Origin of the sequence: Streptomyces sp. NPDC048565, from assembly GCF_040650935.1 — a bacterium.
Classification (GTDB): domain Bacteria; phylum Actinomycetota; class Actinomycetes; order Streptomycetales; family Streptomycetaceae; genus Streptomyces.
This window is the reverse complement of record NZ_JBEZIH010000015.1, coordinates 1-57,288: the sequence shown is the minus strand read 5'-3', so window position 1 is coordinate 57,288 and position 57,288 is coordinate 1. Positions and strand designations below refer to the sequence as shown.

Here is a 57,288-nt window from a genome sequence, read left to right as displayed (position 1 = left end):
CAAGGGTGCGGCGAAGCATGAGCGCGGTCGGGTCCAGCGCGGACAACGCACTCGCCGAGTCCTTCAGCGCGACTTTCAAACGCGAGACCCTGCAAGGACGAAAGAGCTGGCCAACCGAGCGCGAGGCCCGACCCGACGCCTTCCGATGGCTCCACCGCTACCACACCCGGCGCCGGCACTCCCGCCTCGGACAACGATCACCGATCGCCTTCGAAAACACCTTCCACCTCACACCAACTGCGCTGACACAAGCCGCATGACCCGTGTCCAGGATTCGGGGTCAAGGCCCGTCCTTCGCCTGTCCCGATGCGCTCCCCCTCGCGCTCCCCTGACCTTCCGGAGCCGTCTTCAGACCGGGCCGGAGGAACCACGAGGCGCAGAAAAAAGGAAAAACCCCAGGTCACGGCGAGTGAGTCCTGGGGTTTTCCGGAGCCGCCTTCGGGATTCGAACCCGAGACCTACGCATTACGAGGGCCTGCAAGATCATCCCGGGTGGTGCTGGGTAGTGTCCGTGAATCCCGTTTCCGCAGGTAGGAGACCTGAACCGCTCGCCATGCTTACCACCCGATCCATCCGGTGCCGCCCCGTCCGCTCACGCAACGCTCACGCACTCCGGGCACGTGATCGTTTTACAGCCAACACGCTTTCCAAATGTCCGCTCGAGATTCGGAGATGTGCGGGGCGTTCCGACCTGTCTTTGTGGGTGTTGTTGCGGCGAGTGGCGCCGCCGCTCGATACCAGGCGTCCGCAGGGGAGTAGCCGACGGTGCGCGTGTGGACGCGAGCAGGGCCCGCCACCGTGGCGAGCCCTGCCTGTGCGTGCGGTCGCGGATCAGCGGCCCTGGAGGTACTCGGCGTAGTAGTAGCCGGCCTCGCCCTCGAAGTGTGCCTTCTTCGCCTTGGCGTAGGTGATTCCGTACGGGCCGCCCAGGTTCAGGTACTCCGCGCTGGCGCGGTCCCCTTCGACCTTGGAGTAGCCGGCGCCGACCTTGCCGGCCTCATAGCCGTCGTCGGAGTTGTGCGCGGCGGCGGGTCCGGCGGCCAGGAATCCGGCTGCGGCAACGGTGGCAAGGGTGATCGCGATACTACGAAGCATGGGTGTTCCCTCTCGACAATGCGTAGCGGGCAGTGTGCAGTTCAAACCCTTACCGCCGCCGGTCGTTCAGGGGCGCAACCGCGCTGCGGTGCTCCAGGACCGCACCTGATCAGCCGAAGCAGCGTCACCGTTGTCGCCCAGGCCGAGGGAGCTGTAGCCGTGTGAGAGTTTCGTCAGTTGTGCGTGTCGCGGAGCCTTTTGGTTCAGGTGCGCGAGACGGTGTTATCGGCTGCGCCTGGGCCCGACCCCCGTGGCGTGAGCCCGTCGGCGCTCCCGGGCCTGAGCCGTCACGCCGCCCGCCCGGGAGCGTCGGCATTCGTCGCCTGATCGAGGATCTCTGCACTCAATCGCAACTGGGCCTTCGCGCGGACCGTAGTCGGCGGTAATGGCTTGTCCGTAGTGCCCAGGTGCCTGGAGCCGTGGTCCGTAGGGCCACGAAGGTGCGTTGGTGTGCTGCCCATTGCTCGACGTATGTCCAGCCGTTGCCACGTGCTTCGCGAAGGAGAGCGGTGATTCCGGTCCGCGCCCAGGGGAATGTTGTGCCGGCTGGGCCGTCTCCGCCCTCGATCCGAGCGTTGAAGCGTTCGTCGACGTCGGGCTGCGACACCTCTGCGAGGAGCAGCCCGCCGGGCTGGACGATCTCCGCCACTCGTTTGAGTAGTCTGCCTGGGTTTCCGCCGATGCCGATGTTGCCGTCGATGAGCAGGGCGGTGCCCCACTGACCCTCGGAGGGGAGCGGATCGAAGACTGATCGGTGCAGTGCCGACCCGCCCGCGCCCTGGGCCCGCGTGATGGCTGCTGGACTGATGTCGATACCCAGTGCCGTGCGCCCGGTCTTGGAGAGGGCTGCGACCAAACGGCCGGGGCCGCAGCCGATGTCGAGCACGCTCTTCTCGCAACGCTGAAGGACGGTCATGTCTGCGGCGTCGGCGGTGCTGGACCATCGTTCAACGTCCAAAGGGACCCGTGCCCCGTCCGCGCACTGCAGGTAGAGAGGGCCAAGGCCCGAGGTTACGGCGACCGTGTAGGTCTCCTCGTGCCAGGGGCCAGGGCTGGTCTCAGGTGACTCCGCTGTACTCACGACAGTCTGGAATTCCTGAGCTGCAGTCCGGGCGTCAGGTTGTGCCGATCCACGAATGACAGCGGGCTCCCCGGCGCGGCCGGCTGATCGGCCGGCCATTGAGATTGCGTCACTGGCCGGGGAACAACCAGGACGATTCTTTGCTCCCGTCACGTCGCCCACGGTCGCACAACGGGGCCCGGGCTCTGCATGCACACACGAACTCGTCACCCATTCATACGGGGAAGTTCGGGTTTTCGGATCTCGCGTTGATACGTAGAACCGACTGGTGCGAGCTGGTTGGGGAACAAATTATTACGGCCGCCCCCAGGAACGCGGCGGATGCAAATTCCAGGGTTACTGTGCGATGCCATTCGGTGATCTTCCGTCTGATGAAGCACAAGGAATCCCATGGGTGACTCACAAGACCAGGGCCCGGGGCCCCAGGACCCCGGGCATGGAAGCGTGGACGGTCCCGATACGTCCGGCATCCACGAGCCGCTGCCTCGGGCCGGGGCCGCACCGGCCGGTGGCCCCGCTCAGGCTCGGAACCCGGCCCCGCCCCCCGACGGAAGCGAAGAGGGCCCGCGCAGCGGTAGCGGCCGCCTCTCCTCAGCCGGCCCGCCGAACGGGGACGGAGATGCCGGCACTGCCTATGCATCCTCCGCGCCGAGGACCGGCTCGTCTGCGCGGCCGGTGGCCGTGGCGAAGAGCGTGCCGCGTGCCCGTCTGGAGGGGCTGTTGCGGGAGGGGCCGCCGTCCGGTCCGACCCGGCCGGGGTTCTGGCGCAGTCCCTTGCGTGGGCCCTGGTTGACGTCGGTGCTCGGTGCGGTGCTGCTGGTGGGCATCACGCTGATGTTCGTCACGGGACTGCTCTCGTACGCGGCGTACAACCCCGACCTCGGTGCCAACGACAAGACTCCGGACCGGGGCTGGCTGGGCTTCTACCTGTTCTCCTGGCCCACCCATCCGTACTGGCTCTACCGGCTCACCCAGGGCGTCCACATCACCCTCGGCATCGTGCTGATTCCGGTGCTGCTCGCGAAGCTGTGGTCGGTGGTCCCCAAGCTGTTCGCCTGGCCCCCGGTCAGGTCCGTCAGCCACGCGCTGGAGCGGATTTCGGTGCTCCTGCTCGTGGGAGGGGTGCTGTTCGAATTCGCCACCGGGGTACTCAACATCCAGCTGGACTATATTTTCCCCGGCTCCTTCTACCCCCTGCACTTCTACGGGGCCTGGGTCTTCATCGGCGCCTTCGTCGTCCACATCGCCTTCCGGATCCCGCTCATGGTCCGGATGCTGCGCAGCGGAGGTCTCCGCGAGGAACTGCGTGGCCGGCCCAAGACCGGCGAGAGCGCTCCTTCGGACCCCACGGGTCTGGTCAGTCCTCGCCCTGCCGCGCCGACCATGTCTCGCCGCGGCGCGCTGGGGATGGTGGGAGGGGGCTCCCTGGTGCTGCTTGCCGTGACAGCGGGGCAGAGCATCGGAGGATGGCTCCGGCCCACCGCGCTGCTCGCGCCGCGCAGCCAGGATCCGGGCCCTGGTCCCAATGGCTTTCAGATCAACAAGACCGCGGCCGGTGTGGGCATCCGTGCCGTCGACATGGGTGTGGCCTGGCGTCTGGTCGTCAGGGGCGGGGGCCGCGAGCGGGTCCTCACCCGTGCAGAGGTCCTGGCGCTGCCGCAGCACAGCGCGGCGCTGCCGATCGCCTGTGTGGAGGGCTGGTCCACCGAGGACCAGGAGTGGAGCGGGGTCCGGCTTGCCGATCTGGCCGCACTCGTGGGGTTCACCGACGGCCCGCCCGGTGTCTTCGTGCAGTCTGCCCAGCTCAGCGGTTCCTTCCGGTCGACCACGTTGCGCGACAACCAGGTCCGCGACTCCCGCTCACTGCTGGCCCTGCGGGTCAACGGAGCCGATCTGTCGCCGGATCACGGCTACCCGGCGCGGATCATCGTCCCGGCCAATCCGGGTGTCCACAACACCAAGTGGGTCACCGGGCTGACCTTCGGAGGGAACGTATGAACCGCTTCCGCAGTCTCTACGGAGCCTCGCCGCTGCATCTGCTCCTGGTGCTCTGCTCGTTCGCGCTGACCGGCTATGCCGGGATTCGGCTGCTGTCCGGTGCCGAGCCGTGGAAGGTGGTCCTCTGGTTCGTCGGAGCGGCCCTGCTGCACGACCTGGTACTGCTGCCCCTCTACACCGTGACCGACCGCGCCGCCCAGACCCTGCTGGGCGAGCGCCGGGAACCAGCCGCACAGGGTGAAACCGCCCGCCCGGCAATGCGCTGGATCAACTACGTCCGGGTCCCGGTCTTCCTCTCCGGAGTCCTGTTCCTGACCTACTTTCCCCTGATCCTGCAGCGGGTCAGCCACCGCTTCACCCTGTACACGACGCTCTCCACCGACGTGTACCTCGGCCGCTGGCTACTCATCACCGCCGCACTGTTCGCGATCTCCGCGCTCACACTGCTGATCCGTATGGGGCGCTCCCGCCCCACACCGGAGTCGGGTGTGAAACGGCCCGGCGCGGCACGGACGGGACCTGCCAACGGCACTCCTGGCCACGAGTCCGCCCCGTGACCCGGCGATCAGGACCGGGCCCCATCCGCGCTCGGCAGGCAGGACTGACGTGAGCACGCGCCCGATCGGTGACTACGCACTGCTGTCGGACTGCCGTTCGGCCGCGCTGGTGTCCATGGCAGGTTCCGTGGACTGGCTCTGCCTGCCGCGCTTCGACAGCCCAGCGGTCTTCGCCCGTCTGCTCGACGAGAAGGCCGGGCACTGGACGATCCGACCCAGCGAACAGAGTGAGGTCACCCGACGCTACGTACCCGAGACCCTGGCACTGGAGACCACGTTCCGCACCCCCTCCGGCACGGTGGTTCTCCTCGACGCACTCGCGATGGGACACCGCGAGCGCGGGCACGCGCTGGGGGCGTCCTCCCCCGGCGTGCTGCTGCGCCAGATCACCTGCACCAGTGGATCGGTGACGGTGGAGACCAGCTTCGCGCCCCGCCCGGAGTTCGGCCTCGTTCACCCGGTGATGTCCCTCGTACGTGGCGGACTCAGCGCGTACGGAGGCGCGCAGCGGCTCGTGCTGTCCGCACCGCTCCCGCTGCGGATCGAAGGCGCGACAGCGCACGGGGAGACGGTACTGAGGGCGGGCCGGCGGATCGGGTTCGCGCTGTCGTCCCTGCCTGCCTGGGGCGAGGCGCAACCGGAATCCTGGCGAGGCGGGCGCATCCACCGTCGCCTGAACGACACGATCAAGGGGTGGAGGTCTTGGACGGGGATCCATCAGGGCTATCAAGGCCGGTGGAGGGACGAGGTTGCCCACAGCGGGCGCGTGCTGCAAGCACTGACCTTCACTCCCACGGGCGCCATCGTCGCGGCCGCCACCACCTCCCTCCCGGAAAGCATCGGAGCCGACCGTAACTGGGACTACCGCTACACCTGGGTCCGCGACGCCAGCTTCACCCTCCAGGCCCTGTCCACCTCCGCCTGCGACAGGGAAAAAGCCGCCTACTTCGGATTCCTCGCGCAGGCCGCAGCAACCCAGCTGGAACGAGGCGTCGACCTCCAGGTCATGTATGGCATCGGCGGCGAAAGGGACCTCAGCGAACGCACCCTGCCCCACCTCTCGGGATGGCGGGGCAGCACACCGGTCCGCACCGGCAACGACGCCTGGCGCCAGCACCAGCTCGATGTCTACGGCGAACTGCTCGACGCCGCACACCAGACCCACCCCCGCACCGAGTGGTTCGACCAGCCCACCCGCAACTTCCTCCTCCAGGCCGCCGAGACCGCTGCTCGACGCTGGAACGAGCCCGACCAGGGGATTTGGGAAGTGCGAGGTCCCAGCCGACACTTCCTCTACTCGAAACTGATGTGCTGGGTCGCCCTGGACCGGGCCATCGACCTCGCGCCAGCGCTCGGAGCGACGGCCGAACGCGTCACCGCCTGGCGGCAAACCCGCCAGACCATTCGAACAGCCATTGAAACCGAAGGGTGGAACCCGCACGTCGGCGCCTTCACCCAAGCGTTCGGATCCAGCGAGCTCGACGCCTCAGCCCTCATGCTTCCCCTCGTCGGATTCCTTCCCGGCCACGACCCCCGAATCCGCTCCACCGTGTCCGCGATCGCGGACCAGCTGTCAGACACACGCGGACAGGTACGCCGCTACCTCCAGGACGACTTCGCATCCGACGAGGGGGCGTTCCTTCTCTGCACCTTCTGGCTCGCCCACGCCCTGGCCCTTACCGGCGAGGTGCAACGCGCCCGCACAGTCTTCGAAACCGCCCTCACCTGCGCCAACGACGTCGGCCTCCTCGCCGAAGAGATCTCCCCCACCTCCGGGGAGGCCCTTGGAAACTATCCCCAGGCATTCAGCCACATCGGCCTCATCAACGCGGCACGAGCCATCCACCACGCCGAACAGGCAGGACAAAGCCATTGACGTCGTGTCACTCAGGTTCGGGAAGGGCGAGCCCTTCAAAGGACCGAGCCGCGCCGGAAGTGTGGCTACGGTGCTCGAAGACCGGCTTCACCAACCTCGACGATGCGGGCTTCTGCTGACAAGCGTTTCCCTGCCAAATCTCCCCGCACCACCCTGATGGGATCCGATGTGGCACGGGCCGGGGCTCGGTAGGGTGTGAGGAACGCGTCAATATTCGCGCTGGTGTGCCGGGAAGTCTGGTCGGCGTTCGAGGGGACAGATGTCTCCGCTCGTCGAGCCATGTCCCGGAGGGATGCGTCGTGTCTGACGCTCAGCGTGATCGTCCGACGCTTCTGGGGTTGCTCCCCTGGGGTGAGCGCAGGGCTGTATCCGACGCACTGCGCACGGAGACGGTGGGTGGCCTGGTGCTGCTCGTTGCCGCGCTTGTGGCACTGGTCTGGGCGAATACTCCGTGGAGCGGGGCTTACGAGGCATTGCGTGACACACGCTTCGGGCCTTCTGCCATGGGCCTGGATCTGAGCGTCGGGCATTGGGCGTCCGACGGTCTGCTGACCATCTTCTTCCTGGTCGCAGGGATCGAGCTGAAGCGTGAACTGGTGGTGGGTGAGTTGCGTACCCCTGCCGCCGCGGCTCTGCCTGTCGTGGCGGCGCTGTGCGGGATGGCGGTACCCGCCGTCCTCTGCGCCGTCGTCTCGTCCGCCGGTGGTGGCTCACCGACCGCCTGGGCTGTGCCGATGGCCACCGACATCGCGTTCGCGCTGGCCGTACTCGCGGTGCTGAGCACCAGCCTCCCCTCCGCGCTGCGCGCGTTTCTGCTCACGCTGGCGGTCGTGGACGACCTGGGTGCCATTCTGATCATCGCCGTCTTCTTCACCAGCGACCTGAACCTGCTGGCACTGGGCGGCGCGGTTGCTTGCCTCGTCCTGTTCTGGCTGTTGCAGCGCATGAGGGTGCGGGGCTGGTGGTGGTACGTGGCGCTGGGCGTGGCCGCGTGGGTGCTGATGTACAACGGCGGCATACACGCCACGGTCGCCGGGGTGGCAATGGGCCTGATCCTGCGTACGACTCCGGACGGCGTCCGGGGCCCCGGCCGCCGTTCGGAAAAGGTCTCTCCCGGTGATCGCACCGCTCATCGTCTGCGTCCATTTTCCGCGGGTGTCGCGGTGCCGTTGTTCGCTCTGTTCGCCGCGGGCGTGAGCGTCTCCCCGGAGGCGCTGGGCGCGGTGTTCACCCGGCCGGAGCCCCTTGGCGTGGTGGCCGGCCTGGTGGTGGGCAAGGCGATCGGGATCTTCGCCGGCACCTACTTCACAGCCCACTTCACCCGGGCACAGCTCAACCCGGACCTGGCATGGGCGGATGTCCTGGGCCTTTCCGTCCTGGCCGGCATCGGATTCACGGTCGCGCTGCTCATCGGCGAACTGTCGTTCCCCGACCCGGCCCAGGCCGACCACATCAAGGCGGCCGTCCTCGTCGCATCCGTCACTGCCGCGACGGTCGCCGCCGTCCTCCTCAAGCGCCGCGACCGCATCTACCGGCGCCTGTGCCAAGAAGAGGACCGCGACGACGACGCGGACGGTGTGCCCGACATCTACCAACGGAACGAGCGAGGTGCCGCATGAACGCCCGACGCGAGCGGGTACTGAACGCAGCTGTCTGGCTCACGGTGACAGGAGCCGCCGTCTGGGCCGGCATTGTCACCGAACCGTACTGGCTGCAGTTCGCCTGCCTGGTCGCCGCCGCCGCTACGCTGCGCCTGGCCCTGCGTGCGTTGTGGGCCCACGCCAGTCACATCAGCCCGGGCATGCGCTTCGGCGAGGGACGCGCTGTCGTGCGCCTGAGCGATGACCTCACCCCGGCGAGCGCAGACAAGGCGGCCAGACGTCTCACCGAGGCACTCGACGAACTCCCCAGTGTCCTGGAAATCGACCTGTCCAAAGTCAGCACCCTTGGCAAGGACACCACCCAGGTCCTCTTCACCGGCCTGCGAGCAGCCGCCGAACGGGGCGTCCCTGTTCGTGTCACCGGCGCCAACCGGCGTGTCCGGACCACCCTGCACGGCATGGGCCTGGACCGGTTTTACCGCTACACCCACGCCCCCGACGCAGACACATACCAGGACCGCCGGTGACAGCCCGAAACCCGCACTCCCGGCACCTCGCCGGCTACGCCGCCCTCCTTGCCGATGCCGCGACCACCGGCCGGCGCCTCTCCCGTACCGAGCTGGACACCCTGCGCGGCTTCGGCGAGCAGGCAGCCACAGAGGGAACCACATTGCGCCAACTCGTGGCGCAGCATCTCCAGATCACCCAGTCGTCCTGGCCCGGACCACCCGCCACACCTGCAGACGTCATGGCCGTAGCGGCCCAGGCCATCGACGCGATGGCCGAGGGCTACGACCACGCGCAGCATTTCGCTGTCCGCCAGCAGGAAGCCGCTCGCCGCGAGTTCATCGACGACCTCCTCCACGGCCGAAGCAATCTGGGCCGCCTGGCCGAACGCGCCGAGCGTTTCGGGCTCCGGCTTTCGTACGCCCACGCCGTCGCAGCTGCCCAGGGCCCCGATTCGTACGCCGAAGGCGACGAGGTTCCGCGACGGGTGGAGCGCGCGGTCATGGGACGGTTCGGGGAGCGACAGATCCTCCTCACCACGAAGGAGGGCAGGCTCATCTGTATCGCCCCAGGTGATCAGCAGGATGTCCTGACGTACTTCGCGAAACAGACCCATGCCGCGACCGACGGCGGCCAGACCGCCATAGGCCGTAGTCACCGTGGAGCCGGTGGCGTCGTCCACTCCTACGAAGAAGCCGTCAACACTCTCGACATCGCAGTCCGCCTCGCCATGGACGCCCCTGTGCTCCACGCAGCCGACCTCCTCGTCTACCCCGTCCTGACACGAGACCGTCAGGCCATGGCTGACCTCGTACGCACTACCCTCGGCCCTCTCCTCCAGGCTCGAAGCGGCCCCGAATCCTCCCTCACCACCCTCACCACCTACTTCGAAACGGGGTGCAACGCCACTGAGACAGCCCGTCAGCTCTCCCTCAGCGTCCGCGCCCTCACTTACCGGCTCGAACGCATCCACCAACTGACCGGATCCGACCCCACGCACCCCCGCAACCGGTACACCCTCCAGACCGCCGTCATCGGAGCCAGACTGCTCAACTGGCCCACGCAGAGCCTCTGACCGCAGACAATCGAAGCAGCAGGCTCGATCGGCAGCGAGGACAGTGGCGCGCACGAATTCCGGTGCCGCTTCCCTCACCGTTCAGCGGTGGGGCCAGCCAATCCGAGCTGTTTCAGCATGCATAGTTCGTAACTGCGGCCCCATTGTTCGGCGTGCTCGCCATACTCGAAGCGACTGATCTCGGCATCGGGGTGGCTGAACGCCTTCCCGGCGAGGGCGTAGCCGCCCGGAGGGTCACGGAGCGTGCCTGGGACGATGCAGGCGAGGGTGATAGCGATACGACGATCCAAGGATCTCCCTCCCGGCCATATGTAGCGAGCAGTCCCATTTCAAGCTTGGCGGCCGACCGCCCTAGGCAAGGGCAAATGCGCGGCTGCTCGCCAGGGGGCACCTGATCAGCCGAAGATCGAGTTGGCTGCGCAGTTCGTCTGAAGCCGCGTCGGTGGGGAAACCTGGTCAGTTGTGCGCGTCGACCAGGTGTGCGAGACGGTGTTCATCGGCTACGCCCGGGCACGACCCCTATCGGCGTGTGCCCGTCGGCGCTCCCGGGTCCAAGCCGTCACGTCGCTCGCCCGGGAGCGTCGGCATTGGTCGCCTGATCGAGGACCCATTCCAAACCGCCATGACCCGGTTCATAGGAGGGAGCTCTGCGCCAGATCCGGGCGAAGGCGTCGACCAGTGCGCCGCGGGCGCGTTCCATGGACCCTTCACGGGAGCGGAGCAGCGCGAGGAGGAGCGGTGCGAGCAGGTCGTACAGCTCGGCGAGCGCATTTTTGCTGCCGTGCGCGATCTGCACCAGCAGGTCATCGACGTGCGCCGTCACCCTGCCAGGAACCACACAGCCTGCGTCGGCGGAACCCGTAGGTGGGTTCGGCGCTCCGTCCCGTGCCTTGTCTGTCGCCGCTTTCACACCTCCGAGGCTATCGCCCGGCGCACCATCGCGAGCGCGCTCGTCCTGCCCGGTTCCGCGTTTCTATCGTCGTGTACCACGGCCCCTCAGACCTCACTGAGCACGCCAGGTGCTTCAACCATGCTGTGTCGGTCCAGAGGCTACCGATCAGTCGTGATCCCGGCCTTCGCCTTAGCAGGGCTGAGAGATCCGGGTTGCGGCGCCCTGCATTGATCAACTCTTTCTGGAAGGGGACCCATTCGTGGGATCACGGTCGGCGTGTGGGCGCGCCTGGGATCTGTACGGGGAGGGGCGCGCATGGTGGGACGGAGTTCGTCGTCTTGGTTGCGGCGGCATTCGTTCCTCGTGGAGGTTTCATGTTCAGGCTTGGAAGTGCGGTCGCCCTGACCGTGGCTGCCGGTGCGCTGGCATTTGCCGGTTCCGGTGTGGCCAGTGCTGACTCGGGTGCGCAGGGTGTGGCCTACGGCTCGCCGGGTGTCCTGTCCGGCAACGTGGTGCAGATTCCCATCAGCGTCCCGGTCAACGCGTGCGGCAACTCCGTCAACGTGCTCGGACTGCTCAACCCGAGCTTCGGCAACACCTGCGTCAACGGCGGCTACGGCCGTCAGCAGCACCATGATGGTGGAAAGCAGCACGACGACAAGAAGCACTGGAAGCACGAGAAGCACGGCAAGTACAACCATCGCTGAAACGCTGCTGGTCGTTCGGCTACGGTCGGTCCGCAGTCGAACCTTCGGTGGCAAGCCCCCCAGACAAGCCTTGGGGCACTTGCCGCGCTTGTCTCGCGCTCTCCGCAGGGCTCTGCCGCCGGTCGGGTGAGCGAGTGATACCTGCCCGTGTCTCCGGGTCGGCCCGTTCGGTTGAGATCACATGCGTGCATGATTCAGCCCTCGGCATGCTCGCTGCGCATGTCCGGGCACCAGTCGGCCAAGACGCGCGCCCTGACCGCCCCCGCCCAAGCCAGGACGGGGGCGGTCGTCGTGCTTCGTGACTGCCCAGCCGGGTGACGGTGCACGTCGATGTCCTCTGGGAGTCTGCCGGGTCGGGTTGCTGCCGCAGGCGTATAGCCGCTGGTTACAAGACCAGTGGGAGGCTGCGGACGATCAGGCTGAGTCCGACGACGAGGACGAGTGCCGCGGTCAGGAGAGCGGTGTAGGGCGCGACCCTCCGGATGAGTGCGAATGCGGGTCGGGAGGTGAGGGATTCGGCTCGGTTGCCGAGCCTGACGAGGAGGATTCCGACGGCTGTGAGGGTTGCTGCCATGCCGATGCCATAGGCGAGGACGAGTGCCGCGCCGAAGCCGGTACGGCCCAGGGCGATGGCACCGAGAAGCACGACGAGCGCGGAAGGACTGGGCACGAGACCGCCGGCGACGCCCAGACCGATGAGTCCGCGCGTGGTGAAGGGCTGTGCGCCGCCTTCGACGGGTGCGTGGGGGTGCGCGTGGTGGTGGGCGTGTCCGAACAGGCCGTGGCGGTGGGGCTCTTCGTGGTCGTGTTCGTGGCTGTGGGGATTCGCGTGTGGTTCGTGTGTGTGGACCGGGTGGTCGTGCGTGTGGGGCATCTCGGTGGTCGCGGAGACATGGCCATGTGCACCGGCGCCGGCCATTGCGAGGGGTGGCTTTTCAGCCGGGCTTGCAACAGCGGCAGCAGTGTTGTGGCGGGAGCGGCGGGTGGCGTCGGTGAGGAGTGTGGCGCCGACGAGGGTGACGAGTGCGCCGCTGATGACGCCGAGCCAGTTCAGCACCGTGTCGCCGGCCAGGGAGGAGAAGGTGGTGAGGCAGAGGCCGATGATGATGACGCCGGCGGTGTGGGTGACTGTCACGGTTGCTCCGACGGTGACCGCGTCGCGCACGTTGCCGCGGCGCCCTGCGAGATAGGCCGCCATCACGGTCTTTCCGTGCCCGGGCAGCAGCGCGTGACCTGCGCCCAGCACGAGCGAGAGCAGTACTGCCAGCAGGCCGATCGGCAGGGTGAGGTCGCGTGTTCCGGTCATCGAGGTGAGGCGCTGCGACAGTGCCTCGACGCGTCCGGTGAGGCCGCCTCCTTCTCCCGCCTCTGCGGTGTTGCTGAGGGGGGTACCGGCGGTCTGGCCACCCAGGCCGGCTGTCACCTGTGCCGTGGTGTCGCCGCGCGGCGTGGCGAGAAGGTCGCGCGGGTAGCTGCGGAGCTCATGGGTGGGGGAGGTCTGGGGAACGGTGGAGTGCTGGAGGCGGGTTCCGATGCCCGTTGCGGTGATCTCGTGCCAGCCGACCCGCTTCTTGTCCGCGCCGGTGTCGACACGCAAGGTCACCGCCCCGGCTGTCAGGTCCAGCGGTGCGCGCAGCCGGCACTCCAGTCGCCCGGTGCGCAGACCGCCTTGGCCGGGTTGGAGGCGGAAGGTTGCCGACCGTGTCGTCCAGACCAGCCGCTGCGGGGTAGTGACGGTGAGTTTTGCCGAGGTGGCGGCGCACTGGGTAGTGGCCCAGGCGGTGCGTTCGCTGCTGCTTGTCTGACGGTCGCCGTCGGTGTCGATGGCCGGGGTGACCTGGAGTGTGGGGATCTCGGCGGTGTCGGTGACCGTCAGCACATCGACGTGGTCGGGGTGGAGGGTGAATCCGGCGTACTCGTTGATCGAGAAATTACCGAGGGGATGCGCCTCGGCTGTGGGTACGGCCACGGCGAACAGCGAGACCACGGCGGTGGCCACCAGGGCCACACGCTGCGCGAGGACACGGTGAGCGGTCACCACAGGACGGCTTCCGAGCAGGGAATTCATCCGCTTCGCCTCCGGCGAGGGGGCGCAGGGGAACGCCTGGATGGCTGGCGCCGCCTGCAGTTTGATGGCTTGGTCCGCCCGAGGGGGCGGACCACAGTGGTACCCGTTCGTTCTCTGTGAGTGCCGGTCCTGGTCGCCTCGTCACCCGCGCGGCTCACAGCGCCCCTCCGCCCGGGGGCAGAGGACACTCCTGCCAAGCCCCCGTTCGGCTCTTCCGCCGCGCGCAGGCTTCCCACGCGTGGTGCTCTTTATGTAGCTCTTAGTCACATGGTGTGGCGTTTGCCGCGTGGTTTTCACCTCCGGGTTGGGCCCGGCTTGCTCCCAGGTGGCGCTTCGAGAGCAGCTCCCAGCCGCCTACCTTCAGCTTCCGGAGGGCCGCGGCTCTCACCGGAAACGGATGGCCCATGCAGTCCTGCCGCTCCTCACGATTGAAACGCCCGGCTCGCAGTCTCGAACGAGCGCTCGCCGCCTCGGGAACCCTCGCCCTGGTCGGCGCCATGGCGCTCACCGGCCTGGCGCCCGGCACCAGCTCCGCCTCCAGCCACCGAGAGGCGCCCCTGACCTCGGGCGACCCGAAGGCTGACAACACCGATGTCTACGCCTTCACCAGCCCCGACAAGCCGGACACGGTGACGTTGGTGGCCAACTGGATTCCTTTCGAGGAGCCCAACGGCGGGCCGAACTTCTACCCGTTCGCCAACGACGCCCGCTACAACATCAAGATCGATGCGAATGGTGACGGCAAGCCCGACACCACCTACACCTGGGCGTTCACGGACCACATCCGGGACGCCGCCGACCAGTTCCTCTACAACACCGGTGTCGTGAAGAAGCTGGACGACCCGACCCTCAACTTCCGTCAGACGTACACCCTGACGGCGACCGACGCGCACGGCAGCACCAAGACGCTCCTCAAGGACGCTCCGGCGGCCCCGTCGAATGTGGGTACCGCGTCGATGCCCGACTACGCCTCGCTGCGCAAGCAGGCTGTCCTGGACCTGCCGAACGGCGGTCAGACATTCGCCGGGCAGGCGTCCGACTCGTTCTTCCTGGACCTGCGGATCTTCGACCTCCTGTATGGAGGCAATCTGAAGGAGACCGGGCACAACACGCTCGCCGGTTACAACGTCAACACCATCGCCCTCCAGGTGCCGAAGAAGGATCTGGCCCTCAAGGGCGACGCCACCCGCAACCCCGTGATCGGCGTCTGGTCCACCACTGACCGCAAGGGCGCGGCCGTCGTCGGTGCCGGTGACAAGGGCGGGGAGTCGTCCTCGGCCGGGGACGCCAAGGGACCGGACAAGGACACCGCACCCGACCAGGGCAGCGAGTCGGAGTGGCGCCAGGTCTCACGGCTCGGGAACCCGCTGGTCAACGAGGTGGTTGTCCCGCTGAAGTACAAGGACGCCTTCAACGCGCTGAGCCCTGACAAGGATGCCTCGGTCACACCGGTGGTGGACAAGGTCAAGGACCCGATCGTGCCCAAGTTGATCCAGAGCATCTACGGGATCCCGGCACCGGCGACGCCGCGCAACGATCTGGTCGAGATCTTCCTCACCGGTATCTGCAAGGCATGTGGCCCGATCAAGGCGGACCTGAACTCCCAGCTGCTGAACGCCGACGTCGACAAGGCCGCGTTCGTGCCGGCCGAGGAACTGCGGCTGAACATGTCCGTGCCCGTCACGGCCAAGCCCAACCGCCTCGGCGTTCTCGCCCAGGACCTGGGCGGCTTCCCCAACGGGCGCCGGCTCAACGACGACGTCGTCGACATCGAGCTCCAGGCCCTCGAAGGCGCCGCGCAGACCGGCAAGATCGTCAAGGGCCTGGCGGCAGGCGACGCGGTCGACACCCCCTACCGTCAGCCCGGGAACTCCTTTCCCTACGTTGCGCTGCCCAACACCGCAGCCGTCAACCAGGCCGACTCCCTGCACCCCGACGGCGGCGTCGGAGCGGGCTTCGGCGGCACCGCCTTCGGCGACGGATTCCCCGTCGCGGCCGTCACCGCAGTTGGCGGCGGAGCACTCCTGGCCTGCGCGGGAGCGCTGGCCCTGCGCCGGCGGCGCGCGAACCAGGCATGACCAGCCCCACCGCCACAGGTCGCCCGCCCTCGGACTCCGAGGGCGGGCGACCGCGGCGCGACCAGGGACACCACCCGAAGCGCCGCCGCCGCATCATCGCAGCGGTCGCCGTCGCCACGGGGATCGGGCTCGGCGGCGCCGGTACCTGGGTCCTGCTCGATCCGACGACCCACGCTGTCAGGGACATCGACATAGGAGAGGTCCCTGTCCAGCCGGGGTCGGACAACACCATGACTGAAACCGCACCCGCGGCGCCGCCCCAGCGGATACGCATAGCCTCGATCGGCCTCGACAAGCCACTTACCGGCCTCCGCGTCCAGCAGGACGGCAGGCTCGCCGCACCGGGGGATCCCGCGGAAGTCGGATGGTGGAGTGACGGCCCGCGGCCCGGTGACCCGGGTGCGGCGGTCTTCGTCGGACACGTCGACTCCGCCACCGGACCAGCAGCCTTCTACGGACTGTCCTCACTGCGGCCGGGCGATCGGATAACCATCCGCAGCGACAACGGCAGGGAACTGGCTTTCACCGTCCGGGCGCTGCGGAGTTACGAGAAGGACGCCTTCCCCGACAGCCAGGTCTACGCCACCACCGGTCCACCGGCACTGAGGCTGATCACCTGCGGCGGCACCTACGACCGGACGCAGGGCGAGTACCTCGACAACCTCGTCGTTTACGCCACCCTTGCCCGCTGATTACCGGGCCCGGCCACACCCTTAAGAGCGGGAAGAGACCATGCAACTGCGCCAACTACCCACGCGTCGAAGCTTCCTGCTGTCCGCCACGGTGGCCGTCGTTCTCGCCGCGGCTCTGTTCCTCGCCGGCGGACTGGGGCTTTCCCCGTGGTCCGTATCACAGAGCACCCCTGAAGCCAGCGCTGGACGAGGCCCCGCCACCGGTGCCGACCCGCTGGCTGCCGACATCAGCACGCTCCAGGACCGCGCACGGCGCAATCCCCGCGATCCCGTCGCGCTCGGGACGCTCGGCCTGAACTACGTCCAGCAGGCGAAGATCACCGCAGACCCGACGTACTATCCCAAGGCCGAAGAAGTCCTCAAGCGTTCACTCACGCTGGACAGCACGGACAACTTCGCCGCGATGGGCGGCATGGCCGCACTCGAATCGGCCCGGCACAACTTCTCCCAGGGCCTGGACTGGGCCAAGCGCGCTGTCGCCGTCAACCCGTACAACGCCACGCTCTACGGGACGCTCGCCGACGCCTACACACAATTGGGCCGCTACTCCGAAGCTGCCGACGCCGTACAGAAGATGGTCGACCTTAAACCCGGCACCCCGTCACTGGCCCGCGCCTCCTACGCCGCAGAACTGCGGGGCAACACCACCACCGCGCGCACCGACATGCAACGAGCCCTCCAGAGCGCCGGCAGTCCGGCGGACCAGGCATTCGCCCGCTACTACCTCAGCGAGATGGCCTTCAACAACGGCGACGCACACCAGGCACTCACCGACGCCGAACAGGGCCTGCGCGCCGTCCCCAACGACGCCCCACTGCTTCAGATCAAAGCCAGGGCCGAGGCCGCCCTCGGAAAGAACACCGAAGCCCTCACCGACCTCGCCCGGGCAGGCCAGCGCCTGCCTCTACCCGAATACGTGCTCCAACTCGGCGAGCTCTACCAGTCGCTCGGCCGCACGAAGGAAGCAGACCAGCAGTACGACATCTTCCGCGCCGAACAGAAACTCTTCGCGGCCAACGGCGTCACACTCGACTCCGACGCCGCCCTCTTCGAAGCCGACCACGGAGACCACAAACAAGCGCTCGCCCTCGCCCGCAAAAGCCTGCAGAGCCGGCCCTTCCTCGACTCCCAGGACGCCCTCGCCTGGGCCCTCCACACCAACGGCCAGGACGAAGAAGCCCTCACCGCCTCGAACAAGGCACTCGCGCTCGGCACCCGCAACGCCCTCTTCCACTACCACCGCGGCATGATCCAGCAGTCCCTCGGCAACACCGACGCAGCCCGCGACGACCTCACCAAGGCCCTGACGATCAACCCGCACTTCAACCCGCTGCACGCCCCCAAGGCGCAAGCCGCTCTGAAGGCGGGGTGAACCGCTGCACCGCACACCACCATGCCGTCACACAGCCCTGACAACACCTTTGGACCACGGCCGGCATGACAGCTGAACGGCGCTCAGCGCGCCAAGAGGTCCCGGTGAGCCGCCCATTCACGCCTGAGATAGCGAAGGTCACCGTAGATGACCGACCAGTCGTCCTCGGCCGACAGATCCGTGATCTCATGATCAGCCCACGACGGGGCCGAAGGCCCGTGGAAGGCGAGCGCCGTGCCATGCAGCGCATCGTACGAGCGGACGAGCGAGGCCGCGAACTGTGCATCGGCGACCAGATCAGGGCGGACGAATCCGTCTGTACAGGCGAGCTGGGCCACGTCGAGTAACGCAGCAGCAGTGAGTATCGCCGTCCGGCGCTCGATCGACGCCCCTGTCAACGACCGGGCGCTTGCCTTCCCTGCCAGCGTGAGCGCCGCCCCGAACACCAGAGACCACGCCGGCCCCGTCATTTCGGGCCTTCCTCCGGGATAGGTGATCCGTCTCCCACATCCCCCGGGCCCCACGTCTTCCCCGCGTGACAGCACTGGCCTATCGAACCAGGCAGTGACGCAATTTGACCAGACCGGACTAATGACCGAATTCCCCGTCCAACCTGGAACCCACTTCTGGTTGCCCTCGCTGCGGCACCGGCACCTTCTCGGCCCTCGAATCGACACCGGCCAGCGGATGACCGGACTCCTCACCGAGGCCGCCCGCCTGGGCCGGGGCGAGATGCTCGCCTCCGACCGCCCCGACCGGATGGTCTGGCCCGATCGCACCTGGGAGTGAGTGGGCGAGCCTGCGGCACGAGAACGGCACCTTCGAACGCGAGGGGGCTCACTCGAAGTCGAAGCCAAGAACCGCTGGTTCATCCAGGCCATCGTTGCCTCGCCCGCGATGTTCCGCCGTGCCGTCGGCCAGGGCTCGTTGTACTGGTTCGGCCTCAACGACGCCACCGACGCCAACCTCGACGGAGGCTGGACGTACAAGCTCACCGTCCCACTGCCCGCCCCGGCCAGCCTCTTCTGGTCCGTAACCGCCTGCGACGCACCGACACGTTCCGAAGTCGCCGCCGAGCAGGCGCAAGCTGCGCTTGGCTCGCTCTTCGACAAGCTCGAGCCAGAAGGCGGCGGCGACCAGGTCGACCTCTACTTCGGCCCCACTGAACCCACCGGCGCCGAAGGCCGCTGGATCCAGACCGTCCGGGTACGCAGTTGGTTCAGCTACTTCCGGATCTACGGCCCCGAGGAGGCCGCCTTCGACGGCTCATGGAGGCCCGGCGACTTCGAGCGAATCGAGAACTGACCACCGACTGGTGTGGTCAGTTGAGCGCCTTCTCGATCGCCTCGAAGATGTCGGCGTCCGTCTCCTGCTGCCAGGACGGCAGGTCGGTCCAGTCCGCCACGTACCCGGGTTTCGGGTCCTCGAAGTGCTTGAACATCTGGGCCGTCCAGCACGTCGCGACGAACCGGCTCCTCTGTTCGCGGGACAGTCTCGACGTGTGGCCGTTGCTGACCTCGATGAATTGCCGTACCTGGTCGTAGACCGATCCGGCGGCTTCACGCTCCCACTGCGGGGTGTCGTCCCACGGGGTGATGTAGCCGGCCTTCGGCTCTCCGGGGAAGTGCTGGTGCACTCCGGCGATCCAGGTTTCCCGGAACAGTCGTGCACCTTCGGTCTGCGACATGCCTACCCCTCTCGTCACGGCGTGCTCAGCGTGGCGATCTCCGACCCCAGCTCCGCCACGCGGTGGTCGCGGCTCAGTGGACCGAACTCGTCGCACAGGTCTCGGAGTCTACGGGCGACGTACCCGGATGCTGAGGCTCGGGCGAGGCTGATGGCTTCCCTTCCGTAGGCCACCACCTGTTCGGGGTCTCGCCGCTTGGCGCCGATGGCGGCCAGGTCGGTAAGCACTGCTCCGCGCCGCCGGTACGACTGTCCTGACGCCAAGGCCGTCTGCTCCAGGGCATCCTTCAAGGCGTCCTCTGCCAGGTCGAGTCGGCCCAGCTGCACGTAGCGGGAGCCTCGTTCCTCGGCGAGGCGTGCACCGTCGAAACGGAGCCATCCGCCGTTGACGCTCTCCGCAGTGAGTTCACGGACGGTCTCCGCTTGGTCCATCGCCCGCTCGCACGCGGCCAGATCACCGAGGCCCGCATACGCCTCGGCTTGGACAGAAGCGACCCAATGCCGGGTCGAGAGGTTGCTGTCACCCCGGCTGGCCAGCCTTTCAGCTGCACCCAGCATCTGAGCGGCCTGGCGATAGTGCTGCTCAGACATGTCTACGTAGGCGTGGCGAACGAGTGCGCACGCCCACAGGTCATACGCCTTGGCATCCTTGCTGACGGCAGCCGCTAGCGAATACGAAGCAGCGGCGTCGGAGTAACGGCTTCCGTCGAAGGCCACCTCGCCGGCCAATTGAAAGAGGTCGGCAGCCGCGTTCAGAAGTGGGCGTGCGCTCCCTCGGTTGCCTGCCAGAGCCTCGTTCAACGTGGCCAGTTGGTCGCGGACAACGGGGTAGACGGAGCCCTTGGAGCGCGCCAGTTGGTAGACCTGCCAAAGGTGACTGTTCATTCGTGTGAAGTCGGCTGGCATCCCCCTGCGGACGCCCTCCGTGAGCGCCTCTGCCTCGTCGGTCGGCAGAACGGTCAGCGCACCGCTGACAGTGAGTATGCGGAGGAATTCGCGGCGGATCATTTCGTCGGAGTCTCCCGCGTTCGGGGGGTCGCTGGAATGGTGCCCGGCAAGCTTCTGGCCAGCGGCTTGTGGCGGTGTCAGAAGGGCTTCCAGCTCTTGAAGACTGACTTCCAGGGCGATGGCCAAGCCTCGCCGCTGAGGCGGCTGCGGGTCGATCCTGCCGCTTTCCCAGCGCCCGACCGTTGTGCGGTCCACGCCGAGTAACTGGGCCAGTGTTTCTTGACTGTAGCCCAGGGTCTTGCGTCGTTTTGCCAGTCCCATGACGCCCCCTTCCCGCGGCTTCGGCCCCTTCGGAGCCTGTGCACGGATCTGCGTCAAGAGTGCCGCATCGATGCCGTGGAGACCTCCGACTATGCGCGGTTTCCTGGGTGTTGTCGCAAACGAGGTGGGCCAGGAACTGCGGAAGGGTGCGGACATGGCAAATCGCAGTGATGCTGAGGGGCGCGGATACGAAGGAGCCTCGCGGGCGGCGGACCCGGCGGGCGAGAGCCGCGTTCTGATGACGCTTCGCGTGTCCCGCGACTCCGGACGTTCATGGTCACAGACGACCGCTATGCGGGAGGGCGACCCCTTCGTCATCCTCTCGAACCCGGGCTGCTTCCCTCCGTGCGAGTGTGCGCGTTGCGTGGGCCCGACCGTGTCGGCTCGCGGGCTTCGCCGGGTGGCGGAGCCGGGGTCGGCTTAGTGGATGCCCTGTCGCGGTGGGTGCAGCGCCGGATCGGCCGGTTTGCAGGGCCGTTGTACGTCGCTTTGATCGTCGGCTCGCTGGGCCTGTTCGCCGCCGGTATCTACAGCACGTCGTAGCGGCTCTCGGCCTACCCGACTCCAGTCGTCCTGCCGGGCCTCCGGTGGGAGTTCCCCAAGTAGAGAGGGAAGTTCGATGATGGTAGAGAACACTGCTTCAGTGGCCGCTGAGGGGGGCTTGCTCGTCGCGAAGCGGAAGATCGTGGCCGCTCGCACCCGAACCGAGCAGGAGTCCGACGTCAGTGGCGGCCGTTCCGACGGCAACGACTGATCGGGCCGCCCACGATGCTTGATGCTGCCTCGTGGGCGGCGCGTCTGGGCGGGGACACGTTCCTCGCCCAGACGTACAACCGCTCCTACGCTCTCTTCCCCGGTGCCGCCGACACGGCGGGCCTCTTCTCCTGGGACGACCTGAACCTGATCATCGCCACTCAGCGCCTGGAGCCGCCCCGGCTAAGGCTCTCGGTGGACGGCGAGATGGTCCCTGTACACAAATACGCGGCCCCGACGACGACCCGCCGCGCGGTGACCTGGTCCCGCATCCTGCCGGCCGAACTGCACGCCCAGCTCAGGGACGGCGCCTCACTCGTCCTGGACTCGGTAGAGAAAATCCACCCGCCCGTCGGGATGGCTGCCGAGGGCCTGGAACGCTTCCTCGGCACCCCCGTGCAGGTCAATGCCTACGCTTCCTGGACGGAGCGGCAGGGCTTCGGGCTCCACTGGGACGACCACGATGTCGTCGTGGTCCAGGTGCATGGCTCCAAGCGATGGCAACTGTACGGATCCACTCGCGAGGCTCCGACGTTCCGCGATGTCGAGTCGCCGGAGAAGCCCGAGGGCGAGCCGGTTGCAGACCTCGTCCTGGCGCCCGGTGACGTGCTCTACCTGCCACGCGGCTGGTGGCACGCGGTCACCGCCGACCAAGGTACGGATTCGCTGCACCTGACGTTCGGCCTCGTCTCCCACACAGGCGCGGACCTGCTCCACTGGGTCGTGGACCAGCTTCGATCCGTCCTCGCGTTGCGCAAGGACATTCCGAGGTTCGCCTCGCTGCCTGACCAGACGGACTATCTCGCCGCGATGCGCCGGGAACTTCTGAATGAGCTGGCCGACCCCCGGCTCGTCGAACGGTGGGCGGAGTCGATCGATACCACCGACCACGGGCACGCGATCCCCTCCCTGCCCTACGTGGACGGGCTTCCCGCACGGCCGGAGATCTCCGTACGCCTGACTGCTCCGCGGAGCCGTGTGGCTGAGAACGACGGGCACAACACCGTCACGTTCTCGGCGGCAGGCACAGCTTGGGACTTTGCCGAGTCGGCCGCGCCGATCCTGCGCCGATTGCTTCTCGGCCGGTCGGCCACGTTGGGCGATCTCGCTGAATGTGCCGGGCTGGAAGTGAAAGACGTGGCCGCGCTCATTTCGGTCCTCGTCGAGGGACAGGCAGTAGCTGTTGTCGGGACTGCCCTGTGACGGCGGCCCTGTCCCTGGGGACCTATCGGGTCCGGGACGTGTGCGAGGCGGCCCGTATCGCTCTGCGGGCCGGTGCTCCCTGGATCGACACCGCACCGAACTACGCGGACGGGATGGCGCAACAGAGCCTCGGACCAGTCCTGCGGGAGCACCCTGGTGCCACGCAGACGGCCACCAAGACTGGCTTCTTTACAAGGAGTCAGGCTCAGACGGCCATGGCGCTCGGCGTCCTCACTGACGAGGATGCCGCCGTCGGGCACAGCCTCGATCCCCGGTTCGTCTGCCACCAGGTGGAGGAGGCCAGGAAACAGCTCGGCCGCGTGGACCTGGTATTCGTCCATAATCCCGAGCGAGCCGCTCGCAACGGACACCGCGCCGCATTGCACGGGCGCCTGAGAGAAGCGTTTGCAGTCCTCGAAGGGCTCGTGCAACTCCGCCGGATCGGCGGCTACGGGGTGGCCACCTGGTCAGGTCTCCGGGAAGGCGCCTTCAGCGTCCCCGAGCTGGTCACCCTTGCCCGGGAGGCATCGGGATCGGAAGGCCACCATCTGATCGGGATACAGATGCCCATAAGCCTGATCATGGACGCTCCGATCACCCAAGCACTCAATGGAGGCGGGCCATTGGTCGAGGCACAGGATGCCGGCATGCTCACCTTCGCCTCGGCACCCCTGCACGGCGGCGAACTCCTCGACTCCATGACACCCGAACTGATCGACCTGATACGCCCCGGACTCTCACCTGGCGCCGCCGGCCTCTTGGCTGCCGCTTCCTGCCCGGCATTGGACCTCGTGTTGACCTCGGCCAGCAGCCTTGGTCACTGGGACGATGCCGCAAAGGCCCTGGCCGCGCCCCTCACCCGCGAACAGCTCAGGAGAGTGACCGATGAACTTGCCACCGGATGAGGCCACGCGAGCGCTGATGGAAGCCGCTCACCAAACGGCTGCAGAAGCGGTCGGCCTGACCTGCACGGGGCCGTTGGCGTGGGGCTTCGGGGGCTTCACTCTGGGCCGTCAGTCGGGCGCCTACTGGCTGCGTGTCAGCCGGAGTCTGGTGAAGAACGTCGGGCGCAAGCACGGGGAAGGGATCGTCGGAGCGGACCTCTTGATACCGCGTGACGTGCCGCGTCCAGCCCTCCATGGAACGTATGACTGGGCTGAAGGGGACTACTCCTTCGAGGCTGAAGTACTCGACCTTGTAGAGGATCCAGTCATCTCACCTCGAAGGCCGGACCTCACCAGTAATCCGGCCTTGCCGGAGCAGTGGTGGGGCCTGCTGAGACAGGCTCTTGACCGCCTGGCGGAAGTGGACGGGAGGAAGGAGACCGTGAGGCAACAGTGGATCGAGCGGGCTTTCCCCCAGTTCCTGGGCATCCCCGCCCCGTCGAAGATTGAGCGCGTCACTGGTCATGGTGACCTTCACTGGGGCAACCTCACCGGAATGCCGCTGACCCTGCTGGACTGGGAGCGCTGGGGCCACGTGCCGGTCGGGTACGACCCGGGCCTTCTCCACGCGTACAGCCTTCGCGTGCCACTCGTGGCCACTCGAATCCGCAGTCAGTTCGCCCACGTCCTCGACTCCCCCGCCGGCCGCATCGGTGAGCTCGCCGCACTCGCAGAAATGCTCCAGGCTGTGGCTCGGGGGTTCTATCCAGAGCTCGCGCCTCTCCTGCTGAGCCGTGCTGAAGAGCTGACTGGGGTTCGTCCACCGGTCTCGGCCCCGGCTGAGGTGACAGCCTGACCGGAAGTCTCCGCGGTTGGGTTTGGTAGAACCAGGTGGAGCTCTGGGATCGGGCACTCCTCTTCGAGATCAGCCAAGGGGACGCCCCGGCCGGCGGGCGGGAGCGGCTGTCGCCTTGAGCGGCCAGGTGTCGGGGGGCGGAGCGCTGACGCCCGTTGCCCTGGTGCTTCGCAGGCGGGCTGCTTCGGCGCGGCGGTTGGGTGCGGGGTTGCGGCTGGTGTGCTGGATGCGGGTGATCAGGACCCGGGCGGGGCTGTGGGCGGTGCCGAGTTCTCGTCGCGCGGCGGCTTCCTTGAGGAGCTGGTGGGGCTGGTGGCCTCCGGCTTCTGCGTCGGCAAGGACGGTGGCGAGGGCGGGCCAGCCGGGATCGGCGAGGATTCGCTCGGCGTGCTCGGGAACGGCCGCGCGTACGTCGCTGGCCAGGGTGTGACGGGCCTCCTCCGTGGGGCGGCGGGCTTCGAGTTCTGTGAGCGTCGGAGCGAGTGCATCGTCGGCGGCTGCCTCGAGGTGCTGCACGGCTTGGCGGGCGGCGTTGGCCTGGTGGGCGTGCCCCTTGGCCTCGTGCCAGCGTCCGGCGAGGATGGCGGCCCAGACGAGTGCGGCGGTCAGGGCTGCGAGGGCGCTGCCGTCGGGGCCGCTGGCTGTGTTGACGATGTCACGGGCTGCGGTCCGCAGAGCGCGGGCGGTGCGGTCTTCTGCCCGGATTTGAGAGCGTTCAGCGCGGGCGAAGGACCGGCTGGCTGAACGCAGTTGGCCACGGAGGTTGGCGTGGGTCTTCTGCGCGGTGGCTTCGATGAGTTCGCCCAGGGCGGTGATGTGCGCCTGAGCCCGCGCGTCCCCGCTGTCCCCGGCGCTCGTGTCGGTGAGCTCTGTGTGGAGCGTGTCGAGGGCGTCGGTGGCCTGATGCCAGGCAGTGGTGTGTCGGTTGCGACGGGCGGTGGGGTGTTCCTCAGGAGTGCTGGTCTCCAGGCGGGCTTCCAGCTTGGGCAGAGAAAGGTCGGGGGCGATCTTCCCGCCGGGGTGGTAGATCTGCTGGCCGTCCTTGTTCAGGTCGCCGGGTCGGCCGACGGCGTAGCCGAGGAGATCTCCAGAGGGGCCGCGGCGTGGTTTGACCAGGATGTCGTCGGCTTCGAGGTAGGCGAGGAGCTGTTCGGCGCTGGTGGCGTGTGGGATGGCTGCGCGGATGCGGTCCTGGAGCCACTCACGGCTGGTCTGCTCCCAGCCGAGGCGCTCGGCTTTGTGCATCTCTGCCTGGGTGGGGCGCCGGTTGGCGGTGCGGTCGCCCTTCGTCAAGCGGCGCAGCCCGTAGTCCTTCTCGATCTCCCGGCACGCATCGCCGACCCGGATGCCGCTGTCGTGCAGCTTGGGGCGTCGGCCGTCTTCGCGGACGGTGGTCGCGAGGATGTGGATGTGGTCGTCGGCGTGGCGTACGGCGATCCATCGGCAGGCGAGGTCGTCGCCTTCGGGGGCGATGCCGGCTGCCCGGACGATGCGCTGTGCGATCTCGCCCCACTCGGTGTCGGAGAGGTAGCGGTCTTCGGGTGCGGCGCGGACGGGGCAGTGCCAGACGTGGTCGGTGACGGGCTTGCCGAACTCGCTGTTGCGCAGGAGTACGGGCTCGTCGAGGTAGTGGCCGAGTTGAGTCAGGGTGGTGTTCTCGTCGCGGCCGGGGTCGGGCATGCCGAGCATGGCGAATCCGGTCACGAGGTGTGGGTCGAGGTGTTCATCGTGTCGGCCGGGACCGTAGAGGTAGGCGAGCAGACCGCGGGTGTTGGAGCCGGCGGGCTTGATGGCTGCGATCACGCGGATCAGACCACCCTTGCGTGGGTGGGCTCGCGCAGGGCCGCGGCGATGAGGGTGAGCAGGTCGTGGAGTTCGTCGAGACGCTGCCGGATGTCGGGCGGGGTGTAGTCGCTGTTGAGGGCGCGGGCGATCTGGTTGACGTTGACGCCGGTGCGGTTGAGGGCGCGCAGAACCTGGGCTCGGAAGATGTGGGTGCGGCGTCGGTCCTCGGACAGGGGGAGGTTCGCGGTGAAGCGGCCGTCGAGGAAGGCGAGGACGATGTCGGCGGCGAACCCGGATTCGCCTTTGTAGCCGTGCTCGGCTGCGGCCTCGCGCAGGCTGGTGTGCTCGTCGTCGGTGAAGCGCATGGGGCCGACGCGCTTGGTGCGTTTGTCGCCGGTGAACCGGCGGATCGTTGGCTGGACGCTCTGCACAGCGGGCTCGCTGACGGCGAGGGCGGCGGCGCGTGTTGGGCGGAGGATCGCTTGCTGGCTGGCGTGAAGAGTGTCCGGGTCGGGGCCGTTCTCGGTCACGACCCTCTGGTCCGGCGCCCCCTGGCGCTGGGCCGTCTCCGCCACCCCTGGGGCGGAGACCCCCGAAGACCGGCCTTGAGTCGGACTCGGGGTACTACTGGCTCCGCCAGGAGCAGCCCGTCCGAACGCCCGACGCAAACGCTCCGTCAGCGTAGGTGACTGCGGAAACGCAGACGGCTCGGTGTGGGTGTCGTCGGGCAGGTGCTGGTTGTGCGTCAAGGAAGATGCTCCAAGTACGTCTGGGCTTACGGGGTGACGATGCCTACGCGGCACGGCCATCGCGTTGGCCACGGCTGTGGAAGTCTGCGAATCGGTTGGCCAATGCTCGGGTGACCGGAAGGGTTCCGGTCACCCGAGCAGGCCAGGCGTCAGCGCCTGGAGACCTCGATACCGACGGCTTCGAGTTCCGGCCGAAGCCGCTCCATCACCTCGGTCTGCCGCTCACTGCCGATCGTCAGGTCTCGGTCCTTCACAGCCGCTCGGAGCAGGCCGCGCGTGAGTTTGCCGTGCTGATGACCGGTGGCCCGGCCGATATCCGTCAGCTCCGCGATGGTCGCCTTCGGCGGTCGGCCACCGCTCGGTTTGCTATCCGACGTCTGGGACGCAGGTTCCGTCCGCTCGTTATTCGAGGCTTGCGCACCATCGGGAGGGGAATCCGTTCGGTGGCTGTGGCTGATGTCGCCGACCGACCGGTCTTGTGCCTGTACGGAACCGGTGTCCGAGCCGTCGTCGGACGGTGCGACGAGCTGGTGGATCTGTCGCATCAGGACGCCGAAGGCGACCATCGCGGCGGCCGGAGGAACAGCTGCGACCACGTAGTCGAGGAACGGGACGCTGCGCGCGTTGTCCGTGCCGCTGACCCCGGCGACGTTCAGCGCGATCGAGCCGACTGATCCGGCAGCTGTCACGGCTATCGCCCAGGGGTCGGTTGTCCGGCGCAGCGCCGCGCGCAGCATGAGCAGTTCGCCCGCGACGATGAACGCGTCCAGAGTGGCGGGCCAGGCCCAGCGGCGGATGCGGGATGCGCCGAGCCCGTGCTGGCCGGCGACGTCGGCGAGGTGCGCGTAGGAGAGCCAGAACGCTCCGGCTGTCAGCGCGACGATGACGAGGCCGGCCGCACCGAGGACGAGTTGCTCGGCGTCAACCCGCTTCTTCGGCTTCTCGTCGCTGCGGGCGTCGTCTCGTGGTCGTGTTGGTTGCGTGGTGAGGTGCGGGGCGGTCAAGCGGGAAGCTCCTGGGGGTAGTGGCGTGGGGCGTCTTTGCCGTCTTGGCCGTTGCACGTGCAGGTCAGCGCGGGACGGCAGCGCTCCGGACATACCGTTTCGGCAGGCAGCGCCACCGTCTTGTCCTGACTCGCGACAAGGAGGTGGCAGCTTCCTGCCAGGGCGCAGCCTGCCGCTGCCGGGACGGCTGCTTCGCGGCATCCGTCCCGGCGAGCAGGGCGGCGACCGGCGGCGATACGGCAAGGACGCCTGGGACGGGGCAAGACGGATCCGGGCGGTGTCTCCTGACTGGCGCGCTACCTGCGCGGAGACGCCTGCGTTGCCGTCTTGCCCTCGGCTGCCGTCTTGCCGGTATGTGCTCTGACCTGCGAGATCACGGCAGGGACGGCAAGTACGGCAACCAGGGAGGGTGGGGTTCAGTCCTCGCCGCGGGGGGCGATGACCGGGTGGACGGTGGGGCAGTACCGCCGCCAGGCGTCGAGGAACTTGTTGCGCGTGTAGCCCTTGCGCTGCGACCGGTCGGCCATACGCACGTTGCCGGGACGGATGTCGTAGTCGCGCAGCATCGCTCCGAGTTCCCGGGAGGTCAGGCCGTAGCGCCCCCGCTCTCCCCACGGGGCTTCGTCGTCCGCGTTCAGGTGGTAGAGGAGATCCGCGGTGGAGAGGCTGTCCGCCTCACGCTGGGCGAAGAAGACCCGGCGGATGTCGGCGAGTATGCGTGCCCCGCTGGGATGGTCCTCCTCGGCCGCCACTTCGGCGGCGACCATCCGCGCGCAGGCAATCCGCGCGAGCCGGGGCCAGCTAGCGCCTGCCAGGTCGGCAACGATCACCAGGGGCTCCCATGTGTCGGCAGCACGGTCCTCAACCGGCATGTCCGGTTCCAGGTCTGCGGCGTCCTCCAACAGTGGGCGGGCCCAGGTGTGGATGCGGTCGCGCAGCTCGTGCAGGGCCGGGATGTCGCGCCGTGAGCGGAAAGGCTTGACCTTCTCGCCATCGGCCCGGCGCCGCATGCGGATGACCACCGACCGGTCCATAACCGTGTCCGGCAGGTCCCCGATACCCGCGATGGCCGCCATCGCGAACGTGGCGAACTTGTGCGGGGTGTGGTCGTTGCCGACGACCCGCGTGACATACCGGCCGCGCTGATGACCGGCGTTGAGCAGGCCACGCGTCTCCTCGTTCTTCTCCGCGACCTTGGGGCCGAAGATGGTGTCGGCCTCGTCCACCAGCAGCGTCGGTGGCTCGTCCTCGTTGATCGAGCGGAAGATGGCCGCTGGTGTGGTGTTGATGGTGAGCATCGGCTCGTGAACCGTCTCAGTCAGCACGTCCAGGAGCCGCGACTTGCCGCAGCGCTTCGCCGGCCCCACCACCGCCAGACGTGGGGCGTGCTGCCACGCGGGCTGGAGATGCGTTGCCGCCACCCACAGGGTGATCGCGTCCAACGCCTCCGATGAGGGAGGGATCACGAACTGGGCTATCTGGGAACGCAGTTCGTCAAGCAGCTCCGAGCCCGGTGTCGGCTCCGCGTCGGGGATGGCCTCCAGCCTGTCCGCAGGATCCGCTTCGCTGGCGCTGGCGTCGGCCGTACCGTCGCTCGGGTCCGCCGCGGCACTGTCAACTTGCGAGTGGGCGCTCGGCCGGCCGGGGATGGCTGTGGCGGGCCAGGCCGCTCGGGCGGGGGCGGAATAGGACTCGGGGTCCTCGGGTTGCACTGGGCGACTCCTCGTCTGGCGACGTTGGGCTTGCACGCCCCTGCCGCCGGGTCGGTTCTCACGGGATTGCTGGGGAGTCTCGGGGCCTCCGGCGTTGCACCGCCGGAGGCTCTCCCCCTTCTCGCGGGGCTTTCGGCACCGCGAGCGACCACGGACAGTACGTCCACGCCGCACCACAGTCCAGCGTTTCTGTGTCAGCTCAGCGCAGAAGCCCCCGACATCCATCTGACGCCTCACGCTGCCAGCCCCAGCAGGGACAGCAGGTCTGCGGTCACCACCCGGTAGGCGTTCCCGAGCCTGAGCACCTTGCACGGGTACTGGCCACGCTTGGCCAGCTCGTACCCCTTGCTCCGCCCAAGCCCCAGAGCCCGGTTGCCCGTCTCCAGGTCAACGGACACAGGAAGCTCCAGAAGCTCCTCGCGGCTCATCCCCTTCGCCCGGCCGGCCTCTTCGTTCTCACGCATGCGCGCTCCATCCATGACTGAGCCCACGGCGAGCGCGGCTGCCGCGCTCGTCTCCAGGTCTTGGAATCAACGCTAAGCAAGTTAATGTGTCCACATGACACAACGCCGCAGCCATCATGGATCCAAGAAGGCCGACGACGAGGACGACGTCCTGGAGTGGGTGGATCAGGTCATGGCCACCGTGGCCATCGAGGTCCGCAGACGACGGAAGGAACTGGGTTGGAGCGCGCAGGACTTGGCCGACAAGTGCGCGGAGATCGGCCATCCGATCCCCCGCAACGTGATCGCCAACATGGAGTCCGGGCGCCGCTCCAACCTGCCTCTGGTCGACGTCATGGTCCTGGCCCAGGCACTGAACACCCCGCCCATCTGCCTCATCTATCCCGTCGGCTACATCGACGACGTACAGCAGCTCCCGCTCCAGGACTCCACCTCCGCACTGGACGCGCTGCGCTGGTTCACCGGGGAGGAGACCGAACTCGGCGCGGACGACGACATGCTCCGCTACTTCCGGACTCATCACGCCGCCCAAGAGCGACTGCGAAGCGCGCGACGCGACGAGGAGTACGCCCGCTACCACGCCCAGACCGCACCAAATGCCGACCGGAAGGCCGAGGCCCTCCGCTCCCAGGCCCGTGCCGCCGAGGCGGCCGACGACGCCGAAGACCGCCTGCGCAGAGTTCGCGCCTTCATCGAGGAAGAGGGCGTCACGCCCCCGTTTCTGTGGCCGGACGTGGCCGACGTAACCGACTCCCCCGGGACCGATCCCGACACCACCGAGGAGAATGATCTTTGAAGGGCTCCACCTACCGCCGCTGCTCCTGCCGCGACCCCAAGTCCGGCAAGGAACTCGGCACCTCCTGCCCCAAGCGAAACAGCAGGAACCACTGCACCTACTCCGTACGGCAAGAGCTCTCACCCCGTGAGGACGGCAGCCGCCGCTCCTTCGCCCGTGGCGGGTACGGCAGCCTCAAGGCGGCCCAGGCCGATCTCGACCACGTACGGGCCCTCCTCGGACTCGCCGAGTCGGACGACCCCGAAGGCACCGAACTCATCGCCGAGATGCTGGCCGAGGTCGGCCGCGAACGGTCACCCCTGCCGGAGGTCGAGGAGACGAGGCGGCGGCTCAACGCCGGCCAGGACCTCATCGGCAGCCTCACCGTCGCCGAATGGCTCGACCGCTGGCTGGCCGGCAAGCGCATACGCAAGTCCGGCCTCAACCGCTACGAGACCGACATCCGCATCCACCTGAAGCCGCACATCGGCGGCCGGCGCCTCGACCGGCTGCGCGTCAGCCACCTCAGCGAGATGTTCACCGACATCCGCGACGCCAACGCCCAGATCCTGGAGGACAACACCCAGCGCCGAGCCGCGATCGACGAACTGGCGACCGTCCCGTGGAAGGGCGCGGACAACCGAGCCCGCCGCAAGGCGATGAAGGCCGCCATCGACGAGATGCCGCCCTACCGTCGCATCACCGGACCCGCCACGCGCCAGCACGTCAAGGCCACCCTCCGAGCCGCTCTGAACGACGCGATCGGGCAGCAGATCATCACTTTCAACCCCGCCGCCCACGTCGAGATCGACCCCGTACGCAAGCCGAAGGCGCTCGTATGGACCGACGAGCGGGTCGCCAAGTGGGAGCGGACGGGCGAGAAGCCGTCCCCGGTCATGGTCTGGACACCCCAGCAGACCGGCGCCTTCCTCGACTTCGTCGCCAAAGACCGGCTGTACGCCATGTGGCACCTGATCGCCTTCCGTGGCCTGCGCCGGGGCGAAGCGTGTGGGCAGCCCTGGTCGGAGACCAACCTCGCCACCCACTCCCTCACCGTCTCCGCCCAGCTCGTCCAGGACGGATGGGACGTCGAGACCTCCGAACCCAAGACCGACAGCGGCTTCCGCGTCGTCGCACTCGACAATGACACCGTCGAGGTCCTGGAACACCACCGCGCACAGCAGAACGCGGACCGAGCAGAGTGGGCCGCAGCCTGGGTCGACACCGGCCTCGTCTTCACCCAGGCCGACGGCTCCTGGCTCCACCCCGGCAAAGTCACCGACCTCTTCGAGAGGCTCGTCGCCGCGTCCGGCCTCCCACCCATCCGCCTCCACGACCTCCGGCACGGCGCGGCCACGCTCATGCTCGCCGCCGGCATCGACGTCAAGATCGTCTCCGACACCCTCGGACACAGCGACACCCGGATCACGCGGGACATCTACCAGAGCGTCCTGCCTCACGTCGGAAAGAGCGCGGCCGAGGCCACGGCCAAGCTGGTCCCCCTCCAGCGGCGGACCGAGGCCGAGCAGGCCGCCCGCAAGGCCGCGAAGACCGCCAAGAAGGCGAAGACCAAGGCGAAAGCCCAGGCCATGAGCAAGAGGAAGGGCAAGGCAAAGCGGCCCAAGAAGTAGATCGCTGAGCCGCTCCGCTCACGCATCGCTCACGCATGCACTTCCACGACATCCCCGTCGTGCGGCTCGGCATGCCCAGGGCATGAAAAAACCCCAGGTCACGGCGAGTGAGTCCTGAGGTTTCTCCGAGCCGCCTTCGGGATTCGAACCCGAGACCTACGCATTACGAGTGCGTTGCTCTGGCCAACTGAGCTAAGGCGGCACGCTCTGTCGCACCATGGTGCGGTCAGCAGCGACGCCAAGTCTACACAGTTTCCAGGGGTGCTCCGAACCGCCCGCCCCCGCCGCTGTCTGCGCAGGTCAGCTGCACTTCTTGCCGTCCTTGGGCGGCGTGCCTTCCAGGAGGTAGGTGTTGATCGCCGTGTCGATGCAGTCGCTGCCCCGGCCGTACGCCGTGTGTCCGTCGCCCTCGTAGGTGAGCAAAGTGCCGGAGGAGAGCTGGTCCGCGAGGGACTCCGCCCACTTGTAGGGGGTGGCCGGGTCGCGGGTGGTGCCGACCACGACGATCGGGGCGGCGCCCTTCGCCTCGGTACGGTGCGGGGTGCCGGTGGGGTCGACGGGCCAGGCGCCGCAGTTCAGCGCGGCCCAGGCGAAGCCCCTGCCGAAGACCGGGGAGGCCTTCTCGAAGTCCGGGACCGCCTTCTCCACGTCCGCCGGGCCGGTGAAGGGCGGCGCGAGGTCGAGGCAGTTCACCGCGGCGTTGGCGAACATCAGATTGGCGTACTTCCCGTTCGGCTCGCGCTCGTAGTAGCTGTCGGCCAGGGAGAGGAGGCCGGAGCCGTCGCCGCGCTGCGCCGCTGCGACGGCCTGGCGGAGCTGGGGCCAGGCGGCCTCGTCGTACATCGCGGCGATCACGCCCGTGGTCGCCAGGGACTCGGTGAGCTGACGGGTCTCGCCGGTGGGCACGGGTGCGGAGTCCAGATCGCTGAAGAGCTTCTTCAGGGCGGTCGCCGCGGCGGCGGTGGACGTGGTGCCGAGCGGGCAGTCGGTCTGCTTCACACAGTCCGCGGCGAACGACTGGAACGCCGCCTCGAAGCCGGCCGTCTGGTCCCGGTTGATGTCGAGCGCGGGGAGCGAGGGGTCCATCGCCCCGTCCAGGACGAGACGCCCGGCTCGGGCGGGGAACAGATCGGCGTAGGTCGCGCCGAGGAACGTGCCGTACGAGGCGCCTACGTAATTCAGCTTCTCGTCACCGAGCAGGGAGCGCAGGATATCCATGTCGCGCGCCGTCTCGGCCGTGGAGACATGCGGGAGGATCTTGCCGGAGCGCTTCTCGCAGCCTTCGGCGAACTTCTCGTAGGACGCGTCCAGCTCGGCGATCTCGGCCTTGTCGTCCGGGGTCTGGTCCACCTGTGTGTAGGCGTCCATCTCCTTGCCGGTGAGGCACTCGACCGGCTCACTGCGGGCCACCCCGCGCGGATCGATGGCCACCATGTCGTACCGGGCGCGGACCTGGGCGGGGTAGCCGATGGCCGCGTACCCCTGGAGGTAGCCGATGGCCGAGCCGCCAGGACCGCCGGGGTTCACCAGGAGCGAGCCGATCCGCTTGCCGGGACCGGTGGCCTTCTTACGGGAGACGGCCAGCTTCACGTCCCCGCCGTCGGGCTTCTCGTAGTCGAGCGGGGCCTTCATCGTGGTGCACTGGAAGCCCTCCGCACCGCAGTCCCGCCAGCTCAGCTTCTGCGCGTAGTACGGCTTGAGCTCCTCCGTGGCGGCCGAGCCCGTCGCCGACGCGCTCGGGGCCGACCCTCCGCTACTGCAACCGGAGACGAGAAGGCCGGCAGTGCCGAGCGCGGTGGCGAAGATCCGGAGCAGGCGCCTGGTGTCCATCCCCGGAGCGTAGCCGCCCGGGGACGACTCAACCGATTCCCTGCTCATACGGGTGAATTCACCCCGGCTTCCCGGCCCGCGAGGAGACGGAGCCGGGCCTCAGCCCGCCCGGAGCGACACCGCCATCGCCTCCACGGCGAGCAGGGGCGCGACGTTACGGTCGAGAGCGCGGCGGCAGGCGATGACTGCCTCTATCCGGCGCAGGGTGCGCTCGGGCGTGGACGACTCGGCGATCTGGTCGAGGGCGTCACGGACATCGGTGTTGGCGAGGGCGATCCCGGAGCCGAGCTGAAGGGCCAGCACATCGCGGTAGAAGCCGGTGAGTTCGCTGAGGGCCAGGTCGAGGCTGTCGCGCTGGGTACGCGTCCTGCGGCGCTTCTGCCGGTCCTCGAGCTCCTTCATCGCGCCCGCCGTCCCACGCGGCATCCGGCCCCCCGCCACGCCGCCGAGCGCCGCCTTCAGATCGTCCGTCTCCTTGACGTCGACCTCCTCGGCGACCTGTTTGGCGTCGTCCGTCGCCGTGTCGATCAGCTCCTGGGCCGCCTTGAGGCAGCCGCCGACGTCATGGACACGCAACGGGAGCTTGAGCACGGCGGCACGGCGGGCACGCGCGCGCTCGTCCGTGGCCAGGCGGCGGGCCCGGCCGATGTGCCCCTGGGTCGCGCGGGCGGCGGACGCGGCCCGCTCGGGGTCGATGCCGTCGCGCCTGATCAGCACATCGGCCACGGCGTCCACCGGAGGCGTACGCAGCGTGAGATGACGGCAGCGGGAGCGGATCGTGGGCAGCACGTCCTCCAGGGAGGGTGCGCAGAGCAGCCACACCGTGCGGGGCGCGGGCTCCTCGACCGCCTTCAGCAGGACGTTTCCCGCGCCTTCCGTGAGGCGGTCCGCGTCCTCCATGACGATGACCTGCCAGCGGCCCACGGCGGGGGACAGCTGGGCCCTGCGGACGAGCTCACGGGTCTCCTTCACACCGATGGAGAGCAGATCCGTGCGGATCACCTCGACGTCGGCGTGCGTTCCGATCAGCGCCGTGTGGCAGCCGTCGCAGAAGCCGCAGCCCGGAGCCCCGCCCAACGCCCGGTCGGGGCTGGTGCACTGGAGCGCGGCGGCGAAGGCACGGGCGGCGGTGGACCGGCCTGAACCGGGCGGGCCCGTGAACAGCCAGGCATGCGTCATCTTCGAACCCGGCGGCACCGGCTCACCCGCGGAATTCGCGGTGACCAGCACATCGGCGTCCCGGGCGGCGGCACCGAGCTGCTCCTGCACCCGGTCCTGTCCGACCAGGTCGTCCCATACGGTCATGGTCACCGCCCTTCCGGAGGTGGTGTGGTGCTGGAACGCCGGAATCCCAGCGCCTCCCTATTGTGCGGGAAGGGTCTGACAATCCCGGCGTTCCGTGCCCACAGCCCGTCCGTCAGCGGCGCGGCCGGCGCCCGCCGCGTCCCGATCCGCCCTGGCCGTCGTCCCGGCCGTCGTCCTGGTCGCCGAGCAGTTCGTCGGCCAGGGAGGGCAGATCGTCGAGCGGCGTCTCCTCGGCCCAGTCGGGACGCGGCCGCTTCTGGCGGGGGGCGTCCTGAGCCGCGCGTCCGGCCTGCGGGTCGTCGCTGACCTGGGGCAGTTCACGCGTGCGCTCGTTCTCGCTCTCGGCGCCCGAGGCCCTGCGCCCGTCACGGAAGATGCCCGGCGGGACCCGGTCCGACGGATTCTCGTCACGCACGGGCGGCAGCACAGCCGTCTCGTCCGCGTCCCGCACGGACGGCAGGACGGTCGTCTCGTCCACGTCGGGCGCCGGGCGGTCCGGCCTGGCGACCGGCACGGGCTGCGTGATCTCGTTCGGGTTGACGACCGGGGTCGGGACGGTGAGCTCGTTGTCCGGCACGGACGGCCCGGACTGCCCGGACGCCCCGGGTGCCCCGGACTGCCGTGTGGACCCGGACCGGCCGGCCTCCTGGGAGCGCTGTGCGGCAGCGGCTGCCGCCTCCTCCTCGGCCCTGGCCGCGGCCTCGGCCTCGGCGCGGTGGCGGGCCTCCTCGGCCCTCACCAGCGCCTCCTCCGCCTTGCGCTGCTTCTCCAGGCGCTGCTCCTCGGCCTCCTTGCGCAGCCGCGCCTCCTCCTGGGCCTGCAGGCGCAGCCGCTCCTGCTCGGCCTCGCGCACCCGCTCCTCGGCCTCGAGACGGGCCCGCTCCTCCTCGGCTCGACGGCGGGCATCCTCGGCACGCTGCCGTGCCTCCTCCGCCTGCCGTTCGGCCTCGCGCTGCCGCGCCTCTTCCTCCTCGCGGCGCTTGCGCTCCTCCTCCTCGGCGCGGAGCTTGGCGAGCTGAGCCTGCCGCTCACGCTCCAGCCGCTCCTCCTCGGCCTTGCGTGCGGCCTCTTCCTCGGCCTTGCGCCTGGCCTCCTCCTCAGCCGCCTTGCGCGCCTCTTCCTGGGCCTTGATCTCGGCCTCGGAGAGCGGCAGCAGCCGGTCGAGACGGTGGCGTACGACGGTGGTGACCGATTCCGGTTCCTGCCCGGCGTCCACCACCAGATAGCGGGCCGGGTCGGCCGCGGCCAGGGTGAGGAAGCCGGACCGCACCCGGGTGTGGAATTCGGCCGGCTCGGACTCCAGCCGGTCGGGTGCCTCGGTGAAGCGTTCCCGCGCCGTCTCCGGATCGACGTCGAGCAGCACCGTCAGATGCGGTACGAGCCCACTCGTCGCCCAGCGCGAGATCCGGGCGATCTCGGTCGGGGCGAGGTCACGGCCGGCACCCTGGTAGGCCACGGACGAGTCGATGTAGCGGTCGGAGATGACGATCGCGCCGCGTTCCAGTGCCGGACGGACGACCGAGTCCACGTGCTCGGCGCGGTCGGCGGCGTACAGCAGGGCCTCGGCCCGGTTCGACAGACCGGCCGACGAGACGTCCAGCAGGATCGAACGCAGCCGCTTGCCGACCGGGGTGGCTCCCGGCTCGCGGGTCACGACGACCTCGTGGCCCTTGGCCCGGATCCATTCGGCAACGGCTTCGACCTGGGTGGACTTGCCGGCTCCGTCGCCGCCCTCCAGGACGAGGAAGAAACCGTTCGCCGCGGGCGCGACGGCGGGGTCACCGCCGCGCAGCGCCTCCCGCAGGTCACGACGGAGCGGCACACCGGCACGGTCGTCGGTCCTGGCGAGGACGATCACCGCGACGGGCAGCAGCAGGGCGCCGATGAGCATCAGCGCGAAGGCCGCGCCACCGTGCGCGAAGACGAAGTCACCCGAGCCCAGACGGTGGCGTCCGATGGCGGCGGCGAGCAGCGGCCCGCCCACCGCGCCGAGCGCCACCAGCACCCGGACGACGGCCTGGAGGTGCTCGGTGGCCCTGGCCTGCCGGAAGGCCTCCGTCTCCTGGTCGATGACCGCGTGCCCGACATGGGCGGCGATCCCCGCCGCGTAACCGGCGAGCAGAGCGATCAGCAGACCGGTGGCGGTGTCCGGCACCAGACCGAGCGCGAGGAGCGCCACTCCGGTGACGGCGACCGCCAGGGCCAGCAGCCGGCGACGCGACAGGGCCGGCAGCACCTTCGGCGCGGTACGGATACCGAGCGCGGTGCCACCGGTCAGCGCGACGATCAGCAGGGCGAAGGTGGCGGGCCCGCCACCGAGGTCGGAGGCGTGCAGCACGGAGACGCCCGCCGCTGCGGCAATGGCCCCTGCGACCACGGAGCAGGCGGCGACGACGAGCGGGATGCTGCCGGTGCGGCCCTTGTCGGAGCCGGTTCCGGTGGAGGGCCTGCGCAGCCCCTCCAGGGGCGAACGCGGACGGGGCGTCTGCGTGGCCGGAAGCTCCAGGAAGAACACGGTCGAGACGGACGCGGAGAAGAGACCCGCCGCGACGTAGGAACCGAGCGCGGCCGGGTGGAAGGAGAACCAGTCGAAGCCGGTACCCAGCAGTTCACCGATCAGCGCGGCGACCACCAGCACGGCCGCGGCCACGGGGACCGACAGGAAGTTCGTCCGCAGGGACAGCCTGCGAAGGGCGTCGAGGTGGTCAGGCAGGGGGCGCACGGCGGCGCCCTCCGGGGGCGGGGCGGGAAGCAGCGCGGGAGCCGCGCTCTCCTTGGCGACCGCCCACAGGCGTTCACCGACACCGGCCACGAAGACGGTGATCAGGATCATCATGAGTGCCTTGTCCGGCATCCAGTCGATCCACAGCGGCGCGACGACCAGCAGGGCGAGCCGCAGAGCGTCCGCCCCGATCATCAGCCAGCGCCGGTCGAGGGGACCGCCGGGCGCGGTGAGCGCCGTCAGAGGTCCCAGAAGTACGGCTCCGAAGAGCACGGTGGAAAGAATCCGGGCACCGAACACGGCGGCGACGGCAAAGGCCGCCCCGCGGTATCCGGCCCCGAAGGAGCCCTCGAGGACCGCCGCTTGCAGCGACAACAGCACCAGCACGAGAAGGGCGAGTGAATCGCCGATACTGCCGACGAGCTGGGCGCTCCACAACCGCCGGAGCGGGGGAACACGCAACAAGGCTCGTACGGCGCGCTCGCGTGAGTCTGCGGCAAGTGTGTCGGAGGTGGGGCTCACGACCGGTGGCTGCTCGGCTCGCGTCATCCGCCCAGCCTATCGGGAGCGGTGCGGTGCCCGGGGGCCGCGTCCGAACATATGCGCAAGGGGGGACCGGGCAGCGCGTCGCGCGAACGCCGGAAGAGCCGGGGTCACCCCGGCCCTTCCGGCGTTCGCGGCCTCACGGCCTGCTGCTGCGGGGGCGGTCAGCTCTCCTCGGACGAAGCCGAAGCCGCCTTCTTCGACGCGGTGGCCGCCTTCTTCGCCGGCGCCTTCTTGGCGGTGGTCGTCTTCTTGGCGGCCGTCGTCTTGGTGGCGGCCGTCTTCTTGGCGGTCGTCTTCTTCGCCGTCGTGGCCTTCTTCGCGGTGGCCTTCTTGGCCGGAGCCTTCTTCGCCGTCTTCTTCTTCGCCGGCCCCTTGGCCCGCTTCTCGGCGAGCAGCTCGTAGCCGCGCTCCGGCGTGATGTCCTCGACACTGTCGTCGGTGCGCAGCGTCGCGTTCGTCTCGCCGTCGGTGACGTACGCGCCGAAGCGGCCGTCCTTCACGACCACCGGGGCGCCACTCACCGGGTCCGTTCCCAGTTCCTTCAGCGGCGGCTTGGCCGCGGCCCGCCCGCGCTGCTTCGGCTGCGCGTAGATCGCGAGGGCCTCTTCGAGCGTGATGTCGAAGAGCTGGTCCTCGGACGTCAGGGAACGCGAGTCCGTGCCCTTCTTGAGGTAGGGCCCGTAGCGGCCGTTCTGCGCGGTGATCTCGACGCCTTCGGCGTCCTCACCGACGACCCTCGGCAGCGACATCAGCTTCAGGGCGTCCGCCAGCGTCACCGTATCGAGCGACATGGACTTGAAGAGTGACGCCGTCCGCGGCTTCACCGCGTTCTTGCCGGTCTTCGGGGTGCCCTCGGGCAGCACCTCGGTGACGTACGGCCCGTAGCGCCCGTCCTTGGCCACGATCTGGTGACCGCTGACCGGGTCGGTGCCGAGCTCGAAGTCGCCGCTGGGCTTGGCCAGCAGCTCCTCCGCGTACTCCACGGACAGCTCGTCGGGCGCCAGGTCCTCCGGTACGTCCGCGCGCTGGTGGCCCTCGGAGTCCTTCTCACCACGCTCGATGTACGGGCCGTAGCGGCCGACACGGAGCTTGATGTCATTGCCGACGGGGAACGAGGAGATCTCTCGTGCGTCGATCGCGCCCAGGTCGGTGACGAGCTCCTTCAGGCCGCCGAGGTGGTCCCCGTCACCGTTGCCCGCGGCGGAGGCGGCCGGGGCGGTGCCCGCGCCGGTCGTGCCGTCGCCGGTCCCGAAGTAGAAGTGCCGCAGCCACGGCACGGACTGCGCCTCGCCCCGCGCGATGCGGTCGAGGTCGTCCTCCATGCGGGCGGTGAAGTCGTAGTCGACGAGCCGGCCGAAGTGCTTCTCCAGCAGGTTGACCACGGCGAACGAGAGGAACGACGGCACCAGGGCCGTGCCCTTCTTGAACACGTAGCCGCGGTCGAGGATGGTGCCGATGATCGAGGCGTACGTCGACGGACGGCCGATCTCGCGCTCTTCCAGCTCCTTGACCAGCGAGGCCTCGGTGTAGCGGGCCGGCGGCTTGGTCGCGTGACCGTCGACCGTGACCTCGTCGGCGGTCAGCGCGTCGCCCTCGGCGACCTGCGGCAGCCGGCGCTCACGGTCGTCCAGCTCGGCGTTCGGGTCGTCCGCGCCCTCGACGTACGCCTTCATGAAGCCGTGGAAGGTGATCGTCTTGCCGGACGCGGAGAACTCGGCGTCCCGGCCGTCGCTCGCCCGTCCACCGATCTTGACGGTGACGGAGTTACCGACGGCGTCCTTCATCTGGGAGGCGACGGTCCGCTTCCAGATCAGCTCGTACAGCCGGAACTGGTCGCCGGTGAGGCCCGTCTCCGCCGGGGTGCGGAAGCGGTCGCCCGAGGGGCGGATCGCCTCGTGCGCCTCCTGCGCGTTCTTGACCTTCCCGGCGTACGTCCGGGGCTTGTCGGGCAGGTAATTCGCCCCGTACAGCTGCGTGACCTGGGCACGGGCCGCGGAGACCGCGGTGTCCGAGAGGGTCGTGGAGTCCGTACGCATATAGGTGATGAAGCCGTTCTCGTACAGCTTCTGCGCCACCTGCATCGTGGCCTTGGCCCCGAAGCCCAGCTTGCGGCTCGCCTCCTGCTGGAGGGTCGTCGTGCGGAAGGGGGCGTACGGGGAGCGGCGGTACGGCTTCGACTCGACCGAGCGGACCGCGAACGCGGAGTCGGCGAGCGCGGCGGCCAGGGCCCGGGCGTTCGTCTCGTCCAGGTGCAGCGTCTGCGCGGATCCCTGCTTCAGCTGCCCGTCGGGGCCGAAGTCACGGCCCTGGGCGATGCGGCGCCCGTCGACCGCGCTGAGGCGGGCGGTGAGCGTCGAGGGGTCGGAGGCGTCACCGGTGCGTCCGGTGGCGAACGTGCCGGTCAGGTCCCAGTACTCGGCGGAGCGGAAGGCGATGCGCTCGCGCTCCCGCTCGACGACCAGGCGCGTGGCGACGGACTGGACTCGGCCCGCGGAGAGCCGCGGCATGACCTTCTTCCACAGGACCGGCGAGACCTCGTAGCCGTAGAGACGGTCGAGGATGCGGCGGGTCTCCTGGGCGTCGACCATGCGCTGGTTGAGCTCGCGCGGGTTGGCGACGGCGGCGCGGATCGCGTCCTTGGTGATCTCGTGGAAGACCATCCGGTGGACCGGGACCTTGGGCTTGAGGACTTCCTGCAGGTGCCACGCGATGGCTTCGCCCTCGCGGTCCTCATCGGTGGCGAGGAAGAGTTCGTCGGATTCGGCGAGGAGCTGCTTGAGCTTCCTGACCTGGGATTTCTTGTCGGCGTTGACGACATAGATCGGCTGGAAGTCGTTTTCGACGTCCACGCCGAGGCGGCGTACCTCACCGGTGTACTCGTCCGGCACCTCGGCGGCGCCGTTCGGCAGGTCGCGGATGTGCCCGACGCTCGCCTCGACGACGTATCCGGGGCCGAGATAGCCCTTGATCGTCTTCGCCTTGGCAGGCGACTCGACAATGACGAGTCGGCGGCCTGCGGTCTCGCTGGTCGGGGACAACTTCGCTCTTCTCTCCGGTCGGCACTCGTGGGCATCCGGGCAGCCCTCTGACGCTGCCCGCGGTGCTGTCGCTGCGGAGTGTGACGGTACAACCCGCCCCCGTGTCAAACGGCAAAAGCCCGCAACGGCCACTCGAACGGTAACCCGACTTCCGCCACTCCTGCCGCCCGGACTGCCGGGTCCGCTCCTCGCGGGGCCCTCGCCTGCGGGTTTCGGCGCCCTCCCGGGGGGAACCCACGGGCGACTGCGCGGCGCCCGTCGCGCCTGTCGCAGAAGTGGATCAGATGCGGGTGAAGCACCACACGCCGAGAACGAGGAAGAGTACGCCGAAGAGCGTGGCGAGCACGGTGGAGGCGACGGGGCTCACACCGAGGGCGACCGGCGCGCGCTGGATGGTGCGCGCCCCTGTCCAGACGAGGAGGGCCGCACCGAACAGTGCGAAGGCAGCACCGGCGAAGACCGCGGCGGCACTCTCCATGTCCGAACCCCTCACCCTCGTCCCCACGGCTGCCGCCGTGGCGCTCGTACGCCGCCGCGATGTGCGGGCGGCTCGGCAGTGGGGAGGCTGCCACGCGGGGGCGGCGTCGGGACTAACCCCGGATGAACGCCGCGCGGCTGCCGGGGAACGGTCGCGGGAAGGACCCGCGCCGGGCGCTTTCGTTCGGATCAAGGGCCAGGTCGGATCATGGGGGCGGTTCGGGCAGTTCGGGTCATGGGATCAGGCCGGGGCATGGGATCAGGTCGAGTCAGGTCGGGTCACGGGATCAGGCCGGGTCAGGGCATCAGGGCCGCCCGTGCACCGCCGTATCACCGCACGGGCTCGATGAAGCCCTCCTCGACCAGCAGCCGGATCGCCTGCGGCGTACGGTCGCGCAGCAGCACCGGGTCCTCGGCCATCAGCTGCGCGATGGCGTCCAGAATCCGGCCCGCGGGCAGCGAACCGTCGCACACGCCCGCGAATCCCGCACCGACTGCGTCGACCTTGGTCGCCCGGCGCATACCGCGGTGCTGACGCAGCACCACGTGCTCGGGATCCTCCGCACCGGGCAGGCCGACCTGCTCCTGCACGACCTCGTCGGCGAGGGTGAAGTGCGCTCCGAGCAGCGCCGCGTCGTCGTGCTCCCGCAGATAGTCCTGCCGCGCGAAGTGAGCCTCGACCGCGGGCCCGAGGGGCTGCTCCACCGCGTGCGGCCACTCCTCGGCCACGACCGAGGGATTCCCGGCGGCGGACGCGGACTTCCGCAGGGTGATCCAGCCGAAGCCCACGGCTCTGGTGTTCCTGGCCTCGAACTCGTCCAGCCAGGCCTCATAGCGCTCTGTGTACACAGCGGGGTCGGTGCGGTGGTCGCCGCTGTCGCGCAGCCACAGCTCGGCGTACTGCGTGACGTCCTGCACCTCGCGCTGCACGATCCAGGCGTCACAGCCGGCGGGCACCCAGGAGCGCACCCGGTCCTGCCACTCCTCGCCCTCCACGTGCTGCCAGTTGGCGAGGAACTGCGCGTAACCGCCCTCGTTGAGCCGGTCCCCGGCCTGCTGCACGAGGGTCCGGCACAGGTCGTCACCGCCCATGCCCCCGTCGCGATACGTCAGCCGGGCACCGGGCGAGATGACGAAGGGCGGGTTGGACACGATCAGGTCGTACGTCTGGGCACCGACGGGCTCGAAGAGCGAGCCCTCCCGCAGGTCGGCAGGGGCGGCTCCGGACAGGGCGAGAGTGAGGCGGGTGAATTCCAGAGCACGCGGGTTGACGTCCGTGGCCGTGACCGCGGTGGCGTGCTGGGCGGCGTGCAGGGCCTGGATTCCGGAGCCCGTACCGACGTCGAGGGCCGAGGCCACGGGCCTGCGCACGGTGATGCCGGCGAGCGTGGTGGAGGCCCCACCGACTCCCAGGACGACACCTTCCTCGTGGGAGCCGATGCCGCCGGCACCGCCGACAGCGCAGCCCAGGTCGGAGACGATGAACCAGTCCTGGCCCTCGGGCCCGCCGTAGGGCCTGACATCGACGGTCGCTCTGACCAGATCGCCCTCGCGGACCACCCAGCCGTCCTGTTCGCACTCCCCCAGCGGGAGGGCCGCGGCGGCGGCGGTCGCCGGGACGGGACGCTGCAGAAGGAACAGCCGCACCAGCGTGTCGAGCCGTGAATCCCCACGGGTGGCCCGGAGCGCCGGGACGGTCTCGCTGCGGGCGAGCGCGGCGTACGCGGGCGCACCGAGGCGTTCGAGGAGGCCGTCGGCGGTGAAGGCGGCGGCGATCAGGGCTTCGCGGAGCCGGGGGGCACGGTCGGATGCGGGAAGGCTGGACGTACTCACCCGACCATTGTGGCCGTTCCCACCGACAACGGCAGCGGCCCGGCGCCCACGAGGGCTGCCGGACCGCTGCGGGGGAGGTTCCTCCGCTACGACTTCTCACTCGCCGAGGCCGAGGGCGACGCGGCCTTCGAAGGCGACTCCGAATCCGACGCGGTCCCCGAATCCTTCGAAGCCTCCGAACCCTCCGACGCCGAATCGGACGAGCCGGCGGCGGGCGGAGCCGAGGCCGTCGGCTTCTGGCAGCCCTTCTGCTTGGCCATCGCGGAGCCGACATCGCCGGACTGAAGCTTCTTCAGCGCCTGGTCACCGTTGGTGCTGATCTTGGTCAGCTCGTCGGCGATGTCCTTCAGACCGTCGGCGAACTTCGCCTGGTCCTTCGTGTCGAGCGCGTCGACCTTCGTCTTCAGGTTCGCGTAGGCCACCGAGGAGGCGTTGAGTTCCTTCACCGCCTCCTTCTGGGTGCTCTCCCCGCCGTCCACGGGAGGCGCGCCGGCCGACTTCACGGCCGCGCCCAGTGCCTTGTAGGCCTTGGAGATCTGCTGGAAGGCGGCCGAGTCGGTCTTCTGGACGTCAGCGGGCTTGCTGTTGTCGGCCGTCTGCTGCTGGATCGCGGCATTGGCGTTCGCGATCTTCTGCAGCTGCGGCTGAACCTGGTCGCAGACCTTCTTCGCCCAGTCGTTCACCTTGTCGTCGCTGTCGTCGCTGCAGCCCGACAGCGTCAGTACGAGTACCGCACCGCCGGACAGTGCGGCTGCAAGCTTCTTGTTCACCGGATTGGGTCCCTTCCAAGGCTCTCGGCCCCGGAACTTACACGCCAAGTGGGCGACAATCAGGCGCTGGGCTTCCGATATATATTCTTTTGCAGCCATTTGCACCAAGCGAAACCAGGGAGATACAACTCACCTGCCCACTCGGACACATGTCCGGTCCCTCGGGCCGGGGAGAGATACGCCCGGGAGTGAAAACGGCGGACGGCGCATCAGGACACGCCGTCCGCCGCCGCGCTGAGCGCGTATCAGTGAGGAGCCACGCTCTCGCTGTCGCTGTCGCTGTCGCCCACGGCGATGCCCCTCCGTTTCGACACATAGACGGCACCGATGATGACGACGATGGCGATGACGGCCACCAGGGTCCGAACGCCGGCACTCGCGTCATCGCCGTAACTGAACTGCACCACCGCGGGTGCGATGAGCAGGGCCACGAGATTCATCACCTTGAGAAGCGGGTTGATGGCAGGGCCCGCCGTGTCCTTGAACGGGTCGCCGACCGTGTCGCCGATGACCGTCGCGGCGTGGGCGTCGCTGCCCTTGCCGCCGTGGTGGCCGTCCTCGACGAGCTTCTTGGCGTTGTCCCACGCGCCACCCGAGTTGGCGAGGAAGACCGCCATCAGGGTGCCGGTGGCGATGGCGCCCGCGAGATACGAACCGAGGGCCCCGACGCCGAGGGTGAATCCCACGGCGATCGGCGCCAGGACCGCGAGCAGCCCGGGTGTGGCCAGCTCGCGCAGCGCGTCCTTGGTGCAGATGTCGACGACCCGGCCGTACTCCGGCTTCTCCGTGTGGTCCATGATCCCGGGGTGCTCCCGGAACTGCCGCCGCACCTCGTGGACCACGGCCCCCGCCGAACGGGAGACCGCGCTGATGGCAAGACCGGAGAAGAGGAAGACGACCGCGGCTCCGAGGATCAGGCCCACCAGATTGTTCGGCTGCGAGATGTCCAGGCTCAGCCCCAGCTCTCCCGCCCTTGCGCCCACGTCGTCGACGGCGGTGGCGATGGCGTCCCGGTACGAGCCGAAGAGCGCGGCCGCGGCCAGGACCGCCGTGGCGATCGCGATGCCCTTGGTGATGGCCTTGGTCGTGTTGCCGACGGCGTCCAGGTCCGTGAGGACCTGGGCCCCCGCCCCCGTGACGTCCCCGGACATCTCGGCGATGCCCTGGGCGTTGTCGGAGACCGGGCCGAAGGTGTCCATCGCGACGATGACGCCCACGGTGGTGAGCAGGCCGGTCCCTGCCAGGGCGACCGCGAAGAGCGCCAGCATGATCGACGTACCACCGAGCAGGAACGCGCCGTAGACGCCCAGCCCGATCAGGAGCGCGGTGTAGACGGCCGACTCCAGCCCTATGGAGATGCCCGCGAGCACGACGGTGGCCGGCCCCGTCAGCGAGGACTTCCCGATGTCACGGACGGGGCGCCGGCCGGTCTCGGTGAAGTAGCCGGTGAGCTGCTGGATGAGGGCGGCGAGCACGATCCCGATGGCCACGGCGACCAGGGCGAACACACGCGGGTCGCCGCCGTGCGAGGCGATGGCGCCGTCGGTGACGCCGTCCAGCCCGGCGTACGACGAGGGCAGGTAGACGAAGACGGCCACGGCCACGAGGACGAGCGAGATCACGGCGGACACGAAGAATCCACGGTTGATGGCACTCATCCCGCTGCGGTCGGCGCGCCGGGGAGCGACGGCGAAGATCCCGATCATCGCCGTGACCACCCCGATCGCCGGAACGATCAGCGGAAAGGCGAGCCCGGCGTCACCGAAGGCGGCCTTGCCCAGGATGAGTGCGGCCACGAGCGTCACGGCGTACGACTCGAAGAGGTCGGCGGCCATGCCCGCGCAGTCGCCGACGTTGTCACCCACGTTGTCGGCGATGGTGGCGGCATTGCGTGGGTCGTCCTCGGGGATGCCCTGCTCGACCTTGCCCACGAGGTCAGCGCCCACGTCGGCGGCCTTGGTGAAGATGCCGCCGCCGACCCTCATGAACATGGCGATCAGCGCGGCGCCGAGGCCGAACCCCTCCAGCACCTTGGGCGCGTCGGCGGCGTAGACGAGCACCACGCAGGAGGCGCCGAGCAGGCCGAGGCCCACCGTGATCATGCCGACCACACCGCCGGTACGAAAAGCGATCTTCATCGCTTTGTGGGAAACGGTGGTGAGATCTTTCTCCGGTTCACCCTCCGCCGGAGTCGCCTCACGCGCGGCAGCGGCCACGCGCACATTACTGCGGACGGCGAGCCGCATACCGATGTATCCGGTGGCCGCCGAGAAAAGCGCACCCACCAGGAAGAACAGCGAGCGCCCCGCACGCTGCGACCAGTTGTCGGCCGGAAGCAGCAGGAGCAGGAAGAACACGACGACGGCGAAGATGCCGACGGTCCGCAGCTGCCGGGTCAGATAGGCATTCGCGCCTTCCTGAACGGCCGCCGCGATCTCTTTCATGCGTTCGGTGCCTTGGCCGGCCGCCAGCACCTGGCGTACCAGCAGCTGGGCCACGACCAGTGCGGCTAGGGCGACGACCGCGATGACGACGACGATCAGCCGGTTGCCGTCGGTGAGTACTGCGGCTGCGAGTGAGGTGGACCGGCCGGAAGGTACGGAACCGTGCGTCAGTTCAGCCAGTGGGGTGTTGAAGAACTCCGCCATACGTCCTCCTTGACGCTGAGCGCTCAAGACGTGGACGGATTGTAGGGAGAATAGCCTGATCAAAACAGTGGGTGGTCAATGAAATCGACTTCCGTCCACCCAATGACAAATGATCTCGCTCGCACCGGAACCCGAATGCAGTAATGGGGCTGACGCATGGCGCACTTAATTTCCGGAGATCATTGATCTACCCGATGGATCAAGCCCGAACAAAAAAGGCCCTGCTCAGCAGGGCCCGTGGGTCGGAAATGGTCAGGGTCAGGAGCAGGGAAAGGCCAGGAGCAGGGAAAGGTCAGGGAAGCGCTACGGCGGGGGCCGTCGGCCAGGTCATGCGGATCACTCCGCCGTCCGCACCCGTGCGGACCTCCACGTCGTCGACCAGTCCGCTGATGACCGCGAGGCCCATTTCGTCCTCGCTGTCGGCCTCGGTCTCCGGATCGTCCGGACCTCCGCCACCGGCCGCTCCCTGCGCCGCATCGCTGCCAGGGGCGGGAAGCCCATCGCCGACCTCGATGGAGAACGCCTTCTCCTCCTCGGTCAGAACGACCGTGACCGGGGCGGCGATGTCATGGCTCCGATGCAGTCCCACGGCGCGACTGCACGCCTCACCGACCGCGAGTCTGACCTCGTCGAGCACCGCCTCGTCGACGCCGGCCCGGCGCGCCACGGCGGCTGCCACGAGGCGGGCCGTCCTGACGTGTTCGGGCTGAGCGCTGAAGCGGAGTTCAACGGTTGGCATGCCATCCCCCTCGAACGTACGGGCGTGCATCTCAGGGGCCCGGGCGTGACGCCCGGTACCCCTGTTCTCATTCTCTTCCGAGAACCGACGAAGCCGGCAGCCGACCACATGGCCGACCGCCTGCTCATGACGGCCCGTCTGCTGCCGTCTGCCGGTCTGTCACTGCCTGCTGATCGGCCTTGGCGCTGCCGACCCGCATCCGACGGTTCAGTCGGTGGCGGCGACAGCCTCGTCGACCGTGGTGTGGATGGGAAACACCTTGGTCAGACCTGTGATCCGGAAGATCTTGAGAATGCGCTCCTGGTTGCACACCAGGCGCAGCGAGCCCTCATGGGCCCGGACACGCTTCAAGCCGCCCACGAGCACGCCGAGGCCGGTGGAGTCGAGGAAGTCGACGCCTTCCATGTCGACAACCAGGTGGTAGCTGCCGTCATTCACCAACTCGACCAACTGCTCGCGCAGCTTGGGCGCGGTATACACATCAATCTCGCCACCGACCTCGACGACCGTACGGTCGCCACCAGGCCCGGACACATTGCGAGTCGACAGGGACAGGTCCACGGATCCTCCAGCACCTTGCTATCGAGCGGTCGCCCCTCGGTCTCCCCGACGGAGGCCAGGGGACGGATCGCCAGCCGCGATGGCATTCAATCACTTACCAGCAGCCATGCACGACGCCTTGGGGCCATTGTCCGTCACGCCAGTGACACACTCGGTGCCGATGGCCAAGAATCACCGCCCCAGTCGACCACCCGAGAACGCGGGCTCGCGCCCCTCTCCCACGGTGGTTCTCGACCGGCTCGCCGCAGCGGCGGGCCGGGCAGCGCGCATCACTCATACGGAGCACCTGCCCCCGCGGACGGGAACCCATGCCCTCTGGCCGGACCGCATCCGGCCGGAAGTGATCTCGGCAATCGGCCGGGCCGGAATCGGCCATCCGTGGGCGCACCAGGCCTCCGCGGCCGAGCACGCCCTGGACGGCGAGTCCGTCGTGATCGCCACCGGGACGGCGTCCGGAAAGTCGCTCGCCTACCTCGCTCCGGTGCTCAGCACCCTCCTCGACGGCTCCGAGGCCCCGAACGGCCGCGGCTCCACCGCCCTGTACCTCGCCCCCACCAAGGCTCTGGCCGCCGACCAGCGCCGTGCGGTGAAGGCGCTCGCGGCCCCACTCGGCTCCGCGATCCGGCCGGCGGTCTACGACGGGGACACGCCGGTCGAAGAACGCGAATGGGTGCGCCAGTACGCCAATTACGTCCTGACGAACCCCGACATGCTGCACCGGGGCATACTTCCGTCCCACCCCCGCTGGGCGTCCTTCCTCCGCTCCCTTCGCTTCGTGGTCATCGACGAGTGCCACACCTATCGGGGCGTATTCGGCTCCCATGTCGCCCAGGTGCTGCGCCGTCTGCGCCGCCTCTGCGCCCGCTACGGATCCGACCCCGTCTTCCTCCTCGCCTCCGCCACCGCCGCGCAGCCCTCGGTCGCCGCGGGCCGCCTCACAGGTCTTCCCGTCAAGGAGGTCTCCGACGACGCCTCGCCCCGCGGCGAGATGGTCTTCGCCCTCTGGGAGCCGCCGCTGACCGAGCTGCACGGCGAGAAGGGGGCCCCCGTACGCCGTACCGCCACGGCCGAGACCGCCGACCTCCTGACCGACCTGACCCTCCAGGGCGTGCGTTCGGTCGCCTTCGTGCGCTCCCGGCGCGGCGCCGAGCTCATCTCCCTGATCGCCAAGGAGCGGCTCGCCGAGGTGGACCGCTCGCTGCCCGGGCGCGTCGCGGCCTACCGCGGCGGTTATCTGCCCGAGGAACGCCGGGCCCTGGAGCGCGCGCTGCACTCCGGAGACCTGCTCGGACTGGCCGCCACGACCGCCCTGGAGCTCGGCATCGACGTCTCGGGCCTGGACGCCGTCGTCATCGCCGGCTATCCGGGGACCCGTGCCTCCCTCTGGCAACAGGCCGGCCGCGCCGGACGCTCGGGGCAGGGCGCCCTCGCCGTCCTCGTGGCCCGGGACGACCCGCTGGACACCTTCCTCGTCCACCACCCCGAGGCGTTGTTCGAGCAGCCCGTGGAATCGACCGTCCTGGACCCGGACAACCCCTACGTCCTTGCTCCCCACCTGTGCGCCGCCGCTGCGGAACTCCCCCTCACGGAAACCGACATCGCGCTCTTCGGCCCCGCGGTCCCCGAGCTTCTGCCGCAGCTGGAGGCCGCGAAACTGCTGCGCAGGCGGCCGACGGGCTGGCACTGGACCCGCCGCGAACGCGCCGCCGACCTCACCGACATCCGCGGCGGAGGTGGCCGTCCGGTCCAGATCGTCGAGGAAGGCACGGGCAGGCTGCTGGGAACCGTGGACGAATCGGCGGCGCACACCGCTGTTCACGAGGGCGCCGTCCACCTCCACCAGGGCCGGACGTACCTCGTCCGTAGGCTGGATCTGGAGGATTCGGTGGCCCTGGTGGAGGAAGCCGTCCCCCCGTATTCGACCAACGCCCGCGACACGACAGCGATCGCCGTGCTGGAGACCGACACCGAGATCCCGTGGGGTGACGGGCGGCTCTGCTTCGGCTCCGTCGAGGTCACCAACCAGGTCGTCTCCTTCCTGCGCCGCCGGCTGATCACCGGAGAGGTCCTGGGCGAGACCAAGCTCGACCTGCCGCCCCGCACCCTGCGCACCCGCGCCGTGTGGTGGACCGTCACCGAGGATCAGCTCGATGCCGCCCGGATCACCCCGGAGATCCTCGGGGGCGCCTTGCACGCCGCCGAACACGCCTCGATCGGGATGCTGCCGCTCTTCGCCACCTGCGACCGCTGGGACATCGGCGGTGTCTCCGTTCCGCTGCACCCCGACACGCTCCTTCCCACAGTCTTCGTCTACGACGGCCATCCGGGAGGTGCCGGCTTCGCCGAGCGCGCCTTCCACACGGCCCGTACCTGGCTCACGGCCACGCGTCAGGCCATCGCGTCCTGCGACTGCGAGGCGGGCTGCCCGTCCTGCATCCAGTCCCCCAAGTGCGGCAACGGCAACGAACCCCTGCACAAACGGGGCGCCGTGCGCCTCCTGACCGAGCTACTCAGGACCGCACCGCAGGACGCGTCCCCGCCGCAGGAAGCGCCGGGGGCGGCGGAGCCTCCGGAGGCCCCGCTCGCGACCTGACCTCCGGCGCGTACGGGCCGAAGCGCGCGCGGGCGGTCACGTCGGCGATCTCGCCCTGGACCCCGCAACGCACGAGCTCCGCCCCCTGGGCAACGGCGACCTCACCGGCCGCCCCGCACGCCGCCTCCACGCCCCGCAGCGCCTGGTCGGCCGCGGCGAGAGCCGCCAGATCCGCCGCGCCACCGGCCCTGTGCCGGGCGGCCACGGCCTGGCCGAGAGCGAGCACCATCGCGAACACCGCGCAGAGCGTCGCCGTCGTGATGGCCGCCCAGACCGTGGCCATCCCCCGGTCCTCGGCCCGGGGACCTGCCGCCGTCCTCCTCAGCCCCGACCTCCTCGACCCGGTCCTCCTCGGCCCGGTCCGCCTGGACCCGGTCCTCCTCGGCCACGTCCTCCTCATGACTCCTCCCCGACGGTGTCCTCGGCCAACGCGACGGCCTCGGCCCGCAGTGTCAGGCCCAGTGGTCCGGGTCCCGGCGTCGGCGCTTCCACCCGGACCCGCCACAGCTCACCGGACCTCTCCACGGCGACGCGGGCCCGGCCGGGCGCCGCCTCCTGCGCCGCGGACCGCACCGAGCCCTCCGGCTCCGACCTGGCTGCGGCGCGTGCTCCGGCCCGAGCGGCGTCCACACAGCGGATCTGGTCCGCCGCGGCCACCAGCGCCCAGACGAGGGCCAGGACGAACGCCACCAGCACGGGGACGGCCATGGCGGCCTCGGCCGTCACCGCTCCCCCGTCGCCGCCTCTGCCGCGCCTCCGGAGCCCCTCAGAACTTCGCATCGAGTGCGCCCTTGATCAGCGACTGCAAGGCGGACAGCACTGCCCCGCTGGTAACCACCTTGTAGAGCACCGCTGCGAACGCGCAGGCGGCGATGGTGCCCACGGCGTACTCGGACGTCGTCATCCCCCGGTCGTGCCCACGGCACCGGACACACGCGCCGAGCCTGTCCTCCCACGTACGGCGCAGAGCGCTCAGAGACCGCTCCATGACGTTCCTGATGTTCCTGACTTTCCTGCTCATCTCAGCCCCCATGTCCACGAACCCACGTTCGATCAGGTCCCACGTTGTTTCGTTCGAACTGCGCCCCCGTCGCCCCTCGGACCGGCACAGGGGCATCGGCTCACCGTTCAGCCGCGGTGCAACAGACCGGTCGCCAGTCCGATCACCACCGGCGCCACTCCCACCGCCAGAAAGGCGGGCAGGAAACAGAGCCCCACCGGCGCGGTGATCAGCACACCCGCCCGCTGGGCACGCGCCACGGCCGCGCTCGCCCGCTCGGCGCGCATCTCGTCGGCCAGCCTGGAAACCGGATCCGCCGCGGGCGCACCCGTCGACGCGGCTCGCTCAAGACAGCGGGCCAGGGGCGCGGCACCCGGCAACTCCCCGAACCGGCCCCACGCCTCGGCCGGTTCACCTCCGAGCAGGATCTCGGCCGCCGTACGAGCCAGCCGCTCGCCGACCGGTCCGCCGATGGATTCCCCGACCGCCTCCGCCGCGTCCCGCGGTCCGGCTCCCGCCGAAAGGCAGGACGCCAGCAGATCCGCGGTGATCGGCAGCTGCCGGGTGATCAGAGCGGCCTCGGCGTCCCGGCCGGCGGCGCCACGCGTCCTGACGGAGCGTCGCCAACGCCGCAGGCCGTACGCCGCCGCAAGACCCGCACCGATCCCGGCCGGGCCGCCCACCAGGATCCAGCCGGCCGCCCAGACGGCAGTAAAGATCGCCCACCGTCGGGCGCGGCTCCAGTCATGTGCCCTCGGGTCCACCCACCGCTTCCTCGGGCCGCCCGCCTCCCACCTGGTCAACAGCGCCCCACGTCTGCGTATCGCCCGCTCGTGCCGCCGGGCTGTGAGCGCGAGGGTGAGATACGCGGCTGCGCCCAGGGCCGTCCCCACCGTCCCGGCGGCGCCCCGCACGTCCCCCGCGCCGGGCATGCCGCTCACACCGCCTCCCCCGCCCGCACGATCCGCGACGCCCAGAACAGCCCCGCACCCTCCAGCAGGCCGCCCGTCACCAGGCAGACGAGTCCACCCGGGGTGTGCAGCAGAACCTCTAGCGGATTCGCTCCGAGTGCCGCCCCGAGCCCCAGACCCACCGCGGGCAGCAGCGCCAGGACCACAACCGTCGACCACGCGCCCGCGAGCTGCGCCCGCAGCTCCTCCCGTCTCCGTCTCTCACCCCGCAGCGCCTTCTCCAGGAGCGCCAGGCCTGCCGCGAGACCGGCTCCGCCGTCCACCGCCACCCGCCAGCAGGCGGCCATACCCGCAAGCCCACCGAGGCCGGGCCCCGCCGCCGCGTGCCGCAACGCGCCCGCCACATCGCCGCCGAACCGCGCGGCGGCCAGCACAGCGGGCTCGGCGGCGCCCAGCGCGCCGGCATCCCGCGCGGCAGCGAGGAGCGCCTGTCCGGGCTCGCGCCCTGCCCGCAGCTCACCGACCACCGCCCCGCAGAGAGCCGTCACCGCGTCGGCCGCCTCCTCCCGCTCGCGCCGCTGTGCCCGTCGACGCAGCCAGCGCCGCACGAGGGGGACCGCCACGGCGCCCGCGAGCAGCGGCAGCACCGATTCACCCAGCAGGGCGAGAAAGGCCGCCACAGGGGCACACAGCCATTCCCTTCGCCCGGCGAAGAGCGCATGGACCGTGGCCAGAACCGCCGCCCCCCGCTGCTCGTCGCTCCGCCCGGTCATCAGGACCCGGGCCCGCCGCACCCCCGGGTCCCGGGACACGGCCAGACCGCCCGCCAGACCCGCGCATCCCGCCATCGTCCACACGGGCACCTGCGTCAGTACGTCAGAGCCCGACGGCGTCATGACCCATCCCCGATCAGCGCCCCGAGCCGCTCCCAGCCGCGGTCCGGCTCGAATCCCCCGGCGCCCCAGCGCAGCGCCGGCGCGGTGATGACCAGACCCGTGGTGTCCCTCTCCAGCACATGCACCTCGGCCACCCGACGCCTACCGCCCCTGTCCCGCACGAGATGGACCACCACGGACAACGCCGCTGCCAACTGGCTGTGCAGGGCCGCCCGGTCGAGCCCCGCGGCCGTCCCGAGCGCCTCCAGGCGCGCCGGTACATGCTCGGCGGCGTTGGCGTGCACCGTGCCGCAGCCGCCCTCGTGCCCCGTGTTGAGGGCTGCCAGAAGCTCCGTCACCTCGGCACCCCGGACCTCTCCCACCACCAGCCGGTCAGGGCGCATGCGCAGCGCCTGGCGCACGAGGTCCCGCAGTGTCACGCGCCCAGCACCTTCCTGATTGGCGGGACGCGACTCCAGCCGCACCACATGCGGGTGATCCGGGCGCAGTTCCGCCGAGTCCTCGGCCAGCACGATGCGCTCCCGCTCGCCGACCGCCCCCAGCAGGCTCGACAGCAGCGTCGTCTTCCCCGCGCCCGTCCCTCCGCTGATCAGATACGAGACGCGGGCCTCCACCAGGGCTCGCAGCAGCCGGTCACCGCCGGGCGGGACCGTCCCCGCCGCCACGAGCTCCGCCAGCGTGAAGGCGCGAGGCCGCACCACACGCAGCGAGAGACACGTCGACCCGACGGACACCGGCGGCAGGACCGCGTGCATACGCGTCCCGTCCGGCAGCCGCGCGTCCACCCACGGCCGGGCGTCGTCCAGCCTGCGCCCCGCCACGGCCGCGAGCCTCTGAGCCAGCCTCCGGACCGCCGCCGCGTCCTCGAAGACGACGCGGGTCAGCTCGAGTCCACCGCCGCGGTCCACCCACACCCGGTCCGGAGCGGACACCAGCACATCGGTCACCGCCGGGTCGGCCAGCAGCCGCTCAAGCACTCCGGTGCCGACCAGCTCGCCGCGCAGTTCCTCGGCCGCGCCCAGGACTTCCGTGTCACCGAGCAGACGGCCCTGCTCCCTCAGCGCGGCAGCCACCCCGGCCGGGGTCGGCGCCGCACCACTGCGGGCCAGTCGTTGGCGTACGGCGTCGAGCAGCACGTCCGTCATGACGTCCCACCCCCGCGAGGCCCGGCGGGGACGGCGTCGGGGCGGGCCGGGGCATCCGCCAGATCCCAGAAGGCCGCACAGAAACGGGCCAGCGCACCGCGGGGATTCCCGCCCGGGGGCACACCGCCGTCCTGAGCCGATGAAAGTCCGGCTTCCGTGGGCAGGTCACCGACGAGTGGGAGGCCAAGTGCCTGCGCCACCCAGTGCTCGTCCAGGCCCGCTGTGTAGGGCCCACGGGCGATGACCCGCAGGTCCTCCAGGACCACGCGGGCGGCGGCCGACACACGCTGAGCCGCCGCGACCGCTCTGAGCTCCCCAGGCACGACCAGCAGCCCGATGTCCAGCTGCGCCAGTGCCTCGGTCACGCTCGCGTCGAACCACCGCGGCAGGTCCACGACCACCACCCCACCGACCCGCCGAGCGGCAGCGAGTACCGAGCGCATGGCCTGTGACGGAACGATCACTTGGTCGTCCCTGTCCCAGCTGAGCACCCGCAGCCCGTGCAGCGCGGGCAGGGCCCCCTCCAGCGCCCCTCCGCCCAGCCGCCCTTTCGAGCGGGCGAAATCCGGCCATCGCAAGCCCTCGGACTGCTCACCGCCGAGCACCACATCGATCCCGCCGCCCAAGGGATCGCCGTCGACCAGCATGGTCCTTCGCCCCGACCTCGCTGCCGTCACGGCGAGCGCACAGGCCAGCGTGGACGCTCCCGAGCCGCCGCGTCCCCCCATCACCCCCACGGTGAGCGCCGACCGGCCCACGCCCTCCACCGCATTGGCGATCTGGTCGACGAGCCAGGCTTCGGAATCAGGCAGTCTCAGCACATGATCGGCCCCGATCTCCACCGCGCGGCGCCAGACGCCGGGGTCGTCGGGGTCGCCTTGGATTCGTCCGACGAGCATGACGCCCGTCCTGCGGGGCACCCCGCGGCACCCGCGCGCCGCGTCGTCACCCACCAGGATCATCGGGGCCCGCTCCCAGGCGCCTCTCTCCCGCGGTGGCCCATGGCGCACTTCCGGCACCGCCCCGGCCGCCGCGCACAGCCTGAGCAGATCGTCCAACAGATCCGGGTCCTCGGTGAGGATCAACGGCCCGTCCCGCCGTTCTCCGGCGCTCGCCAGGCCTTCGCCCCCGATAGATCCAGCCACGATCTCCGCCCCTCTCGCTGTCTCCTCCAAGTGCGGTCTCGCGGCGATCTCGAACGCTTCCGAGATGCGCGATTCCGGAACCCACGGACTTCGCGGGTGGAATCAACATGCAACGACGCGGAAAAACATGTGGATCTTGCTCAAAAACTGTGGACAACTCAAGCGTTGTGAATATCTCTGTCGCTCGTACAGGGGACTTTCGCAGCGCACCCCTTCCGCTACGCACGGTGACGAGTCATGATCGAGGGAACTCGCACGAGAGGGGCCACAAACAGGGCATCAGGAGGGGGCGCGTCCGGATTTTCCACGCGAAACGCGTCCGGACATGCGACGACCCCCGCCGGGGGGGAGAGCGGGGGTCGTCCCCACGGCCGACTCGGGGGGGGAGGAGTCGGACCGGGTTAGCACGGTCGCGAACGATCCGTGACTTCCATGGTGTACCCGAGCCCCTTCTCAGGCAAACCCGCCTACCGGATTTTACGCCGAATGGCGGGCCCCTATGCTCACCTTTGTGGATAACCGCTTCTCGCCGCGCACAGCAGCCTTCTTTGACCTGGACAAGACGGTCATTGCGAAGTCATCGACACTGACCTTCAGCAAGTCCTTCTACCAAGGAGGGCTGATCAACCGTCGTGCCGTACTGCGCACCGCGTACACACAGTTCGTGTTCCTTGCCGGGGGCGCCGATCACGACCAGATGGAGCGGATGCGTGAATATCTCTCGGCGCTCTGCAAGGGATGGAACGTCCAACAGGTCAA

49 protein-coding genes, 1 tRNA gene and 2 pseudogenes (1 of these 52 only partly in view) are annotated in these 57,288 nt (G+C 69.3%); 20 read left to right on the top strand and 32 right to left on the bottom strand.

The features are described from left to right. Window positions 1–260: pseudogene (locus AB0C75_RS19385) on the top strand (integrase core domain-containing protein); its annotated part reaches 142 nt to the left of the window's first position; the annotation flags it as partial. 571 nt (window positions 261–831) lie between these two features. On the opposite strand, the gene AB0C75_RS19380 reads toward AB0C75_RS19385, so the two are convergent. The 3 genes from AB0C75_RS19380 to AB0C75_RS19370 form a co-directional block, all read right to left on the bottom strand. Next, window positions 832–1,095 (bottom strand): hypothetical protein, encoded by a 264-nt coding sequence (locus AB0C75_RS19380; protein ID WP_285567482.1) that lies wholly within the window; start codon window positions 1,093–1,095, stop codon window positions 832–834. Window positions 1,096–1,438: 343 nt separating this feature from the next. After that, complete coding sequence (locus AB0C75_RS19375; protein ID WP_362892323.1) at window positions 1,439–2,011, bottom strand: class I SAM-dependent methyltransferase; 573 nt, start codon at window positions 2,009–2,011, stop codon at window positions 1,439–1,441. A 797-nt stretch (window positions 2,012–2,808) separates the two neighbouring features. Next, entirely contained in the window at window positions 2,809–3,003 is a 195-nt protein-coding gene (locus tag AB0C75_RS19370; RefSeq protein ID WP_362892536.1) for a hypothetical protein, read from the bottom strand. Here AB0C75_RS19370 and AB0C75_RS19365 point away from each other — a divergent pair. The 6 genes from AB0C75_RS19365 to AB0C75_RS19340 all read left to right on the top strand — a co-directional run bounded on the left by AB0C75_RS19365 (window position 2,951) and on the right by AB0C75_RS19340 (window position 9,790). Then, entirely contained in the window at window positions 2,951–4,174 is a 1,224-nt protein-coding gene (locus tag AB0C75_RS19365; protein ID WP_362892519.1) for a molybdopterin-dependent oxidoreductase, read from the top strand. The genes AB0C75_RS19370 and AB0C75_RS19365 overlap by 53 nt on opposite strands. Beyond that, entirely contained in the window at window positions 4,171–4,731 is a 561-nt protein-coding gene (locus AB0C75_RS19360) for a hypothetical protein (protein ID WP_362892321.1), read from the top strand. The genes AB0C75_RS19365 and AB0C75_RS19360 overlap by 4 nt, the downstream gene beginning before the upstream one ends. A gap of 49 nt (window positions 4,732–4,780) precedes the next feature. Further along, entirely contained in the window at window positions 4,781–6,607 is a 1,827-nt protein-coding gene (locus tag AB0C75_RS19355) for a glycoside hydrolase family 15 protein (RefSeq protein ID WP_362892319.1), read from the top strand. A 299-nt stretch (window positions 6,608–6,906) separates the two neighbouring features. Next, window positions 6,907–8,226, top strand: coding sequence for a Na+/H+ antiporter NhaA (gene nhaA, locus AB0C75_RS19350; RefSeq protein WP_362892317.1), 1,320 nt, complete (start codon window positions 6,907–6,909; stop codon window positions 8,224–8,226). Beyond that, window positions 8,223–8,735, top strand: a complete 513-nt coding sequence (locus tag AB0C75_RS19345; RefSeq protein ID WP_362892315.1) for an STAS domain-containing protein — start codon at window positions 8,223–8,225, stop codon at window positions 8,733–8,735. Before nhaA ends, AB0C75_RS19345 begins: the two co-directional genes overlap by 4 nt. Then, a complete protein-coding gene (locus tag AB0C75_RS19340; protein WP_362892313.1) occupies window positions 8,732–9,790 on the top strand; it encodes a helix-turn-helix domain-containing protein in 1,059 nt (352 codons plus the stop codon). Before AB0C75_RS19345 ends, AB0C75_RS19340 begins: the two co-directional genes overlap by 4 nt. 74 nt (window positions 9,791–9,864) lie before the next feature. Here the strand turns inward: AB0C75_RS19340 and AB0C75_RS19335 are convergent, their stop codons facing one another. Together AB0C75_RS19335 and AB0C75_RS19330 are read right to left on the bottom strand one after the other, a co-directional pair. Continuing rightward, the gene (locus AB0C75_RS19335) at window positions 9,865–10,080 is read right to left on the bottom strand and encodes a hypothetical protein (RefSeq protein ID WP_362892312.1); all 216 of its coding nucleotides are present in this window, start codon (window positions 10,078–10,080) and stop codon (window positions 9,865–9,867) included. A gap of 269 nt (window positions 10,081–10,349) precedes the next feature. Further along, window positions 10,350–10,628 (bottom strand): hypothetical protein, encoded by a 279-nt coding sequence (locus tag AB0C75_RS19330; protein WP_362892310.1) that lies wholly within the window; start codon window positions 10,626–10,628, stop codon window positions 10,350–10,352. A 428-nt stretch (window positions 10,629–11,056) separates the two neighbouring features. Here AB0C75_RS19330 and AB0C75_RS19325 point away from each other — a divergent pair, with 428 nt between their 5' ends. Next, window positions 11,057–11,389 carry a chaplin gene (locus AB0C75_RS19325; protein WP_362892308.1) on the top strand — a complete coding sequence of 111 codons (333 nt, stop codon included), beginning with the start codon at window positions 11,057–11,059 and terminating at the stop codon, window positions 11,387–11,389. A 385-nt stretch (window positions 11,390–11,774) separates the two neighbouring features. Here the strand turns inward: AB0C75_RS19325 and AB0C75_RS19320 are convergent, their stop codons facing one another. After that, window positions 11,775–13,457: a high frequency lysogenization protein HflD gene (locus AB0C75_RS19320; RefSeq protein WP_362892306.1), complete on the bottom strand. Its 1,683-nt coding sequence runs from the start codon at window positions 13,455–13,457 to the stop codon at window positions 11,775–11,777. A 404-nt stretch (window positions 13,458–13,861) separates the two neighbouring features. On the opposite strand from AB0C75_RS19320, the gene AB0C75_RS19315 reads away from it, so the two are divergent. From AB0C75_RS19315 to AB0C75_RS19305, 3 genes are read left to right on the top strand one after another with little or no spacing between them, the layout of a single operon-like run. Next, the gene (locus AB0C75_RS19315; protein ID WP_362892304.1) at window positions 13,862–15,535 is read left to right on the top strand and encodes a DUF4331 domain-containing protein; all 1,674 of its coding nucleotides are present in this window, start codon (window positions 13,862–13,864) and stop codon (window positions 15,533–15,535) included. Next, window positions 15,532–16,227, top strand: coding sequence for a class F sortase (locus AB0C75_RS19310; protein ID WP_362892302.1), 696 nt, complete (start codon window positions 15,532–15,534; stop codon window positions 16,225–16,227). The genes AB0C75_RS19315 and AB0C75_RS19310 overlap by 4 nt, the downstream gene beginning before the upstream one ends. A gap of 40 nt (window positions 16,228–16,267) precedes the next feature. Then, window positions 16,268–17,599, top strand: coding sequence for a tetratricopeptide repeat protein (locus AB0C75_RS19305; protein WP_362892300.1), 1,332 nt, complete (start codon window positions 16,268–16,270; stop codon window positions 17,597–17,599). Between the two features lie 83 nt (window positions 17,600–17,682). Here the strand turns inward: AB0C75_RS19305 and AB0C75_RS19300 are convergent, their stop codons facing one another. Then, a complete protein-coding gene (locus tag AB0C75_RS19300; RefSeq protein WP_362892298.1) occupies window positions 17,683–18,069 on the bottom strand; it encodes a hypothetical protein in 387 nt (128 codons plus the stop codon). A 121-nt stretch (window positions 18,070–18,190) separates the two neighbouring features. Between AB0C75_RS19300 and AB0C75_RS19295 the strand changes: the two genes are divergently transcribed. Continuing rightward, on the top strand, window positions 18,191–18,388 hold the full coding sequence (locus AB0C75_RS19295) for a hypothetical protein (RefSeq protein ID WP_362892296.1): 198 nt from the start codon (window positions 18,191–18,193) through the stop codon (window positions 18,386–18,388). Window positions 18,389–18,496: 108 nt separating this feature from the next. Next, window positions 18,497–18,904 (top strand): DUF1214 domain-containing protein, encoded by a 408-nt coding sequence (locus AB0C75_RS19290; protein ID WP_362892294.1) that lies wholly within the window; start codon window positions 18,497–18,499, stop codon window positions 18,902–18,904. 16 nt (window positions 18,905–18,920) lie between these two features. Here AB0C75_RS19290 and AB0C75_RS19285 read toward each other — a convergent pair whose 3' ends face one another. Both AB0C75_RS19285 and AB0C75_RS19280 read right to left on the bottom strand, forming a co-directional pair. Further along, window positions 18,921–19,286, bottom strand: a complete 366-nt coding sequence (locus tag AB0C75_RS19285; RefSeq protein WP_362892292.1) for a hypothetical protein — start codon at window positions 19,284–19,286, stop codon at window positions 18,921–18,923. A gap of 14 nt (window positions 19,287–19,300) precedes the next feature. After that, window positions 19,301–20,554: a helix-turn-helix transcriptional regulator gene (locus tag AB0C75_RS19280; RefSeq protein ID WP_362892290.1), complete on the bottom strand. Its 1,254-nt coding sequence runs from the start codon at window positions 20,552–20,554 to the stop codon at window positions 19,301–19,303. Window positions 20,555–21,322: 768 nt separating this feature from the next. On the opposite strand from AB0C75_RS19280, the gene AB0C75_RS19275 reads away from it, so the two are divergent. Genes AB0C75_RS19275 through AB0C75_RS19265 form a run of 3 tightly spaced genes read left to right on the top strand, consistent with a single transcriptional unit; the run spans window position 21,323 to window position 24,250 of the window. Continuing rightward, a complete protein-coding gene (locus AB0C75_RS19275; protein WP_362892288.1) occupies window positions 21,323–22,510 on the top strand; it encodes a cupin domain-containing protein in 1,188 nt (395 codons plus the stop codon). Then, window positions 22,420–23,415, top strand: a complete 996-nt coding sequence (locus AB0C75_RS19270) for an aldo/keto reductase (protein WP_362892286.1) — start codon at window positions 22,420–22,422, stop codon at window positions 23,413–23,415. The genes AB0C75_RS19275 and AB0C75_RS19270 overlap by 91 nt, the downstream gene beginning before the upstream one ends. Continuing rightward, window positions 23,396–24,250, top strand: coding sequence for a phosphotransferase (locus AB0C75_RS19265; RefSeq protein WP_362892284.1), 855 nt, complete (start codon window positions 23,396–23,398; stop codon window positions 24,248–24,250). The genes AB0C75_RS19270 and AB0C75_RS19265 overlap by 20 nt, the downstream gene beginning before the upstream one ends. Window positions 24,251–24,319: 69 nt before the next feature. On the opposite strand, the gene AB0C75_RS19260 is transcribed toward AB0C75_RS19265, so the two are convergent. The 5 genes from AB0C75_RS19260 to AB0C75_RS19240 form a co-directional block, all read right to left on the bottom strand. After that, complete coding sequence (locus AB0C75_RS19260; protein WP_362892282.1) at window positions 24,320–26,053, bottom strand: mobilization protein; 1,734 nt, start codon at window positions 26,051–26,053, stop codon at window positions 24,320–24,322. 5 nt (window positions 26,054–26,058) lie between these two features. Beyond that, window positions 26,059–26,610: a plasmid mobilization relaxosome protein MobC gene (gene mobC / locus AB0C75_RS19255; protein WP_362892280.1), complete on the bottom strand. Its 552-nt coding sequence runs from the start codon at window positions 26,608–26,610 to the stop codon at window positions 26,059–26,061. A 323-nt stretch (window positions 26,611–26,933) separates the two neighbouring features. Further along, window positions 26,934–27,788 carry a DUF2637 domain-containing protein gene (locus AB0C75_RS19250; RefSeq protein ID WP_362892278.1) on the bottom strand — a complete coding sequence of 285 codons (855 nt, stop codon included), beginning with the start codon at window positions 27,786–27,788 and terminating at the stop codon, window positions 26,934–26,936. A gap of 416 nt (window positions 27,789–28,204) precedes the next feature. After that, complete coding sequence (locus AB0C75_RS19245) at window positions 28,205–29,500, bottom strand: DUF3631 domain-containing protein (RefSeq protein ID WP_362892276.1); 1,296 nt, start codon at window positions 29,498–29,500, stop codon at window positions 28,205–28,207. A 233-nt stretch (window positions 29,501–29,733) separates the two neighbouring features. Further along, window positions 29,734–29,964, bottom strand: coding sequence for a hypothetical protein (locus tag AB0C75_RS19240; protein WP_326660533.1), 231 nt, complete (start codon window positions 29,962–29,964; stop codon window positions 29,734–29,736). 94 nt (window positions 29,965–30,058) lie between these two features. Here AB0C75_RS19240 and AB0C75_RS19235 point away from each other — a divergent pair, with 94 nt between their 5' ends. Both AB0C75_RS19235 and AB0C75_RS19230 read left to right on the top strand, forming a co-directional pair. Continuing rightward, window positions 30,059–30,760, top strand: a complete 702-nt coding sequence (locus AB0C75_RS19235; protein ID WP_362892274.1) for a helix-turn-helix transcriptional regulator — start codon at window positions 30,059–30,061, stop codon at window positions 30,758–30,760. Continuing rightward, window positions 30,757–32,370 carry a tyrosine-type recombinase/integrase gene (locus AB0C75_RS19230; protein ID WP_362892272.1) on the top strand — a complete coding sequence of 538 codons (1,614 nt, stop codon included), beginning with the start codon at window positions 30,757–30,759 and terminating at the stop codon, window positions 32,368–32,370. The genes AB0C75_RS19235 and AB0C75_RS19230 overlap by 4 nt, the downstream gene beginning before the upstream one ends. A gap of 128 nt (window positions 32,371–32,498) precedes the next feature. On the opposite strand, the gene AB0C75_RS19225 is transcribed toward AB0C75_RS19230, so the two are convergent. From AB0C75_RS19225 to AB0C75_RS19175, 11 genes are all read right to left on the bottom strand, one after another. Then, window positions 32,499–32,572: transfer RNA gene (locus AB0C75_RS19225), tRNA-Thr, on the bottom strand. 98 nt (window positions 32,573–32,670) lie between these two features. Beyond that, the gene (locus AB0C75_RS19220) at window positions 32,671–34,200 is read right to left on the bottom strand and encodes an alpha/beta hydrolase (RefSeq protein ID WP_362892270.1); all 1,530 of its coding nucleotides are present in this window, start codon (window positions 34,198–34,200) and stop codon (window positions 32,671–32,673) included. A 99-nt stretch (window positions 34,201–34,299) separates the two neighbouring features. Then, window positions 34,300–35,505, bottom strand: a complete 1,206-nt coding sequence (locus AB0C75_RS19215) for a DNA polymerase III subunit delta' (RefSeq protein WP_362892268.1) — start codon at window positions 35,503–35,505, stop codon at window positions 34,300–34,302. Between the two features lie 112 nt (window positions 35,506–35,617). Further along, window positions 35,618–38,776 carry a dTMP kinase gene (gene tmk, locus AB0C75_RS19210; protein WP_362892266.1) on the bottom strand — a complete coding sequence of 1,053 codons (3,159 nt, stop codon included), beginning with the start codon at window positions 38,774–38,776 and terminating at the stop codon, window positions 35,618–35,620. 158 nt (window positions 38,777–38,934) lie between these two features. Next, window positions 38,935–41,811, bottom strand: a complete 2,877-nt coding sequence (gene topA / locus AB0C75_RS19205) for a type I DNA topoisomerase (protein ID WP_362892265.1) — start codon at window positions 41,809–41,811, stop codon at window positions 38,935–38,937. A gap of 280 nt (window positions 41,812–42,091) precedes the next feature. Continuing rightward, complete coding sequence (locus tag AB0C75_RS19200; RefSeq protein ID WP_362892263.1) at window positions 42,092–42,289, bottom strand: hypothetical protein; 198 nt, start codon at window positions 42,287–42,289, stop codon at window positions 42,092–42,094. Window positions 42,290–42,618: 329 nt separating this feature from the next. Continuing rightward, a complete protein-coding gene (locus AB0C75_RS19195) occupies window positions 42,619–44,121 on the bottom strand; it encodes a methyltransferase (protein ID WP_362892261.1) in 1,503 nt (500 codons plus the stop codon). Window positions 44,122–44,207: 86 nt separating this feature from the next. Continuing rightward, a complete protein-coding gene (locus AB0C75_RS19190) occupies window positions 44,208–44,891 on the bottom strand; it encodes a small secreted protein (RefSeq protein ID WP_362892259.1) in 684 nt (227 codons plus the stop codon). 245 nt (window positions 44,892–45,136) lie between these two features. Next, entirely contained in the window at window positions 45,137–47,539 is a 2,403-nt protein-coding gene (locus AB0C75_RS19185; RefSeq protein WP_362892257.1) for a sodium-translocating pyrophosphatase, read from the bottom strand. Between the two features lie 292 nt (window positions 47,540–47,831). Further along, entirely contained in the window at window positions 47,832–48,278 is a 447-nt protein-coding gene (locus AB0C75_RS19180) for an ATP-binding protein (RefSeq protein ID WP_362892255.1), read from the bottom strand. Between the two features lie 207 nt (window positions 48,279–48,485). Further along, window positions 48,486–48,839, bottom strand: a complete 354-nt coding sequence (locus AB0C75_RS19175; protein ID WP_003967428.1) for an STAS domain-containing protein — start codon at window positions 48,837–48,839, stop codon at window positions 48,486–48,488. A gap of 79 nt (window positions 48,840–48,918) precedes the next feature. Between AB0C75_RS19175 and AB0C75_RS19170 the strand changes: the two genes are divergently transcribed. After that, entirely contained in the window at window positions 48,919–51,432 is a 2,514-nt protein-coding gene (locus tag AB0C75_RS19170; protein WP_362892253.1) for a DEAD/DEAH box helicase, read from the top strand. Here the strand turns inward: AB0C75_RS19170 and AB0C75_RS19165 are convergent. The 7 genes from AB0C75_RS19165 to ssd all read right to left on the bottom strand — a co-directional run bounded on the left by AB0C75_RS19165 (window position 51,350) and on the right by ssd (window position 56,529). Continuing rightward, entirely contained in the window at window positions 51,350–51,715 is a 366-nt protein-coding gene (locus tag AB0C75_RS19165) for an Rv3654c family TadE-like protein (protein WP_362892251.1), read from the bottom strand. The two genes, AB0C75_RS19170 and AB0C75_RS19165, sit on opposite strands and share 83 nt — an antisense overlap. A 113-nt stretch (window positions 51,716–51,828) precedes the next feature. Further along, the gene (locus AB0C75_RS19160) at window positions 51,829–52,212 is read right to left on the bottom strand and encodes a TadE family type IV pilus minor pilin (RefSeq protein WP_362892249.1); all 384 of its coding nucleotides are present in this window, start codon (window positions 52,210–52,212) and stop codon (window positions 51,829–51,831) included. Further along, the gene (locus tag AB0C75_RS19155; RefSeq protein ID WP_362892247.1) at window positions 52,199–52,453 is read right to left on the bottom strand and encodes a DUF4244 domain-containing protein; all 255 of its coding nucleotides are present in this window, start codon (window positions 52,451–52,453) and stop codon (window positions 52,199–52,201) included. The genes AB0C75_RS19160 and AB0C75_RS19155 overlap by 14 nt, the downstream gene beginning before the upstream one ends. A gap of 107 nt (window positions 52,454–52,560) precedes the next feature. Beyond that, complete coding sequence (locus tag AB0C75_RS19150; RefSeq protein ID WP_362892517.1) at window positions 52,561–53,364, bottom strand: type II secretion system F family protein; 804 nt, start codon at window positions 53,362–53,364, stop codon at window positions 52,561–52,563. A gap of 5 nt (window positions 53,365–53,369) precedes the next feature. Continuing rightward, a complete protein-coding gene (locus AB0C75_RS19145; RefSeq protein ID WP_362892245.1) occupies window positions 53,370–54,239 on the bottom strand; it encodes a type II secretion system F family protein in 870 nt (289 codons plus the stop codon). Continuing rightward, window positions 54,236–55,384, bottom strand: coding sequence for a TadA family conjugal transfer-associated ATPase (locus AB0C75_RS19140; RefSeq protein WP_362892243.1), 1,149 nt, complete (start codon window positions 55,382–55,384; stop codon window positions 54,236–54,238). The genes AB0C75_RS19145 and AB0C75_RS19140 overlap by 4 nt, the downstream gene beginning before the upstream one ends. After that, complete coding sequence (gene ssd, locus AB0C75_RS19135) at window positions 55,381–56,529, bottom strand: septum site-determining protein Ssd (RefSeq protein ID WP_362892241.1); 1,149 nt, start codon at window positions 56,527–56,529, stop codon at window positions 55,381–55,383. Before ssd ends, AB0C75_RS19140 begins: the two co-directional genes overlap by 4 nt. Before the next feature lie 499 nt (window positions 56,530–57,028). Between ssd and AB0C75_RS19130 the strand changes: the two are divergent. Further along, window positions 57,029–57,288, top strand: a pseudogene (locus tag AB0C75_RS19130) (HAD-IB family hydrolase); the annotation flags it as partial.

Coding starts and splice junctions, on each gene's coding strand:
- AB0C75_RS19310 (WP_362892302.1), top strand. CDS start 15,532: ATGACCAGCCCCACCGCCACAGGTCGCCCGCCCTCGGACTCCGAGGGC.
- AB0C75_RS19170 (WP_362892253.1), top strand. CDS start 48,919: ATGGCATTCAATCACTTACCAGCAGCCATGCACGACGCCTTGGGGCCA.
- AB0C75_RS19320 (WP_362892306.1), bottom strand. CDS start 13,457: ATGAATTCCCTGCTCGGAAGCCGTCCTGTGGTGACCGCTCACCGTGTC.
- AB0C75_RS19200 (WP_362892263.1), bottom strand. CDS start 42,289: ATGGAGAGTGCCGCCGCGGTCTTCGCCGGTGCTGCCTTCGCACTGTTC.
- AB0C75_RS19220 (WP_362892270.1), bottom strand. CDS start 34,200: ATGGACACCAGGCGCCTGCTCCGGATCTTCGCCACCGCGCTCGGCACT.
- AB0C75_RS19360 (WP_362892321.1), top strand. CDS start 4,171: ATGAACCGCTTCCGCAGTCTCTACGGAGCCTCGCCGCTGCATCTGCTC.
- AB0C75_RS19315 (WP_362892304.1), top strand. CDS start 13,862: ATGCAGTCCTGCCGCTCCTCACGATTGAAACGCCCGGCTCGCAGTCTC.
- AB0C75_RS19165 (WP_362892251.1), bottom strand. CDS start 51,715: ATGGCCACGGTCTGGGCGGCCATCACGACGGCGACGCTCTGCGCGGTG.
- AB0C75_RS19185 (WP_362892257.1), bottom strand. CDS start 47,539: ATGGCGGAGTTCTTCAACACCCCACTGGCTGAACTGACGCACGGTTCC.
- AB0C75_RS19155 (WP_362892247.1), bottom strand. CDS start 52,453: ATGAGCAGGAAAGTCAGGAACATCAGGAACGTCATGGAGCGGTCTCTG.
- AB0C75_RS19215 (WP_362892268.1), bottom strand. CDS start 35,505: ATGACCGTATGGGACGACCTGGTCGGACAGGACCGGGTGCAGGAGCAG.
- AB0C75_RS19305 (WP_362892300.1), top strand. CDS start 16,268: ATGCAACTGCGCCAACTACCCACGCGTCGAAGCTTCCTGCTGTCCGCC.
- AB0C75_RS19150 (WP_362892517.1), bottom strand. CDS start 53,364: ATGCCCGGCGCGGGGGACGTGCGGGGCGCCGCCGGGACGGTGGGGACG.
- AB0C75_RS19240 (WP_326660533.1), bottom strand. CDS start 29,964: ATGCGTGAGAACGAAGAGGCCGGCCGGGCGAAGGGGATGAGCCGCGAG.
- AB0C75_RS19280 (WP_362892290.1), bottom strand. CDS start 20,554: ATGGGACTGGCAAAACGACGCAAGACCCTGGGCTACAGTCAAGAAACA.
- AB0C75_RS19270 (WP_362892286.1), top strand. CDS start 22,420: ATGTGCCGGGCTGGAAGTGAAAGACGTGGCCGCGCTCATTTCGGTCCT.
- AB0C75_RS19160 (WP_362892249.1), bottom strand. CDS start 52,212: ATGCGAAGTTCTGAGGGGCTCCGGAGGCGCGGCAGAGGCGGCGACGGG.
- AB0C75_RS19375 (WP_362892323.1), bottom strand. CDS start 2,011: ATGACCGTCCTTCAGCGTTGCGAGAAGAGCGTGCTCGACATCGGCTGC.
- AB0C75_RS19325 (WP_362892308.1), top strand. CDS start 11,057: ATGTTCAGGCTTGGAAGTGCGGTCGCCCTGACCGTGGCTGCCGGTGCG.
- AB0C75_RS19140 (WP_362892243.1), bottom strand. CDS start 55,384: ATGACGGACGTGCTGCTCGACGCCGTACGCCAACGACTGGCCCGCAGT.
- AB0C75_RS19285 (WP_362892292.1), bottom strand. CDS start 19,286: ATGTCGCAGACCGAAGGTGCACGACTGTTCCGGGAAACCTGGATCGCC.
- AB0C75_RS19300 (WP_362892298.1), bottom strand. CDS start 18,069: ATGACGGGGCCGGCGTGGTCTCTGGTGTTCGGGGCGGCGCTCACGCTG.
- AB0C75_RS19290 (WP_362892294.1), top strand. CDS start 18,497: ATGTTCCGCCGTGCCGTCGGCCAGGGCTCGTTGTACTGGTTCGGCCTC.
- AB0C75_RS19180 (WP_362892255.1), bottom strand. CDS start 48,278: ATGCCAACCGTTGAACTCCGCTTCAGCGCTCAGCCCGAACACGTCAGG.
- tmk (WP_362892266.1), bottom strand. CDS start 38,776: ATGACGCGAGCCGAGCAGCCACCGGTCGTGAGCCCCACCTCCGACACA.
- AB0C75_RS19235 (WP_362892274.1), top strand. CDS start 30,059: ATGACACAACGCCGCAGCCATCATGGATCCAAGAAGGCCGACGACGAG.
- AB0C75_RS19345 (WP_362892315.1), top strand. CDS start 8,223: ATGAACGCCCGACGCGAGCGGGTACTGAACGCAGCTGTCTGGCTCACG.
- AB0C75_RS19370 (WP_362892536.1), bottom strand. CDS start 3,003: ATGCCCACCAGCAGCACCGCACCGAGCACCGACGTCAACCAGGGCCCA.
- AB0C75_RS19145 (WP_362892245.1), bottom strand. CDS start 54,239: ATGACGCCGTCGGGCTCTGACGTACTGACGCAGGTGCCCGTGTGGACG.
- AB0C75_RS19295 (WP_362892296.1), top strand. CDS start 18,191: ATGACCGAATTCCCCGTCCAACCTGGAACCCACTTCTGGTTGCCCTCG.
- AB0C75_RS19265 (WP_362892284.1), top strand. CDS start 23,396: ATGAACTTGCCACCGGATGAGGCCACGCGAGCGCTGATGGAAGCCGCT.
- AB0C75_RS19380 (WP_285567482.1), bottom strand. CDS start 1,095: ATGCTTCGTAGTATCGCGATCACCCTTGCCACCGTTGCCGCAGCCGGA.
- AB0C75_RS19275 (WP_362892288.1), top strand. CDS start 21,323: ATGCTTGATGCTGCCTCGTGGGCGGCGCGTCTGGGCGGGGACACGTTC.